The sequence below is a fragment of the Xanthomonas axonopodis pv. maculifoliigardeniae genome (assembly GCF_041519315.1).
Classification (GTDB): domain Bacteria; phylum Pseudomonadota; class Gammaproteobacteria; order Xanthomonadales; family Xanthomonadaceae; genus Xanthomonas; species Xanthomonas euvesicatoria.
In genome coordinates this window covers 2,810,063-2,867,733 of the sequence record NZ_CP167998.1, presented here as the reverse complement: position 1 = coordinate 2,867,733, position 57,671 = coordinate 2,810,063, and the positions used below count along the sequence as shown (strand labels likewise).

Below are 57,671 nucleotides of genomic sequence, written 5' to 3'. Positions count from 1 at the left end.
TGTGTATCGCAGCGAATGGCGTTGGCGCGTGTCTTCAAAGCACTGGCTCGGCAAGTCCCGTTGCCCGCCATTGCGTGCCGCCGCGCTGCGGAATCGCTCGTCGAACGCAGTGATGGCGTTGGTGATCCATAGGAGCGCACCCGGGCGCGAGGCTTTGTCGAGCGATACCGCTCTGTCGCGGCCAGGTCCGCTCCTGCGACAGCGGCAGGATTCCGCGGCGTGAGCCGTAGGAGCGCACCCGGCGCGAGGCGCTCAGCCTTCGCCGAACAGCTCCGCTTCCAGGGTCATCAGCGGTGCGGCGCCGCTGCGGATGGCGGCGGCATGGGTCAGGGTGCGCGGCAGGATGCGGGCAAAGTAGAACCGCGCCGTCTCCCGCTTGGCGCGCTTGAAGTCCTCGCTGTGCGCGGAGGCATCGGCAGCGGCCACGCTGCGCGCCCACCAGTACGCCAGCACCACGTAGCCCGAATAAAACAGGTAGTCGTGGCTGGCCGCGCCCAGTTCGTCCGGGTTGCGCGCGGCGCGGTCGAGCACATCGCGGGTCAGCATCGCCCATTCGCTGCACTTGTCGCGCAGCGGCTTGATGAACTCGGCCAGCGCAGCGTTGCCGTCCTGGGCGTTGGCGAAGGTTTCCACGTCGGCCAGGAATAGCTTCAGCCCGGCGGCCTGGCTGGCGGCGGTCTTGCGGCCGATCAGGTCCAGCGCCTGGATACCGGTCGTACCTTCGTAGATGGTGGTGATGCGCGCGTCGCGGGCCAGCTGCTCCATGCCGTATTCGCGGATGTAGCCGTGGCCGCCGAAGCACTGCAGCGCGTGGTAGGTGTTCTCGATCGACCATTCGGTCTGGCAGGCCTTGGAGATCGGGGTGAGGAAGCTCACCAGGGTCTCGGCGTCGGCGCGTTCGCGTTCGCTCTCGCCGCGATGGGCGACGTCGACCAGGCTGGCCGCATGCAACGCGAGCAGGCGGCTGCCTTCGGTCAGCGACTTGATGGTCAGCAACATGCGGCGCACGTCCGGGTGCACGATGATCGGGTCGGCCGGCTTGTCCGGGAATTTGGCCCCGCTGAGCGCCCGCGATTGCAACCGCTCGCGGCTGTAGCGCAGGGCGTTCTGGTAGGCGCGCTCGGACAACCCGATGCCTTGCAGGCCCACGCTCAGGCGTGCGGTATTCATCATCGTAAACATCGCCTGCAGTCCCTTGTGGGGCTGGCCGACCAGGTAGCCTTGCGCGCCCTCGAAGTTCATCACGCAGGTGACCGAGCCCTTGATGCCCATCTTGTGCTCGATGGAGCCGCAATGCAGCGCATTCCGCTCGCCCACGCTGCCGTCGCGGCCCACCTTGAACTTGGGGGTGACGAACAGCGAGATGCCCTTGGCGCCGGCCGGTGCGTCCGGCAGCTTGGCCAGTACCAGGTGCACGATGTTGTCGGTGAGGTCGTGCTCGCCGGCGGTGATGAAGATCTTGGTGCCGGTGATGGCGTAGCTGCCATCGGGATTGGGTTCGGCGCGGGTCTTGAGCAGGCCCAGGTCGGTGCCGCAATGCGGTTCGGTCAGGCACATGGTGCCGGTCCAGCGGCCGTCGATCAGGGGTTTGAGGAAGACGTCCTGCTGCCAGGTCTCGCCGTGCTGGCGCAGGGCTTCCATCGCGCCATGCGACAGCAGCGGAAAGTTGCCCCAGGCCAGGTTGGCGGCGTTGATCATTTCGCTCAGCGGCACGCCCAGCGTGTGCGGCATGCCCTGGCCGCCGAATTGCGGTTCGGCGGTGAGCCCGTTCCAGCCGCCTTCCACGAGTTGATCGTAGGCGGCGCGGAAGCCGGGGGGGGTGGTCACCGCGTGTGTGCTCTTGTCGAACGCGCAACCGATCTCGTCGCCCACGCTGTTGAGCGGCGCCAGCACCTGCGAGGTGAAGCGGCCGGCCTCTTCGAGTACGGCGTCGATGATGTCGGTGCTGGCCTCGGTGTAGCCGAGCCGGGCGAACAGGGCGTGCGCGCCGAGCACGTCGTGCAGGGCAAAGCGGAAATCGGTCAGCGGGGCGGTATAGCTGCTCATGCGGGATCCTTGGAAGCGGGTACGGGAGGCGTGCGCGTGCGCCTTAGCGACTCTTAGCGCAGCACGCCGTTGAGGCCGGGAGCCGGGCTGAGCGTATTGCGCGATTCCACACTGAACTCGCGTTGTTTCTTGTCCTGTGGGGTCGCCCAGACCGTGCCCTTGAGTGTGTACGGGAACGAGCGGCCGCCGGCCAGCACGTCGGCCGCGGTGATGCGGCCCAGCGAGGTGGGTTGCACGGTGACGGTGACCACGTCTGCGGTTTCCGGGCCGATCGACATGCCCACGGCCTGGTCGAGCTTACCGGCCGGTTGATCGCCGGCAGAGATTTCCAGTGCCACGCGTTCGAACTGCATCGGGATGCTGCTGTAGTTCTGCAGGCGCAGGTCCACCGACCAGGAGCCGTCGGCACGCACGGTCAGTTGCTGGATGCTGGCGGCCGGCTCGGACACCCGGCGGACTGCGCCGCCGCAGGCGCTCAGCAGCAGCCCGCAGGCCAGCGACACAAGAAGAAGGCGATAGGCACGACGCATGGACTCGGGTCCTTGGCGGAATGAGGCGGCGCCAAGAATACTACGCAGTACGGTCGCCGCTCCCGAGTGCGCGAAGCGCGGGTGCCGGATCATTACGCCAGGTGATACGCAGCCTCACAATAACGGCGCGGCCACAATCAACGTCGACAGGTCGTAGCCCATCTCGGTCGCCTGCGCCTTGAGCCGTTCCAGTTGCGCGCGCTGCATCTGTGGCGAGCGCGACAGGATCCACAGGTACTTGCGATCCGGCTCGCCGACCACCGCCCATTGGTAATCCGGGTCGAGCGCGATCACCCAATAGTCGGCCCACACCAGCGGCAACCAACCCAGCCACTCGGGAGCAAAGCGCACCTGCAACTGCCCGGGCTGGCCGGCGACCGGGCGCGCCACGCCGTCGGCCTGGGTCAGGCTGCCGTCGGCGGTGCGGCAGCCATTGCGCACGCCGATCAAGCCATCGTCGCGCAAGGTGTAGCTGGCGGTAATGTCGCTGCGGCACTTCTTCTGGAACGACACCGGCAGGTGCGCAATCTCATGCCACTGGCCGGCATAGCGCGAGATGTCCAGCTGCGGCACCGCGCGCACCGGTTGTTGCGCAAACGCTGTCAGCGGCAGCAGGGCGACGAACGACAACAGCAGGCGGGGCAGGCGCATGACAATCTCCGGTGGACGCGCGCAGGCTAGGCCATGTCGCCGGCCGCGCGGCGTGAAGCGGTGCAAGAATCGCGGCCCCCACGGCGGCCGGCAACAAAGTTGCTCGCAACGCTTGCCCAAACTGCGCCTGCTCGCTATAGTGCGCGTCCTCGCAACGCAGGCATCGTGTTGCAGGTTAAGTGGCCGAGTAGCTCAGTTGGTAGAGCAGGGGATTGAAAATCCCCGTGTCGGCGGTTCGATTCCGTCCTCGGCCACCATATCCAAGCCTTCGTTCGCAAGGCTTCCCGGTTTTCACCGGATCTGTTGTTCCCCGTCACTGCCTCGATTTTGCGCGCGCTGCACAGTCTTCGTGCTGCATGCGTACTTGCGCTGACGTGATCCAGCGTGGACGCAGACTCGCGCGTTGGTTCGGCCATCCGTTCATCCGCGTAGGTCCTACGCGCACGCAATGCAATCGATTTCGACGCGGTCTTCAAATGCGCATGGCGATACTGCGCGCATGACGCACAAGACACTTCGACGCACCCTGATCCACGGTTACTGCGGTGAATTCCGCGTGGAGACCCTGGAAAGCCAGGCGCCTGGCGCGACGCTGTGGCTTTCCACCGCGTTCGTCTACCATCGCGACCGTGCCGCGCCCGTGGCCACGATCGAGGGCGCAGGGCAGGGCGAATACCGGGGCGACGCACGCGAGCAGGCGCTGCGCGTCGGTTCTTGTCTGGCGGAGTTTCTGGACCCCAAGGAATACCGCAGCTGCGAGAGGCAGAGTGGCTGAATCGCGGGCTCTCGCATGCGCTTGGAGAGCGTAGGCGGCGGGACCGTTGTTGGTGGGGGAACAGGACAGGCCGGCGTCGCGTCGCGCGATGCCTCGCACGAACTCAATACCTGCTGCGCGTGCCCAAGTGAGCACGCCACCCATGTCGTGCCTACAGCAACACCACGTTGTGCAAATGCGTTTGAAGGCCCTTGCGCAAAATCCGGTAGCAATCGCGATCGAAGTCGCCGGGTGCGGTCTTCAGTTTGCGGGCCGCAGCCAGCGAGGTGGCGCTGCCCAGATAGTGCCAGTTGCGCAGCACGTGAAACTGACGCAACTGCTTGCTCTCTTCCTTCAACGCCACCGCGCCCGGAAACGGCCAGACGGCCTGTTCCAGATGCTCAAGGGCGGCGCGTAGACGCATCTCGTGGTCGCCCAGCGATTCGGCGCCATGGCAGGCACCGGCACAGCGCTTCAACATGGCGCGGAAACACGGGCGACCATCGGTGGCGCGTTCCAGGCCGAGCAGCCCGTAGCAAAGGCGGTCGCGATCGGCCAGCCGCCGCAGCGCTTCCTGGGCGGCGCGTGGGCTGGAATAGAGCCCATACAGCCACGGTATGACCGCCGGGTCGCGCTCGGCCGAATGCACGATGGACACGTCGCCGCAATACAGCCGGATCGAAAACTGACGCGGGACGCGCCGCAGCTTCTGGTTGTACAGCGGGCGCATCGATTTGATGAGCTGCGATTCCAGCAGCTGCGCACCGAGATCGCCGGCCATTTCGAACACGCTGATGCGACGGGTCTGGCGCAATAGCGAGGCTTCGCGTGGCGTGCGGAAGTGATCCATCACCCGCACCCGCAAGTTGACGCTCTTGCCGATATACAACGGCAGTTCGCTGTCCTGGCCGTGGAAGAGATACACCCCGGCAGTCGTCGGCAAGGTTTCGAGCGTGCTGCGCAAATGCTCGGGGTAGGCGTATTCGACCGCACCGAGCCCGCGGCGAACGCGTTCACTGCGTGCCACGGCGGACCTTGGTCTGCTGCTGCGTCAGTGGATCGACGCGTGCGCAACCATCCAGGGGGCCTGGCGCTGCTGCATGCACGGTGGGGTGCGAGTGTGTGCGGAACATCCTGGTCATCGGGCGGCAGCGTGCCGATGTGCTGTCGCATCAGCTGAGACGCCGCCCGATTCTTGAAAAGAACGCGCTTCCGGAAAGAGCTGCGGCCCTTGCGGAAGCGCCTTGGTACCTGCCGTGTTGCGCAGCTCAGCGGTTGTTGCCGCCACCGCTCGCCTGGCCGCCCTTCTTGCCGGCCTCGCGTGCTTCTTCCGAGGTGAACTCGTGGGCGTTGCCGCTTTCGTGGGCCGCCTTGCCGCCCTTGGAAGCGATTTCGCGCTGCTTGTCTTCGTCCATCGAAGCAAAGCCGCGGTTGCTGGTGCCACCCTTGTTGTCGTTCTGATTTGCCATTGCAGATTCTCACTCGTCGGTTGGGGAATGCACCACTGGACGCCGTGGTGCAGGGCCAGCATCGCGGTGGAGGCATCAATCGGACGTGGGGATTTCGACAGCCGGGCGTGAGCCAGCAAGCGGACTTGACGCGCGATCTTCACTGGCGAAAAACGCGGTGTGGCGACGCAATGCGGCAGACGCTCGACAGGATTGCGGCTCCATCGCGCGTGTGCGCCGAATGGCATGCGGCGACCGTGCGACGACACGCCCCTACGTGTTGCGCGCCGATGCCGGAGCGCGGGGCAGGAGCGGCCGGCTATGCTGGTAGCCCCGACGCAGACCAGAACACAGCGATGACGACACGATGCAGATGGTGGGCAACCGTGCTGGCAACGACCGCGACGCTGGCCATGTCAGCCGGCGCCGCTACGCTGCCTGCCGGTGCTGCCAGCCTGTTACCGGCCGGGCAGTCGGTGATGAGTGTCGCTAGCGCCGATCTCACCGGCGATGGCCGCCAGGATTACGTGGTTGCGTTGCGTGCATCCGCAGAACAAACGCTGCGCGGCCATGGCCATGCAGCACCGGCGCGTACCTTGCTGGTGCTGGTTGCAAACGCCGACGGTGGGTTTGTGGAAGCCGCGCGCAACACGCGGGTGATCTTCAGCGCCGACGAAGGCGGGCAGTGCGATCCATTTCTGGACAGCGACCAGGGCCTGGTCGCAAAGGGCGCGTATTTCACCGTGCAAAACGCGGTGGCGTGCGGACAACACTGGACCGACTACATCACCTTTCGTTACGACCGCCGTCGCGGCGTCTTCGTGTTCCACAAGCGCGTGATCGAAGTATGGGAAATGAACACCCAGGACACCCCCGATGCCCAAGCGCTGCGCCTGAGCGAGCACAAGGAAATTGCCGCCGACCCGCGTAAGCCGGTGCTGCTCTCTGCCTACAGGCCTGCGCCGTGATGGCGCTATCGCAGCGCATCCGGTTCGATGGCGGGCGCGGCCGTACGGGAAATGCTCATGGATGTGACGAATCGCCTCACCGGACCCAACTAGACTGTGGCCACGGGAATGGCCCCGCGGAGAACATCACTTGAACGATCCCGGTCACGGAGAGCTGCGGGCGCCTCAGATCAGCGACACACGCGGCCTGCCTGTCGAGAAGCACCGCTCGGACATCTTCTTTGCCGCAGTGGAAACCACGCGCATGCCGATGACGGTGACCGACCCTCATCTTCCGGATAATCCCATCGTGTTCGCCAACCGCGCGTTCCTGGAGATGACCGGCTATGCCGCCGATGAGGTCATCGGCAACAACTGCCGCTTCCTGCAGGGGCCCGATACCGATCCGGCCAGCATCAGCGATGTGCGCGCATCGATCGAAAGCCGCAGCGAATTTGCCACCGAGGTGCTGAATTACCGCAAGGACGGCTCCTCGTTCTGGAATGCGCTTTTCATCTCGCCGGTGTTCGACGACAAGGGCAACCTGGTCTATTTCTTCGGCTCGCAATTGGATGTAAGCCGGCGACGCGATGCCGAAGATGCGCTGCGCCAGGCGCAGAAGATGGAAGCGCTGGGCCAGCTGACGGGCGGCATCGCGCACGATTTCAACAATCTGCTGCAGGTGATGTCTGGACATCTGGAAGTGATCCAGATGATGGCCAGCGCCGGCGCGGGGAATGCCGAGCGGATTGCCTTCAGTGCCGAACACGCGGCGGCCGCCGCTGCCAAGGCGGCCACCTTGACCCAGCAATTGCTGGCGTTTTCGCGCAAGCAGAAACTGCGCGGGCGGGTCGTGAACCTCAACGGGCTGGTGGCCGGCATGACCAACATGGCCGAGCGCGCGCTGGGGGGCGGCGTCACCCTGCGCCAGGCGCTGGAAGAAGGGCTGTGGAACTGCCAGATCGACACCACCCAGGCAGAGGTGGCGCTGTTGAATGTGTTGATCAATGCGCGCGACGCGATGGCGCAGGCCGAACGCAAGGAAGTCACGGTGCAGACCCAGAACGTGGAGATCTCAGGCCACGACCTGGCGATGTATCACCAGCTGTCCCCGGGCCGCTACGTCAGCATCGCCGTGACCGATACCGGCTCGGGCATGCCGCCGGAGGTGGTCAGCCGGGTGATGGAACCGTTCTTCACCACCAAGGAGGAAGGGCAGGGCACCGGCCTGGGCCTGTCGATGGTGTACGGCTTCGTCAAGCAGTCTGGCGGCACCGTGCGCATCTATAGCGAGGTGGGCGAAGGCACCACGGTGCGGCTGTATTTCCCCGCCTCCAGCGAATTCGAAAACGATTTGCAGGCCGCCAAGAGCCGCGCCATCGACAAGGGTGGCAACGAAACCATCCTGGTGGTGGAAGACAAGCAGGACGTGGCGGTGGTGGCGCGGATGTTTCTGGAAAACGCCGGTTACCGCGTCCTGTCTGCATCCAGCGGACGCGAGGCGGTGGAGGTCCTGGAGAAGACCCCGCAGGTGGATGCGCTGTTCACCGACCTGATCATGCCTGGCGGTATGAACGGGGTGATGCTCGCCCGTGAGGCGCGCCGCATGTTGCCGAAGATCAAGATCCTGCTCACCACCGGCTACGCCGATGCGAGCATCCAACGCACCGATGTGGGCGGCGCCGAATTCGATGTGGTCGACAAACCCTACACGCAGAAGGAACTGCTCAAGCGCATCCGCATGTTGCTGGATGGGCCGACCGGGGTTGGTTGAGGCCCACACACCGACAGTGCGATGCCGCTGCGGCATCGCACTGCAGCCGCGATTGCAGTTTCAAGATGGCGTCAGTTCGCCAGCGCAGCGCAGCGCCCGCAGCCGCAGGCGTCGGGAGCAGCCTGGCAGCCGTGAGGCCCGCGGAGCTGGGCGCCTGTCGCCTCCGCCAGATCACCCGCGTTCTGCACGGGGCGTTGGCCAGATCACTAGGCTTGTCTTGCGGCGAGAACATCCAGGTCACATCGGTGAATAGCACGTCGGTGAATAGCTGGCCGTTCCGGCACGCTCTGCACCACAGGCAGGTACCCGCGATCACGTCCATAAACGCACTGGTCGCGTAAAGGCAGTCACTACTGCTGCCGATCCCACCTCCGCGCGCTCAGTCACCCACCGGCGCCACATAACCTTCGGGTTTATCGGCATTGCGCTCGAACAGGAACTTCTGCAGTTCGGCTTCGAGAAAGGCGCGGTGTTTTGGGTCGCGCGGCGATAGCCGATTTTCGTTGATCAGCATGGTCTGATGCGCCAGCCACGCTTGCCAGGCGGTCTTGCCGATCTGCGCGAAAATGCGCTGGCCGAGCTCGCCCGGATACGGCACGAAATCCAGGCCTTCGGCGTCGCTTTGCTGGTAGTGGCAGAACACGGTGCGGGACATGCGGATTCCTTTGGGACACGCGTTTACAGCGCGTCGAGCAACTTGCGGATCGGCGCCGGCAGGCCCAGCGATGCAAGATCGGCAGGCGCTACCCAGCGTAAATCGTCATTGTCGCCCACCGCCGGACGTAGCGCGACCTTGCGCAGGCGCAAGGGCTGCAAATGCAGCCGGTAGTGACTGAAGGTGTGCACGATCAGCGGCATCTCGTCGGCGCGCTCGTAGTTGCCGTCGATATGCGCTGCGAACCAGGCGCGCATGCCGCTGTGGGTATCGGCCTGCGGCAGCGTCCACAGCGCGGCCCAGATGCCGGTTGGCGGGCGTCGCTGCAGCAGGATGTGGCCCTCGGCATTCTGCAGCAGCAGCGCAGTGGCCTCGCGTTCGGGCAGCTGCTTGCCGGGCTTGGGAGTGGGCAATGCCTCGACCAGGCCATCGCGGCGTGCGATGCAATCGGCCTGCAGCGGGCACAGCACACAGGCGGGCTTGGCGCGCGTGCACAGCGTGGCGCCGAAATCCATCTGCGCCTGGGTGTAGTCGGCCAGGCGGCCAGCCGGGACATGCGCAACATGGCGGGTGGCCAGTTGCCATAACTGTTTTTCGATCGCCGGCAGGCCGGGATACCCGGCAATGCCGTGGAAGCGGGCGAGCACGCGTTTGACGTTGCCGTCCATGATCGCGAAGCGATCGTTCCAGGCCTGGCTCAGGATCGCGCCTGCGGTGCTGCGGCCGATGCCCGGCAGCGCAAGCAGTGCATCGAAGTCGCGCGGCAATTGCCCACCGTGCAGCGCGACGCATTGCTTGGCGGCGGCATGCAGATTGCGCGCGCGGGCGTAGTAGCCCAGTCCCGCCCACTGCGCCATCACGGTGTCGTTGTCGGCCGCCGCCAGATCGGCCAGCGCGGGGAAGCGCGCCATGAACTTGTGGAAATACGGAATGACCACCGCGACCTGGGTCTGCTGCAGCATGATTTCCGACAGCCACACCCGGTAGGGCGTGCGTGGATGCTGCCAGGGCAGATCATGGCGGCCATGGCCGTCGAACCAGTGCAACAGGCGGTCGACAAAGGCATCGGCGGAGGGAGTGGCGTGGTCGGCTGGCATGAGCTTTGCTGGCGATGGAGGCGAGGCGAGAGTGGCGGGACGGGGGAGTGGATCTGCTGCGCGTGTCGTCCCTTCGCTACAGTGCAAACGTCATTCCGCCCAGGCACCGTTCGCAGAAAGATCCTTCATCGCCAGCCCGATGCGGTGGTGTCGGCGCATGGGAGCAGGCCGCTGACGCATCCGCGCGACCTTGCCTTCAGCGTCCTGCGCGCAAGGGCTGGGCAACCTCCAGGACGCATCTTGCCTGCAACCAATCGCATGGCACCCGCCGCACCGTGCAACCTGCCTGTAGCGCCTGCGCGCACAGCGGTTGCAGGTGCGGGCAGGCATCTTCCAATCAGCCGCCCAAAGCGTCGGGCAACAGCGCGTCGACGAAGGCGACCGGGTCGAAGACGCGCAGATCTTCCGGACGCTCGCCGATACCGGCAAAGCGGATCGGAATATTGAACTCGCGCGCCAGCGCGAACACCACGCCGCCCTTGGCGGTGCCGTCGAGCTTGGTCACGACCAGGCCGGTGACGCCCACGGCAGCGTGGAACTGGCGCAGCTGCGAGATGGCGTTCTGGCCGGTGGTGCCGTCGATGACCATCAGGACTTCGTGCGGCGCGGCGGCATCGATCTTGCCGAGCACACGGCGGATCTTGCCGAGCTCGTTCATCAGCCCGGTCTGGGTGTGCAGGCGGCCGGCGGTGTCGGCGATCAACACATCGGTGCCGCGCGCCTTGGCGGCCTGCAGCGCGTCGAACGCCACCGACGCGGCATCGGCGTTTTGCCCCTGCGCGATCACGGCCACCCCATTGCGATCGCCCCAGGCCTGCAATTGCGCCACCGCGGCAGCACGGAAGGTGTCGCCGGCGGCCAGCATCAGGCTGTTGCCTTCGTCCTTGAAGCGCTTGGCCAGCTTGCCGATGGTGGTGGTCTTGCCGACGCCGTTGACACCGACGGTGAGCACCACGAACGGTTTGAGCGAGCGGTCGATCACCAGCGGCTTGGAGACCGGCTGCAGCAGCGCGATGAGATCGGCACGCAAGGCCTTGAACAGAGCCTGGGCGTCGACGAATTCGCGCGATTTCATCCGCTTGCGCAGGCCGTCGATCAACGCAGTGGTGGCGCCGATGCCGACGTCGGCGGTGATCAGTGCGGTTTCGATTTCATCCAGCAGGTCGTCATCGAGCTTGGGATTGCGCGAGAACAGGCCGCCGAAGCTGCGTGCGAAGGTGCTGTTGCGCAGCCGCTCGCGCCAGCCGGGTTTTCCCGCCGGCGCGGCGGGGAGGGCGTCGCGCTGGCCGACGATGCTGTCGTCCTGCGTGCTCGCCAGCGGTGCGCTGACGATGGCCGGTGCGGTGACCGTCGGCGCGGTACTGGTCGGGGGCGCGCTGGCGGGCGCTGCAGCAGCCGGTGCAGGCGTCGAGACCGGCGCAGCGGCCACCGGCGGTGCGACCACGGCAGGGGCTACGGGTTGCGAAGGTGTGGCCGGCTGGGCAGGCACGACGGGAGGCGGCGTTGGAACGGTCTGCGGCACCACCACGACCGGCGCGCGGGGCGCGCTGGCGGGCATTGGGTCTGGCAGCGCCTGCAATGCGGTCGGCGCGGGCGCCGCCGGAGTTGCGGGCGCGCTGGGGACGGCGGCAATACTCTGCGCCTGGCCAGTGCGTGCAGCGATTTCCTGCGCCAGCTGGTCGGCCGGCGCGGCGGTGGTCTGCGGCGGTGCTGGCGCCGCAGGCTCGCTGCCTGCCGAAGCAGGAGTGACAGGCGCAATAGCCGGCGTTGCGGCCGTCTGTCTGCCTGGCTCGGCCGTGGGCAGCGCGTCGACCGGCGATGCCGGGGTGGCGGCAGACGGCGCGGTGGGGAATGCGGCTGCCAGTTCTTCCAGGCTGTAGCGAGAGGTACGCGAGCTGTCGGGCGTGGTTGGCTTGTTACGGCGAAAAAAGCTGGCCATTGGCAACGCAGTAGGGGAAACCGGAAATTCTATCATCCGGCCCTGCTGACACCTTGACGCTGCCTTTAGCGTGGCGCCGCGTCCGGGCGCATTGCACGCAGCGCAGTCCCGCAGGTCTGGCGACTGCCCCGGCTGCGCCAGCGCATGGCAAATCCTGCCGAATTCGGCATTTGTGCCAGCGATGTGTCAACGCGAAGTTGTGTCCTTATAACTGACCCTTGAGCGCGCGGTAATCGCGCGGCGTCATGCCGACGGTGGCCTTGAACTGACGCGCGAACGCGCTCTGGTCGGCGAACCCGCAGCGTTGCCCGATGCTGGCGATGCTGTCGTCGCCGTACAGCAGCCGCATCGCCGATTCAATGCGCAACTTGGTCAGCAATTGCTGCGGGGTGACCTGGAACACGCGGCGGAAGTGGCGTTCCAGCTGCGCCACCGATAACCCGGCCAGGTCGGCCAGGCTCTGCACGCGCAGGTTGTCGCCGAAGTTGGCCTGCATGTGTTCCATCACCTGGCTCAAGCGTTCGTACGCGGAATGTCGGCTGTCGGGCTGGCCCAGGTCGCGTGAGATGCCGACCACGCCGATCACCTCATTGGCCTCGCACAGCGGGCGTTTGAAGGTCAGGCACCAGCCTGGCAGGCGGTTGGGGTACAGATGCACTTCGAGCTGGTTGTCGATGAGCTCGCCGCACAGCACGCGGCGGTCCTGCATCATGTAGCTGCCGCCCAGCGGCAACGGGAACACTTCCAGCGGCGAGCGGCCGATGATCTCGCTGCGCAGCTTGCGTCCCAACCGGCGCACCAGGGTCAGGTTGCAATGGGTGTAGCGGCCCTCGCTGTCCTTGATGAAGAACACCACATCCGGCAGTGCATCGAACAGCGTCTGCATTTCCAGGGCGGGCAGGTTGAGGTCCATCAGGGTCATGGTAGCGGTCACGATTAGACGGTTGCACGACGGTGCAGCCCAGCAATGATCCTAGCGCAAACGCGCGGTTGTGATTCGGGTTGATGATTGTGCGGATTTCCGCATTTTCACTTGGCATTGAACGCTAGTCGCCCGCAGGTCGGCAGTGGGAGCATGGGGTATGCACACCATCGACGTCATCGACTCCCACACGGCTGGCGAGCCTACCCGCGTGGTCCTTTCCGGTTTTCCAGATCTGGGCGATGGCGACCTGGCGCAGTGCCGCGAACGCTTTCGCAGCGAGTTCGACCACTGGCGCAGCGCCATCGCCTGCGAGCCGCGTGGGTCGGACACCATGGTGGGCGCCTTGTTGCTGCCCCCGCGCGACCCAGGCGCCTGCACCGGGGTGATCTTCTTCAACAACGTGGGCTACCTGGGCATGTGCGGGCACGGCACCATCGGGGTGGTCCGCACGCTGGCCGAGCTGGGGCGCATCGGCCCGGGCCAGCACCGGATCGAGACGCCGGTCGGCACGGTGGGCGTGGAGCTGGCCGACGACGGCACGGTGTGGGTGGACAATGTCGAGAGCTATCGTTTTGCCAGCGGGGTGGAGGTGGAGGTGCCGGGGCATGGCCGGGTGCGCGGCGACGTGGCCTGGGGCGGCAACTGGTTCTTCATCACCGAGCAGGCGCCGTGCGCGCTGGACCTGGCGCACCAGCGCGAGCTGACCGCCTATACCGAGGCGGTTCGGCTAGCCCTGGAAGCGGCCGGGATCACTGGCGAGGCCGGTGGCGAGATCGACCATATCGAAGTCAACGGCGCTGCGCCCGACGGTAGCGGCGTGGCGCGCAATTTCGTGCTGTGCCCGGGCTTGGCCTACGACCGCTCGCCGTGCGGCACCGGCACCAGCGCCAAGCTGGCCTGCCTGGCGGCGGACGGCAAATTGGCCGAAGGCGAGCGCTGGGTGCAGCAAGGCATTCTGGGCAGCGCCTTCGAAGGCAATTATCGGTTGAGCGGGCGTGGCATCGCACCGCGCATCAGTGGGCGGGCGTACATCACCGCGCGCGCGCAACTGGTGATCGACCCGGCGGACCCGTTCGCCTGGGGCATCGTGGCCTGATGGAACCCCAGCGGCCCGCACCGGTGCTTGCGTCGGTCACGCCGTCTGGCGCAGCACTGTCTGCTGCGCTGGCAGGAACTGCTGCTGCAACGCCTGCGTCGGCAGCGGCGCTTGGATTGGGTGCGGTTGCCGAATCCGGGTCCGCCGCGTCTGCCGCGTACACGCGACGCAGTTACGACCTGATCGTGATCGGCGCCGGCATTGTGGGCGCCGCTTGCGCGGAAGCGGCGGCGGGCGAGGGCCTTCGCGTGGCGATCGTCGAGCCGGGACCGATCGGCGGCGGCGCCACCGCCGCGGCGATGGGGCATCTGGTGGCGATGGACGACGACCCGGCCGAGCTGGCGTTGTCGGCGTATTCGCTGCGGCTGTGGGAACGCTTCGCCACGCTCAGCGAAGCCGAATTCAGCCGCTGCGGCACGCTGTGGGTGGCCCGCGATGCGCGCGAACTGGCGGCGGTGCCAGCCAAGATCGCGCGCCTGGCAACGGCCGGCCTGCATGCCGAAGCGATCGATGCCGCGCAGCTGTATGCGCTGGAGCCACAGCTGGTGCCCGGGCTGGCTGGCGGCATGCGCGTGCCCGATGAAGCCGTGGTGTATCCGCCGCGGGTCGCGCGGCATTTGGTGGGCGTGGCCTGCACGTCCGGTGCACGCTTGTTTGCCGGCCGCCGCGTGGTGCAGCTGCAGGCGCATGCGGTGCGTCTGGACGATGGGCAGACGCTCGCCGGGCCGGTGCTGGTGGCCAGCGGTGTGGCCTTGCCGCAGTTGCTGCCCGAGCTGGCACTGCGCCCGCGCAAGGGCCATTTGGTGATCACCGACCGGCACCCGGGGCTGATCCGGCATCAGCTGCTGGAACTGGGCTATGCGGATTCGGCGCACGGGGCCGACGACACCAGCGTGGCCTTCAATGTGCAGCCGCGGCCCACCGGACAGATCCTGATCGGCTCCTCGCGCCAGTTCGGCGAGCACGACCGCGCCTTGTCGATGCCGGTGCTGCAGCAGATGTTGCAGCGCGCCTTTGCGTACCTGCCGGTCCTGCGCGAGCTGCAGGCGATCCGCGTGTGGACCGGCCTGCGTCCGGCCACGCCGGACGGGCGCCCGTATCTGGGGGTGGTGCCCGGCCGACGCGATGTGTGGGTGGCCGCCGGTCACGAGGGGTTGGGGGTCACCACGGCGCTGGGGAGCGCACGGCTGATCGTGGACAGCCTGCTCGGGCGCACCCCGGCCATCGACCCGGCGCCCTACGCACCGGCGCGTGCCGTGCAAGGAGCGCCCGCATGAGCGCGACGGTGCGTCTGCAGGTGGACGGGCGCATGGTCGAGGTGCCGGCCGGTGCCAGCGTGGCGGCGGCCGTGGCGCAGGCGACGTTGCAGTTTCGCCAATCGAGCAGTGGGCAAGCGCGCGCGCCCCTGTGCGGCATGGGCGTGTGTTTCGAATGCCGCGTGCGCATCGATGGCGTGGGGCAGCAACGCGCCTGCCTGGTGGACGCATGCGATGGCATGCAGGTGCGCACCGATGGCTGAGCGCGTGCTGCATTTCGATGTGTTGGTGATCGGCGCCGGCCCGGCCGGGCTGGCGGCGGCGCAGGCGGCGGCCAGCCAAGGCGTGCGCGTGGGCGTGGTCGACATGCAGCCACGTACCGGCGGTCAGGTGTGGCGCAGCGATGTGCAACACGGCGCGCCGGCCGATGCGCGCGCATTGCGGCAGCAGGTGGCGGGCAATGCAGCGATCACCGTGCTGACGCGCACGCAGATTCTGCTGGCGCAACCGGGCTGGCTGCTGGCCGATGGCCCCGACGGCACGCTGCAACTGCATTACGCCGCCCTGGTGCTGGCCACCGGTGCGCGCGAATTGCTGTTGCCATTTCCAGGCTGGACCTTGCCCGGCGTCACCGGTGCCGGCGCCGCGCAGGCGCTGGCCAAGCAGGGCTGGCCGCTGGCGGGCAAGCGCGTGCTGGTGGCCGGCAGTGGCCCGTTGTTGCTGGCCAGTGCGGCCACGTTGCAACGGCATGGCGCGCAGGTACTCGGCATCCACGAGCAAACCTCGGCAGCGGCGTTGCGGCAGTTCGCGCTGCAATTGTGGCGCTGGCCAGGTAAGGCCGCGCAGGCGGTGGCCTTGCGCCTGCAGCTGCGTGCAGTGGCATATCGCGCCGGCAGCATCGTGGTTGCCGCGCATGGCGACACGCAGCTGCGCGAAGTGGAGCTCGCCGGGCCCGGCGGCCGCACGCGTCTGGCCTGCGATCAACTGGCGGTGGGCTATGGCCTGGTGCCCAACACCGAGCTTGCGCAATTGCTGGGTTGTCAGCTGCATGCCTGCGGCGCGCACCAGCAGGTGCAGGTGGATGCGCTGTTGCGTACCAGCGTTAACCAGATCTTTGCCGCCGGCGAAGTTTGCGGCATCGGCGGGCGCGATTGCGCATTGATCGAAGGAGCGATGGCCGGACACATGGCGGCCGATGCACCGGAGGCGGCGCTGCGTCTGCAGCCCCGGCGTGACGCCGCGCGTGCGTTTGCCGATCTGCTGCACCAGCATTTCGCGCTTGACCCGCGTATCCGCACGCTGGCGCAGGCGGACACCTTGATCTGCCGCTGCGAAGACGTACCGCTGGCCGCCCTGGACAGCTTCGACGATGCGCGCGACGCCAAGCTCGCCTCGCGCTGCGGCATGGGCGCCTGCCAGGGCCGTATCTGCGGCGCTGCGCTAGCCGAACTGGGGCGCTGCCCGCCCGATCTTTCTACCGACGCCGGCCGCCGGCCGCCGTTGTTCCCGGTCCGCCTCGCGGCGCTGGCCGACTCGTTCACTTCCGACTTGCAAGGGAAACATCCATGAGCAATGCTGCGTTCTGGCACGGCGTGCTGCCGGCCATCACCACCCCGTTCACCGCCAACGGCGACATCGACCACGACTTCCTCGGCAAGCACGCAAATCAACTGGTGGATGCCGGTTGCACCGCGATCGTGCCGCTGGGCTCGTTGGGGGAGGCCGCGACCTTGAGCGTGGAAGACAAGCTGGCGATCCTGCGCACACTGGTCACCGCCCTGAACGGCCGCGTGCCGGTGGTGCCGGGCATCGCCAGCCTGGCCACCGGCGAAGCGGTCGCGCTGGCCAAGGCGGCCAAGGACATCGGCTGCGGCGGCTTGATGGTGCTGCCGCCGTACGTGTATTCCACCGACTGGCGCGAGATGGGCGCGCATGTGCGCGCGGTGATCGGTGCAACCGATCTGCCGGTGATCCTGTACAACAACCCAGTGGCCTACAAGACCGATTTCGGCCCGGCGCAGATCGCCGAGCTGGCCGCCGAATTCCCGAACCTGCAGGCCGTGAAGGAATCCTCCGGCGACGTGCGCCGCTTCGCTGCGCTGCAGGAATTGCTGGGCGATCGCCTGGCGCTGCTGGTGGGCATGGACGATGCCATCGTCGAAGGCCTGAGCATGGGCGCCAAGGGCTGGATCGCCGGCCTGGTCAATGCGTATCCGAAGGAATCGGTGCGCCTGTTCGAACTCGCCCGCGATGGCGGTTACCCGGCGGCCAGGGAGCTTTACCACTGGTTCCTGCCGCTGCTGCGCCTGGATACGGTGCCCACCTTCGTGCAGCTGATCAAACTGGTGCAGGCCAAGGTCGGCATGGGCAGCGAGCAGGTGCGTGCGCCGCGCCTGGTGGTGGCCGGCGCCGAGCGCGATGCCGCCTTGAAGGTGATCGACCATGCCATCGCCACCGCGCCTACATTGTCTTGATGGCGCACTGATGCTGCCCTGGTCCGTCGTGCCTGCGGGTGAGCGCCAGGTGCCAGTTGTGCCGATTCGTAGCACGCGCCCTGCCTGCGCGCGCCGCGATGCGTTGGCCGATGCGGATGTGGCATCCAGTGCTGCATCCTCATCGTCTTTTTGGTCTGCCGCCAGCGCACCGAGCGCAGGTCCTGCCTCCCTGTCACCGAAGGTGCCGCAATGAACGAGACGAACCACTCCATTCCCGCGGCCGCAGCCGAGATCCTGCTGGCAGGGCAATGGCAAGCCAGCCGCGCCGCCACCGGCAGTTTCCGCGCTGCCGACCCGGCCACCGGCGAGCCGATCGGGCCGTACTTTCCGGTCAGTGGTGCGGACGATGTGGAAGCGGCCGTGGTTGCGGCGCAGTCAGTGGCGGCGGCGTTGGCGGCCGCACCGGTCGAGCGGATCGCGGCCTTTCTGGAAGGCTATGCCGACGCGCTGGATGCCGATGCCGAGACCCTGGTCGCGCTGGCGCATGCCGAGACGGCGTTACCGGCGCCCACACGCTTGCGCGGTAACGAACTGCCGCGCACCAGCGGCCAACTGCGGCAGGCCGCACAGGCCGTGCGCAGCTACAGCTGGACCCAGCCCATCATCGACAGCGCGGCAGACCTGCGTTCGCACCTGGCGCCACTGGGCAAACCGGTGCTGGTGTTCGGCCCGAACAACTTTCCGTTCGCGTTCAATGCAATTGCCGGCAGCGATTTCGCCTCGGCGATTGCCGCGCGCAACCCGGTCATTGCCAAGGCGCATCCGTTGCATCCGGCCACCAGCCAGCGCATGGCGCAGCTCGCGCATCAGGCCTTGGTTGGGGCCGGTCTGCCTGCGGCGGCGGTGCAACTGCTGTATCACTTCGACACTGCCGTCGGCCTGCGCTTGGCGGGCGATGCGCGGCTGGGCGCGATCGGTTTCACTGGCAGCCGTGCCGGTGGGCTGGCACTGAAGGCGGCCGCAGACGCGGCGGGCGTGCCGTTTTATGCCGAGCTTTCCAGCGTCAACCCGGTCTTCCTGTTGCCGGGCGCGCTGGCCGAACGCGGCGACGCGCTTGCGCAGGAATTCTTCGCCTCCTGCACGCTGGGTAGCGGGCAGTTCTGCACCAACCCCGGTGTGGTGGTGGTGCCGCATGGCGCGGCTGGCGAGGCGTTCGTTGCGGCCACCAAGGCGCATTTCGAAGCGGCCATGCCGATGGTGCTGTTCTCCGCCGCCGGTGTAGAAGGCGTGCAACGCGGTGTGGCGAGCCTGCGTGCCGCCGGCGCCAGCATGCTGGCCGGCGGACACACCGGCGAGGATGGCTACCGTTATGCGCCGACCTTGTTGAGCGTGGATGCGCAAGCCTTTCTGGCCAACCCGCACGCCCTGCAGGCCGAAGCCTTCGGCCCGGTGAGCCTGCTGGTGCGCGCAGCCGATGTGGCGCAGATGGCACAGGTGGCTGCCGCGTTCGAAGGCAACCTGACCGGCACGTTGTACCGCGCGGCCGACGGCAGCGACGATGCCGCGTGGCAGACCATCGCCCCGGTGTTGCGCGCGCGGGTGGGGCGGTTGATCAACAGCAAGATGCCGACCGGCGTGGCCGTGAGCGCGGCGCAGAACCACGGCGGCCCGTTCCCGAGCACCGGGCATCCGGGCTTCACGGCGGTGGGCATGCCCGGCGCCATCCGCCGTTTTGCCGCCTTGCACAGCTACGACGCGGTGCCCGATGCACTGCTGCCTGCAGAACTGCGCCAGCGCAATCCGGGCGGCGTGGCACGTTTGGTCGATGGGCAATGGAGCACGGCCGATCTTGGAGCCGGCGCATGAGCAGCCAGATCGGCGGGCTGTCGCTTGCGCAAGCGCGTGCGCAACTGACGCCGTGGACACAATGCGCCGCGCCGATCGCCACGGACGAATACGAGCGCCGCATCGAGCGTGCGCGCACCCTCATGCGCGCGCATGGCGTGGATGCGCTGTTGATCGGTGCCGGCACGTCGCTGCGCTATTTCACCGGCGTGCCGTGGGGGGCGAGCGAGCGTCTGGTGGCCCTGCTGCTGACGCTGGATGGCGAGCCGGTGCTGATCTGCCCGATGTTCGAGGAAGGCTCGCTGGATGCGGTGCTGAAGATCCCGGTGACCAAATACCTGTGGGAAGAGCACGACGACCCGTACGCACTGGTGGTACAGGCCATGGACGAGCGCCATGCGCATGCCCTGGCGCTGGACCCGGGCATTGCGTTCGCCGTGCATACCGGTCTGCGTGCGCATCTGGGCAAGGCCATTCGTGATGCCGGCGCGATCATCGATGGCTGCCGCATGTGCAAGTCGCCGGCCGAGCTGGCATTGATGCAGCAGGCTTGCGATATGACCTTGCTGGTGCAGCGGCTGGCGGCCGGTATCGCACACGAGGGCATCGGGACCGATGAACTGGTGCGCTTCATCGACCAGGCGCACCGCGCGCTGGGCGCCGACAACGGATCGACCTTCTGCATCGTGCAGTACGGCCACGCCACTGCGTTTCCGCACGGCATCCCGGGTGTGCAGCACCTGCGCGAAGGCGAACTGGTGTTGATCGACACCGGCTGCACCGTGCAGGGCTACCACTCCGACATCACCCGCACCTGGATCTATGGCGCGGCCAACGACGCGCAGCAGCGCATCTGGGACCTGGAGCAGGCCGCGCAGGCGGCGGCATTCGCAGCGATCCGCCCGGGCGTGGCATGCGAGGCGGTGGATCAGGCCGCGCGCAAGGTGCTGGAGGCAGCCGGGCTCGGCCCCGACTATCGATTGCCCGGGTTGCCGCATCGCACCGGTCACGGCTGCGGCCTGGCGATTCATGAGGCGCCTTACCTGGTGCGCGGCAATGCGCTGCCGTTGCAGCCGGGCATGTGTGCCAGCAACGAGCCGATGATCGTGGTGCCGGAACAGTTCGGCGTGCGCCTGGAAGACCATTTCCACGTGACCGACGATGGCGCGCAGTGGTTCACGCCGCCGTCGGTGGCGATCGATCAACCGTTTGCGTGAGCCGTTACAGGTTCACGCACGCGTAGGAGCGCACCCGGGCGCGACGGGCAGTCCCGATGAAGCCGTCGCGCTCAGGCGCGCTCCTACAGCCGCCATTGCATCTTGGAGTGAATGCATGAAACACCTGCGTCCCGTTGCCATCGGTCTACTCGCCGCGGCCTTGGTCACCGCCTGCAAGCCGGCGCCGCCCGCAGCGGAGCGGGCGGCTACACCTGCCTCCGCCTCGACCGGCGAGCAGGCTGCCAAGGCCTTCGATGCGCTGCTGGACAAGCAGTGGCAGTACCAACTGCAGCACAACCCCGAGTTCGCCAGCATCATCGGCGACAAGCGTTACAACGACCGCTGGAGCGATTACTCGCTGGAGGCCGTGCAGGCAGAGCGCAGCGCAACGGCCGACCTGCTCAAGCAGTTCGAAGCGGTGGATACCAAGACGCTGGACGAGCAACGCCAGCTCAGCCTGCAGATGATGCTGGGCCAGTTGCGCGACAAGCTGGAAGGGATCGACCTGAAAACCTATGCAATGCCGCTGGAACCGATCGGCGGCATACAGTTGGCGTTGGCCGGCTACGGCGATGCCTTCCCGTTCGAAAATGCCAAGGATTACCAGGACTACATCAAGCGGCTGCAGGCGATTCCGACGGTGATCGACCAGGTGATCGCGGTGTCGCGGCAGGGGGCGAAGGACGGCCTCACCCAGCCGCGTTATCTGCTGGAGCGCTTGCCCGAGCAGATCGACAAGATTGCGGCCTTGACCGGCGCGCAGAGCCCGTTCGCCTCGCCATTGAAAAAGCTCGACGCCGCCGTACCGGCCGACCAGCGCGAGGTGCTGCGCCAACAGCTGCTCGCCGCGATCGACCAACAGGTGCGCCCGGCTTACGCAAAGCTGGCCGCGTTCGTCCGCGACGAATATGCCGCGCAGGGGCGCGCGCAGGAAGGTGTCTGGTCGCTGCCCGATGGCGAGCGCCGCTATCGTTACGCCATCCACACCCAGACCACCACCGACATGGCGCCGGAGGACATCCACCAGATTGGTCTGAAGGAGGTGGCGCGCATCGAAGGCGAGATGACGCAGATCGCCAAGGCGCAGGGTTTTGCGGATCTGGCCAGCTTCCGCAAGGCCGTGGAGACCGACAAGCGACACTTCGCCACCTCGGGCGACCAGATCCTGCAGCAATACCGCCAGTACATCGCAGCGATGGAACCGCAGCTGCCGAAGTTGTTCGGCCATCTGCCCAAGACCCCGCTGGAAGTGCAGGCGATGCCGGCGTTCCGGCGTACCGCACCGGGCGCCGAATACTGGCAGAGCAATCCGGAAGGCACCAAGCCGGCGATCGTGAAGGTCAACACCAGTGACTTCGCCAGCCGCACGTTGATCAATATCGAAACCACCGCCTACCACGAAGGCGTGCCCGGGCATCACCTGCAGATCTCGCTTGCGCAGACATTGCCGTTGCCGCCGTTCCGCCAGCAGGCCGGCTACAACGCCTATATCGAAGGTTGGGCGCTGTATGCCGAGCGCCTGGGCAAGGAGATCGGTTTCTTCAAAGATCCGTACAACGACTATGGGCGCCTGTCCGGCGAATTGCTGCGCGCCAACCGGTTGGTGCTCGACACCGGCGTGCACTACAAGCACTGGAACCGCCAGCAAATGGTGGATTTCTTCCACGCACATCCGTCCGATGACGAGCCCAGCATCCAGTCTGAAACCGATCGCTACATCGTGTGGCCGGGCCAAGCGCTGGGGTACAAGCTCGGCCAGCTGCAGATCCTGGCGCTGCGTGCGGAAGCCGAGAAGGAACTCGGTGAGCGCTTCGATGTGCGTGCCTTCCACGATGCGGTGCTGGGCGGAGGCGCGATGCCGCTGGCACTGTTGCAGCAACGGGTGCGGCAGTGGATTGCGCAGGCCAAGGCGGCGCCGGAGGCACACCCATGAGCACCACCAGCGCGTTACGCGCAAGCACATTGACCCTGTTGATTGCGGCCTGCCTGGGCGGGCTGGCCCTGCCTGTGCACGCGGCCGAGGCTGCGGCTGCGGCCACACAGAACACTGCAGCGGCACGCTTCAAGGCCTTGTACACACGCGAGTGGCGCTGGCGCCAGGCGCAGGCGTCGGGCGCGGTGGATGAAGACAACCAGGCCACGCAGGAGCAACAGGCCGACCATCTGCCCAAGGTCGATGTCGCCACGCAGAACCAGCGCACGGCGTATTGGCAACAGGTGTTGAAGGAACTGGATGCCATCCCGCAGGCACAGTTGTCGGCCGAAGATCAGGTGAGCTACCAAGTGTATCGGCAGCAATTGCAGGTACTGCTGGACCAGCAGCATTTTCGCGCCTGGGAAATGCCGTTCAATAGCGACTCGGCGTTCTGGAGCGATCTGGGCTTCAGCGCCGAGGCCACGCTGCGTACGCGCGAGGATTACCAGCGTTATCTGAAGATGCTGGCCGACATCCCGCGCTATTTCGCCGAGCACACCGACAATATGCGCGCCGGGCTGGCGCGCGGTTTCACCCAGCCGCGGGTCACGATGACCGGGCGCGACCAGTCCATCGCCGATGTGGCGCAGGCCAAAGGCGAGGCCAACCCGTTCTACGCGCCGTTCAAGCAGATGCCGGCGACGCTGCCGGCCGATGTGCAGGCGCAGCTGCGCCAGCGGGCAGTCAAGGCCATCGATACACAGGTGGTTCCGGCATACGCCAAGCTGCTGGATTTCATCCGCAATGACTACCAGCCGCGCGCACGCACCACGCTGGCCGGCGAAGCGTTGCCGGACGGGCAGGCGTATTACCGTGCGCAGATTCGCGAGTTCACTACGCTGGATTTGAGCCCTGACCAGATCCATCAGATCGGCTTGCAGGAGGTGGCCAAGCTGCGCACGCAGATGGACCAGACCATCGCGGCCAGCGGCTTCAAGCCGCCGGCCGGGCAGGCGGTATTCCCGGCGTTTCTGCACTTCCTGCGGACCGACCCGCAGTTCTACGCCAAGACGCCGGAAGAGTTGCTCAAGCAGGCGGCCTGGATCGCCAAGCGCGTGGACGCCAAGGTGGGCGATTACATCGGCCGGCTGCCGCGCCGTCGCTTCGCCATCGAGCCGGTGCCGCCGGAGCTGGCGCCGTTCTACACCGGCGGTCGCGGTGGGCCGGGCATCTATCTGGTCAATACCTACAACCTGCCGTCGCGGCCGCTGTACAACCTGACCGCGCTGACCTTGCACGAATCCTCGCCCGGTCACGCATTGCAGATGCCGCTCGCGGCAGAGGCGCAAGGCTTGCCGGAGTTCCGTCGCTACGGCTTCATCTCCGCCTACGGTGAAGGTTGGGCGCTGTATTCGGAGTATCTGGGCCAGGAAATGGGCATGTACGACACGCCCTATGACCGCTTCGGTTACCTGACCTACCAGATGTGGCGCGCCTGCCGTCTGGTGATCGATACCGGCATCCACCACAAGGGCTGGACGCGCGAGCAGGCGCAGGCCTACCTGCGCGACAACACTGCGCTCAGCGAGCACGAAGTCACCACCGAGGTGGACCGCTACATCGCCTGGCCGGGGCAGGCGCTGTCGTATTACCTGGGCGAGCTGAAAATACTGGAGCTACGCCGCAAGGCAGAAGCCGCGCTTGGCGAAAAGTTCGACCTGCGCAACTTCCACGATGCGGTGCTGCAGACCGGTTCGGTGCCATTACCGGTGCTGGAAGCGCGCATCGACCGCTTCATCGCCGATGGCGGCGTGTCGCCTTACCCGCCGGATGACCCGGCAGAGGCATCGGCAGAGGCGAAGGCCTCTGCCAGCGACTGACACGTGCGCGCACGTGATGCTCTAAGTGCAGTAACCGCGCTTTCCACACTTCGGGGCGACGTATGACCACACACGCTGCGACCACGCAAGGCAAGTTCCACAAGCGCCTCAGCCTCACCGACCTGACCTTTATCGGGCTGGGTTCGATCTTCGGTTCCGGGTGGTTGTTTTCGGCCAGCCACGTCTCATCGATCGCGGGGCCGGCCGGCATCGTGTCGTGGATACTCGGTGGTATCGCGGTGCTGCTGCTCGGGCTGGTGTATTGCGAACTTGGCGCGGCATTGCCGCGCGCCGGCGGAGTGGTGCGCTACCCGGAGTATTCGCATGGCGCCTTGCTCGGTTCGTTGACCGGCTTCATCACCTTGATCGCGTTCTCCAGCCTGATCGCGATCGAAGTTGAGGCGGCGCGGCAATACGCAGCGGCGTGGTTCCCGTGGTTGAGCCAGCCGAACAGTACCCATCCCAGCGTGGCGGGTTGGCTGGTGCAGCTGGCCTTGCTGGTGCTGTTCTTCGTACTCAACTACTTCAGCGTCAAGACCTTCGCGCTGGCCAACAACATCGTCAGCATCTTCAAGTTTCTGGTGCCGATCCTGGTGATTGTGCTGCTGATGCAGCACTTCGATGCCGGCAATCTGAGCGTGCATGGGTTCGCGCCCTCTGGCATGGCCGGTGTGGAAGCGGCGATCTCGGCCGGCGGCATCATCTTCGCGTATTTGGGGTTGACGCCGATCGTGTCGGTGGCCAGTGAGGTGCGCGACCCGCAGCGCAATATTCCGATTGCGCTGATCCTGTCGGTGGCGCTGTCCACGGTGATTTACGTGCTGCTGCAGCTGGCGTTCCTGGGCAGCATCCCGGCCGCGCAGCTCGCGCAAGGCTGGGCGGGCATCGACAAGGCCTTCTCGCTGCCGTATCACGACATCGCCCTGGCCTTGGGCATGGCGTGGCTGGCTGCGCTGGTGATCTGCGATGCGATGGTCTCGCCCAGCGGCACCGGCAACATCTACATGAATGCCACGCCGCGCGTGGTGTACGGCTGGGCGCGCAGTGGCGGGTTCTTGCCGGTGCTGACGCGGGTGGACCCGGCTTCGGGTATCCCGCGTCCGGCACTGTGGTTGAGCCTGGGGTTGTCGATCTTCTGGACGCTGCCGTTCCCCTCGTGGGAAACGCTGATCGGGGTGGTGTCGGCCGCCTTGGTGCTGAGCTATGCGGTGGCGCCGATCACGGTGGCGGCCCTGCGCCGCAGCGCGCCGGACTTGCCACGCCCATTTTTCGTGCGTGGCCTGCCGGTGATGGGGCCGCTGTCGTTCATGGTTGCGGCGTTGATCGTGTACTGGTCCACCTGGCCGACCTTGTCGTGGTTGCTCGGCTTGCAGGTGCTGGCGTTCGTGCTGTACGTGCTATTTCGCCTGCCTTTGCGCCAGGGCCGCGCGCGCCTGGTGCGGCAGGTACGCGCGTCGCTGTGGCTGATCGTGTTCTTCGTGCTGGTGATGCTGGTGTCGTGGGCGGGCACGTTCGGTGGACATGGCTGGATTGCGCATCCCTTCGATACGTTGAGCGTGGCGGTCATCGCGTTCTGCATCTATCACTGGGGCGCACGCAGCGGTTTGCGCAGCGACGAGCTTGCGCTGGAGGAGGACGATGGTGAGTGATGCGCGCCGCCGCGCATTTGGTTTGCGTCGATGGTCTGCGCTGGCCGGGTACATGATGGTGTTGTCGGGTGCTGTGCAGGCTGCGCCCAGCGTTGCCGATTACCAACGTTCGCTGGGTCTGCGCGAACAGTGGATGACGCTGACGGAGAATGTCGCCTGGCCGGCGCAATGGCAGGACAATGGAAGGTTCTATTACCGCAAGACGGTGCCGGGCGGCTTTGCGTTTGTCAGTGCCGATGTGGCCACCTTGCAGAAGCAGCCGGCCTTCGATCAGGCACGCGTGGCGCAGGGCCTGAGTGCGGCAACCGGCAAGCCCTATGCGGCGCTGCGTCTGCCGTTCGAGCAGTTTTCGTTTTCAACCGAGGGCGAACGCAGCGATGGCGCCATTGTTTTCGCACTGGACGATGCGCCCTGGCGTTGCACGCTGACCACCTACCACTGCGCGCCCGATGCTCGGCTGCAGGCCACTTCACGCCCACGCGGTTTCGGCGTGGTGCGCGACCCGCTGGTGCCGGCCGACACCACGCCGCGTCGCTCGCCGGATGCCAGGTGGGAGGTGTTGGCCGATGGTTGGAACCTGGTGTTGCGCCGTGTCGCCGACGGGCAGGTCACCCGGCTCAGCAGTGACGGCCGTGCCGATGACTATTTCGATCTGGAGAGTGTTGCCTGGTCGCCGGATTCGCGGCAGCTGGCGGTGTATCGCGTGCGTCCGGGGCTGGCTCGCCGTGTCACCCGCGTCGAAGCCGCGCCTGCCGGCGGTGGGCAACCGGTGGTGCACACCCAGTTGTATCCCAAGCCGGGCGATGCGGTGGATGTGGAACGGCCGGTGCTGTTCTCCCTGGACGGAACACGTCGCGACGTGGACACGGCGTTGTTCGACAACCCGTATTCGTTGTCGCCGCTGCAGTGGCGCAGCGACGGTCGCAGTGTCGCGTTCGACTATGTGCAACGCGGCTTCCAGCGCATGCGCGTGATTGCGGTGGATGCACGCAGCGGGCGCGCGCGCGTGGCAGTCGGCGAAGACGCCCGCACCTTCGTGTATGCCGACCGCAGCTTTCGCCACGACGTAGACGGGCGTGGCGATGAGGTGCTGTGGATCTCCGAGCGCGATGGCTGGCGGCACCTGTATCTGTTCGATGGACGCAGCGGCAAGGTGAAGCGCCAGCTCACCCGCGGGCCGTGGGTGGTGCGCGAAGTGCTGCGCGTGGACGATGCGCAACGCCGCATCTGGTTCACGGCCAGCGGGATGGAGGCGGGCAAGGACCCGTACGACCGGCAGCTCTACAGCGTTGATTTCGACAGCCGCCGGTTGACCCGCCTGACCCACGCCGATGCCGACCACGACGTGGCCATTGCCGATGATGGCCTGCATTACGTCGATGTCTATTCGCGTCCGGACCTGCCGCCGGTGATGGAGCTGCACGCCATCGATGGCCAGCTGCTGCACACCGTGGAGCGTGGCACGATCGACAAGCTGCAGGCCGCCGGCTGGCGCGCGCCGGAGACCTTCGTGGCCAAGGGGCGCGACGGCACCACCGATATCTGGGGCATGGTGGTGCGTCCGCGCGACTACGATCCGCGCAAGACCTATCCGGTGATCGAAAACATCTATGCGGGGCCGCACGATTCCTTCGTGCCCAAGACGTTCTGGCCGTTCGGTTATCACTCCGGCGGCGACAAGCAGATCGGCATGCAGGCGCAGGCCGATCTGGGTTTCATCGTGGTGATGATCGACGGCATGGGGACCGCCAACCGCTCCAAGGCGTTTCATGATGTCGCGTGGAAAAACCTGGGCGATTCAGGGTTTGCCGACCGCATTGCCTGGCATCGTGCGCTGGCGGCCAAGGACCCGTCCTACGACATCAGCCGCGTCGGCATCTACGGTGCATCGGCCGGCGGGCAGAGCACGCTGGGAGCGCTCGAGCGTCACCCGGAGTTCTACAAGGTGGGCGTTGCGTTCGCCGGGTGCTACGACAACCGCATGGACAAGATCAGCTGGAACGAGCAGTGGATGGGCTGGCCGGTGGATGCCAGCTACGCCGCAGCCTCGGGCGTGGTCAATGCGAGCAAGCTGCAGGGCGACCTGCTGCTGATCGTGGGCGAGCAGGACAGCAATGTGGATCCGGCGTCCACCGCACAAGTCGTCGATGCCCTGATCAAGGCCGGCAAGGAATTCGACCTGCTCACCGTGCCGGGTGGCGAGCATTCGGTTGGCCGCTCCAGCGGGCCGATCGATTACGTGCAACGTCGCCAGTACGACTTCTTCGTGCGCCACCTGCGCAACGAGCCTACGCCGCACTGGAATTCCCTGCCATCGGAGGTGCAATGATGCGTTTGTTTGCTCGATTCAAGCCGCAGCGGCGCAGCCGGGTGGCGGGTCTGCTGTGGTCGCTGGCATTGCTGGCTGGCAACGCACCGTTGCTTGCGGCCGCCGAAGAACTGCCGCGCTTCGTCACCAAGGACGGCCGCCACGCGGTGTTTGTCGATGGTGCGCCGTATACCATCCTGGCCGCGCAGTTGCATAACTCCAGCGCATGGCCAGCGGTATTACCCAAGGCATTGGACGATGTGGTTGCCCTGCACGCCAATACGGTGGAAGCGCCTGTGTACTGGGAGCAGTTCGAGCCGGCACAGGGCCGCTTCGACACGACCAATGTGGACGCGCTGATTGCCGGCGCCCGCAAGCGTGGCCTGCGTGTCGCGCTCCTGTGGTTCGGTAGCTGGAAGAACGGCCAGATGCATTACGTGCCCGAATGGATCAAGCGCGACGAGGCGACGTACCCGCGCATGCGCGATGCCAATGGCGAGCCGGTGGATGTGTTGTCGCCCCATGTGGCCGCCAACATGCAGGCCGATGCGCGGGCGTTCACCGCGTTGATGCAGCATCTGCGCAAGGTGGATGGCGACCGCCACACGGTGATTCTGGTGCAGGTGGAAAACGAGCCCGGCGCGATCGGCACCGTGCGCGATCACGGCCCGGCAGGCGAGGCAGCGTTTGCGCAACCGGTACCAGCCGCGATTGCGCGCGCACTCGGCAAACCGCAGGGCAGCTGGCAGCAACTGTTCGGCGCCGAAGCTGCCGAAGCGTTCAACGCATATGCAACCGCTGCGTATATCGAACAGGTGGCCGCCGCGGGCAAGCGTGTCTATCCGCTGCCGTTCTACGTCAACACCTGGCTGCGCTACAAGGGTAAGCGCTATCCGGGCATGGACTATCCGTCCGGCGGCGCGACGGTGAACGTATTCGCGTTGTGGCGCGCGGCCACGCCGTCGATCGATTTCATTGGTACCGACATCTACACCAGCGACTACACCGAATACACCAAGGTCGTCGGCCAATACGTGCGGCCCGATAATCCGGCCTGGGTCTCGGAAACCGGCTTCGAAGCCGCCACTGCGCCGTATCTGTTCCATGTGCTGGGGCAGGGCGGGGTCGGCTTTTCGGTGTTCGGCATGGATGGCAACCCCGACAGCGAGGCCAACCGCGCAGCGGTTGCAGCCCATGCGGCCAACTTCACGCTGCTGGCGCCGATGCAGCGGATCGTGGCGCAGGCCGCCTTCGACGGCCGCCTGCAGGCGGTGGCCGAGCAGCCCGGCGCGCCACAGCGCACGCTGCGCTTCGGCGAGTGGGGGGCCAAGGTGTCGTTCGGTGCGCCCATGTGGGGCGATGCGCCGCCCATCCTGCCCGGCAACGACGACCACGCCGGCCGGCTGCTGGTGGCCCAACTGGGGCCGGAGGAATTCCTGGTGACCGGTATGGCTGCGCGCATTGAATTTTTTCGCGACGCGGCCGATACCCGTCATGGACAACTGTTGCGGGTGAAGCAGGGGCGGTATGTCGACGGGCGCTGGCAGATGGAAAGGCAGCTCAACGGCGACCAGACCGACTACGGCCTCAACTTCGGGCGTGTGGATGCAAACGGCAATGTGCCTGTGGTGTTGCGGGTGCGGGTAGGGACTTACTGAGCCTTGCTGACCGTGTCGCTGCTGCCTTCGGCCTGTTGTCTGCAATGGGTTGAGCCTTGTTCGAATCTTCACCGCCACGCCGGAGCCACCATGAGCATCAGCAGCATCGCAAGTTCCGGAATGCAGGTCGCCGCGCTGCGCCAGCAGGTGGCGGCCAGCAATGTGGCCCGTCAGCCAGTGGACGGCAGCCCACGTCAGTCTGTCGCGGCCACGACCCAGGCCAATGGCGGCGTGGCGGCCAGTGTGGTGAATGCCAACGCCGATCCATCTGCGCCAGCCGGCGATCTGGTCGAAGGTCTATCGGCACGCAACGATTTCCAGGCGAATGCCAATGTGTTGCGGCGCTCCGACGAGATGCTGGGGAGCTTGCTGGATGTGGTGACCTAAGCAGTTCGAAGTGGATGAAAGCTGCCACCGACCCGTTGCCCCAGGGGCACGGGTCTCCGTCTGATGGCCCGCCTGGTGCCACGTGGTGCGGCCCGGCCGTCATGCCGTCGTCGTTTCGCGTCGGGACGCGCTGCACATACCTTGCTTGTAACGCCACCGCCGTTCGCGTTTCCAATGCAGCGCCTTCATGCCACTGCGCAGTGGAGTGGTGCCCTTGCGGCCGGTGCATCGGCATTCAACGCCAACCCGCATATGGCCCCGGCCGTTCACACGATGTGCGCGCCGGTCAATCGGGTCGCAACACCTCCGTCAGGCGTGCACCGTCGGGCACGCCCAAGCCGGTATTGGCGTCCCAGCCGGTGGATGCACGGAAGCCGGCGTTATCGCCGGCAACGATGTCGCGGAATGCGTCCGGTCGACCGTACAGGCGCGGCAACACGAAATGGGGTTGCATGCGGTTTGCGCCGTAGATGCGTGCCAGCAAGGCCGCCCATAACGGCGCGGCGGCGCTGGTGCCGCCCATCACGGCAGGCTGCCCGTTGATCGACAGGTAGTAACCGGTCTGCGCGTCGGCATTGGCCGCCACATCGGGAACGCCGCGCATGCCCAGCTGGCGCGACTGGTGCCGTGCATCAGTGATGCGCAGATCCTTCTGCCAGGCAGGGCGTGCAAAGAACCTGCTTTCTCCCCCGCCGCCGTTCGCCCAGGCTTGTTCGTTGGCGCTGTCGGCCGTGACCTGGAGCCGAGTGCCGCCGCAGGCGAGCACGAACGGGCTGGATGCGGGAAAGCAGACATTCAATCCTGGCTGCCCGTCGCTGGCGCCATCGTCGCCAGCGGCAATGCATACGGTGATGCCCATCAGTGCAGCGGCCTGAAACGCACCGTTGTAGGCCTGGCGCGATTGCGGCGTCCATTGCGATTCGGTGAAACCCCAGCTGATGGCAATGACGCCGGGAGAATGCTCTGCATCGTGGATGGCGGCGTTGATCGCTTCCAGAAAACCGTTGTCGGTGTTGGGCGCGAAATACACCACCAGTTTGGCGCCCGGTGCGATTGCCCCGGCAATCTGGATATCCATCTGCGCTTCGACATCGGCATCTGCATTGCCGCGACTGACGGTGTTGGTGGCCCCGGGCAACAGCACATCGACCAGTGTCGGCATGGGGACGCGCAGCTGCGCGAAATAGGCGGCCATCTGCGCGCGTGCATAGCCGCCGCCCAGCACGATGATGCCGATGCATTGACCCTGCCCGTCGTGCTCGGGAAAGCCGTAGAGCTGCGCCAGCTGCGGCGGGGTGTATTGCATGATCGGACCATCTTCACTGCCGGCCGGTGCAGTGGCCTGTAGCGCAGGCGGCGAGGATGCAGTCGCCTCGGGCGCGCTGGGCAGCGTCTGAGCCTGCGGGCGTGCGTCCAGCCCGAGCACGGCGGTGACGATGCCGCCCAGGGTCTGTGGAATCGATACCGGGCCGGTGCGTCCGCGATAGCGCATCGCACCATCGACATAGTCGCGCAAGCTGACCTGGAATGCGGCCTCGCATTGCTGCACGGTGCCCTCCAGGATCACGTTGCCGCTGTCTGCGTGCGCGTGCTCCATCGTCAAACCATAGCGGGCGGCAAAGTCGGCAACGGCCTGCAGATCTGTCGCACTGGCGGCGAAGCGTTCGCTGAACTCCGCGCGCGTGAGCGCAATCGGTAGCGTATTGGGCTGCAGGTGCAGCAGCGCATCGGCAGCGGCATTCAATGCCGGCATCCGCACCGCGAGCAGGACGCGCAGGCGTTCGTCCTGCGGCGGTTGTCCGGCTTCGATGGTGGAGGGGGCGATACGGCGCTCACTGCCAGCCAGGATCGTGTGCATGCGGGGGAGAACTCCAACGAAGTGGTGAGCCAAAGTGGGTTGGTGCAGATCCAAATGTAGCCGGCGCGTGCTGCGCGACCACCGCGGCACGCGCGGCTGCCAGTAGCACGGCAGTGTGCATTCAATGCCATGCGCGAGCTGTCTGTGCAGCGGGGTACCGCGTGCGATGGACTGCAATACGAAGCACGGACGCATCGATTGGTGGGCCACCGGCCAATGGCACGCAATGGCAAGCGGTTGCAGCAAGATCAGCATCGCCTGCCTGCGCCTCAGATCCTGCGACAGCGTGCCGCGTGGCTTGCGGCGCTGGCGGCCTGGTGCATCCAGGGCGCCGGCGCGGACGACGGCAGGCAGTCACCGCCTGGGCGTGATGTGCGGATTTCCGCACGGGTGTCTGACCGCTGTCACAAGACGTCGTGCATGAACGCGCGCACGATGGGCCACGATCATTCGAGGGAGCAACGATGGACCGTAGAACCTTTCTGCGTCAGGGCATGGCGGCCACCGCGGCGGTCGGTGCAGGTGCCGCGCTGGCAACGCCGGCCACGGCGCCGGCCGCGAGCACGCCGCCGGCGCCGACACTGCCCCGTCTGGAACCGCTGCCTTCGGCCGCGCATGTCGGTAGCGCGTTGTGCAGCTTCACCCACCTGCAGCAGCATTGGACTGTCTACGAGCATCTGGACGATGCGCAAGGCCAGCTCACGTTATGGAGCGACAGCGGCATGCTGCGGCTGGAAAAGCGCACCGAGCCGGCGTATCCGGCCGCAGGCACGCCGTATTTCGGGCTGCCGCTGGCGCAGGTGGCCATGGCCGAAGCCGACCTGCTGGCCGACCGCCTGCTGCGCGATGGCGACCCGGACGAGGCACAGGTGCGCGAGGTGGCACCGCCGCCCGCCTCCTTGCTCGATCCCAAGGACAATGGCGGGCGCTGGCCGTGGACCACCTTCGTCGGTACACGCGAAAGCCTGGACACCATGCCCATCCTGCCCAACGGCCGCAGCCGCACCTCGCGGCCGGAACACGCGTTTGCCGAACTGGGCGAAGAGGCGCTGATCAAACGCCGCGAAGAGGGCATGCTTGGCGGCTGGATGCCGGCGGTGCGCAAGGTGATGCGCCGCGAGGGCGAGCCCGACAGCTGGTACGACGTACTGGTGTTTGCCGACGTGCGGGCACGCGATCGCTTCGTGGTGCAAACCTGGCACCGCACGATGAAGGTGAAAGCCGGCGCCATCGTCGCGGTGCACTACACGCATAGCTACCCGGAATTTGCGCCCTCGCGCAGCGCCGCCACCGCCGAACAGTTCTACGCGGCACTGATCGATTTTGCTGCGTATTGGCAGCAGGCGCTGGACGGCACCGTGCAGGCGCAATTTCCCGATGCCAGCTGGAACGACATGGCGCAGTTCGCGTTTGCGCGCGAGCTGGTGGTGCGCCCCGGCGGCGATTACCCCAAGTATGGCGCGGTGGAACGCGACTACTACGGCAACGAATACGATGGTTTCCAGGACACGTTGACCAGCTCGCTGTATGCCAATCTTGAGTGGGGACGTTTTGCACAAGCCGCGGCGGTGCTCGATAACTACTTCGATGAGTTCGTGCAGGACGATGGCCTGCCGAACATGCGCGGGCCGGAAGTCGGGCAGTTCGGGCTCACCTTGTCGTTGCTGGCGCGGTATCTGCGTTACACCGGCGATGCGCCCCGGCTGCGCCGTCTGCTGCCCAAGATCGCCGCCACCGCGCAGGTGTTGTGCGCCTTGCACGACCAGGCGCTGGCATTGCCGCGCACGGCGCATGGGCATGGGTTGCTGCACGGCTGGAACGAATCCGATGCCTGCCTGTTTCCCGATCCATCGCGATGGTGGAAACCGTATTACGCCAACAGCGCGTTGACCATCCGCGGCTGGGAAGACATCGCACAGGTGTGGAGCGCACTCGATGGCGATGCTGGCCAGGCCACGCAATGGCAACGCCGCGCCAAGCAACTGCGTACGCGGCTGGAAGCCAGCCTGCGTGCCAACGTGCGTCGCGACCTCTCCCCGCCGTACGTGGGCCCGTTGCCCGGTACCACATTGACCTTCCGCCAATCGTTGCTGCAGGAAAAGCCCAGCGAACAGCAATGGCCGCACCGTGCATATGCCGAACTGCTGCAGGCCGATGTGTTGCCGGACGATCTGGCCCACCTGGTGATCGATTGCCTGCGTGGCCACGGCGGCACCAGCATTGGCGTGGTGGCCAACATCGCACCGCCGGAGCCGGGCAGCCGCGATCTGCTCGGTTTCATTTCCTACGGCTACGCGCAACAGCTGCTGCGGCTGGATCGCATCGAAGAATATCTGTTGTTCGTCTACGCGCATCGTTATCAGGTGCACACGCGCGGCAGTTGGACGGCCGGGGAAGTCAGCGGCATCACCGGCGGCATGCCGTTGTTCTGCATACCGGCGCAGATGACCATCCCCTTGCTGCTGCGCTGGATGCTGGTCAGCGACGATGGCGCCGGCGATCAGTTGTTTCTCGCGCGTGCGCTGCCGCGCGCGTGGCTGGGCAGCGGTGCGCCGGTGGGCATCACTGCAGCGCCAACGCGCTGGGGCACGGTCACCTTGACGCTGCGCACCGAGACTGCGGCGCGTTGCATCCGTGCCGACGTGCAGTTGCCGGAACGCGCACCTGCACGTACCTGGCTCACCTTGCGCACACCCGCAGGCACACGCCTGCAGCGCGTGCTGGTCGATGGTAGACCGGCGCGAGTGCAGGGCCCGCATGCAGATCGGGTGGCCTTGCCTGGCGCTGCTGCACTGGTGAAGGTGCAGGCGTGGTACGCCTGACAACGGCGATGCGATGATCAGGCGTTGCCGTTGTTGCCGTTGTTGCCGTTGTTGCAATGTTGCTGGACAGCGCGCACCGCAGTGCCGCTTTGCTGTTCGCATGCAGGTGCTGTGGTCGATCACAGAGACCAGGGCACATCGCATGATCGTGCCGAGATGTCGCTGTTTGGGCAATGCAGGCATGCCCGAAAGCAGGCGCAAGCACGCGATTTTCCGCATGCGTCCCGCCTAAATTCGTCAAGACGGCGCAGTGGCGTTGTCGCAAGATTTTTTTAACGTAACGCGTGTGCCAAGCATGCGCTCTCAGGGGAGAGCGGTGTCGTTGCAGTTGCCGTCCTTGCATGCGGAGAGACCTGCCGTTGAGACGGCAGGCCGGTGCAGTCTCTGTCGTGATCGTTCCCTCCATCTGTGCGCCGCGGCGGTGCGGCTTGGCCGTGCGCGGTCATGCAGGAAGGTGGGCCGTACCCTGTGTCAGTACAAGGATTTCCGATGTCGTCCAGCCGCCCTGCTGTTGTTCCCAAACGACGCGTCTTGCAGACCACCCGGCTCGTCAACGCGCTGCTGTTTGCACTGGCGGTCGCCGCCGTGCCGGCCGCCGCGCAACAGCGTGGCGATGGTGCAGACGAAGCCACCCAGACGCTGGATCAGATCAACGTTACCGGCACCCATCTGCGCCGCGTCGACGCCGAAACCGCCAGCCCGGTCGTGGTGATCGACCGGCAGCGTATCGAAGACAGCGGGCAGAACACGCTGGGGCAGCTGCTGCAGCGCTTGCCGATGATGGCCGGCTTCCAGACCGGGCCTGCGCTCAACTCCAACTTCAGTCACGGCCGCGCGCTGGTGTCGCTCCGCAATCTCGGGCCCGAGCGCACGTTGGTGCTGGTCAACGGCCATCGCATGGCAGGGCCTGCCAGCAGCGTGGCGTCGGCGCCCGGCGTGGACGTCAACGCAATCCCCGCCGCGATGGTGGAGCGCGTGGAAGTGCTCACCGATGGAGCGTCGTCGGTATACGGCTCCGATGCGATCGGCGGCGTGGTCAATGTCATCCTCAAGGACACGTACGACGGATTCGCCGCCACCGCGGACTACGCGCAGAGTACGCATGGCGATGCCAATCGACGCACGCTCGGGCTGGAATGGGGCAAGACCTGGGACCGCGGTGGGCTGATCGTGGGGCTCAGCCAAAACTCGATGAACCCGGTGTTCAATCGCGACCGCAGTTATGCGGCCAAGGCGGTGGAATATCTCGATGGGCAGGTCAGCGAGGTTCGCGGTGCCAACACCCGTGCCTTCCTGACCGACGGGCGCGTGCTGACGCCGGTGGACGGCGTCGCGCCGGGCCCGGTCGGCGAAGAGGCTTTTCGCCCCTACAATCGCGCCACCGACAGCTACAACGTCTACGACGCGCAGTACCTGATCACCCCGATCAAGCGCACCAATGCCTCGCTGCACGGCAGTTTCGACTTCACCCGCAGCGTGCAGGGGTACATGGACGTGTTCTGGACGCGCAGCAGGACGGTCTCGCGCTTGGATGCCTACGGGCTGGAAATGCCGGACGCGGTAGACAACTACTACAACCCGTTCGGCGATCAACTGGACGCCTACTATCTGCGCTCGCCGCAGGCCAACACGCGCGTCTACACCTCCACCATGTTCCAGACCAATGTCGTGGCCGGCGTGCGCGGGCGCGTGGATGGCACCAGCTGGCAGTGGGATGCGGCGGCCGGCTATGCGCGCTACAAGGACACCTTGGTGCGCACCGGCTTCTCGATCACCTCGGCGTTGAATAACGCGGTAGGCACTTCGTTCCTGGACAGCGACGGGGTCGTGAAATGCGGCGCGCCGGACGCCGTGATCGTCGGCTGCACGCCGATCAATATTTTCAACCCCAACGACCCGGCCACCATCGCCGCATTGCGTGGCACGCAGCGGCCGGTGGATCTGATCGACGAAAGCCAGATGCGCTTTGTCGATATCAGCGCCAATGGCGATCTGTTCAAGCTGCCGGCCGGAAGGGTGCAGGCGGCCGTCGGCCTGGTGTATCGCACCAACAAGTTCGCGCAGGGGACGACCAGCGACGTGGCCGCTGCCGATGCCGATGGCAATTGCGACTACAACGATGGCTGCATCCTCAAGCAGGGGCGCGAGGAGTCGGTCAGGGAAGCCTATGCGGAATTGCTGGTGCCGCTGTTGAAGGACGTGCCGTTCGCAAACGTGTTGAACCTGAACCTGGGCTCGCGCTATTCCAACTACGACGCCTGGGGCAACACCACCAACAGCAAGGTTGCGATCGAATGGCGGCCGATTGCGAATCTCTTGGTGCGTGCCACCGGCTCGCAGGTGTTCAGGGCGCCGGCGCTGGGCGATTTGTATGGCTCGCCCTACAACAGCGTGATCGACAACACCGGCGATTTCCAGGACCCGTGCACAGGCTTTACCGGCGCACCCAATCCGGCCTGCGCGAACGTGCCCAACGATGGCAGCTTCACCAACACCGCGCAGTTCAACGTGGTGACCTCCGGCGCCAATAACGTGGGCTTCAAGCTCAAGCCCGAGCGTGGCCGCTCCTACAATGTCGGGTTGGTCTATGACCCGGATCAGATGCGCGGGCTGTCGCTCAACGTCGACAGCTGGCGGGTCGTGCTGGACGACATGCTGACCGGTGTCGGCTACCAGCAGGTCGTCAGCGATTGCTTCGACGGCAGCGAAGCGGCCTTCTGTCCGCTGATTCAGCGCGATGCCACCGGACAGCTGACGCGGGTGTCGGTGCCGTTCGCGTACAACAGCGGCAAGGTCGATATTCGCGGCTACGACGCCGGCATTCATTACACGCTGGCCGACACCGCCTGGGGCACGTTTGTGACGGGGCTAGATGCAACGTTCTTCTCCAGCTATCGCTTTGCGGGCGATCCGCATAATTACGTCGGCGAAAATTCCAGCTGGGGCAACATGCCGCGCTGGCGCGCCGTGGCCAATCTGGCCTGGGACAATGGCCCGTGGCATGCGAGCTGGAACGCCCGTTACCTGGGCCGCACGGTCAACGGTAGCCAGTACGAAAATTTCTGCGTCGACACCAATGCCGATGGTAGCTGCGCCTATTTCCCAATCGGCTCGGTGGTGTATCACGACGCCTCGCTGAGCCGGAAGATCGCATCGCTGCATAGCACGCTGGCGGTGGGCATCGACAACCTGGGCGACCGCAAGCCGCCACGGTTCTACAGCTACTCCAATGCGGCCAATACCGAAGCGAGCACCTACGACACGCTCGGGCGCTATGTCTGGAGCCGGCTGCGAGTGGAGTTCTAGCACGTCTAGAAAGGCAGCCGGCAGGGGTTAGGCAGAGTAGGCGGTGCATCTGCAACGCAGCGGACGCGCGGGACATGCCGCATCGAGCGACGCTGCGTGGACCTGGCGGAGAGCTTTAGTTGACCTGCACGGCCTGCGTCAGCCGGCAGGCTCGCGGCCGGCGGTTCGCGTCATTTGCAACAGTCGGTGCGTGTGGTGGCGAAGCACGCACAGTGAGGTTCGCTTTGCATCGCTGCACTTCGTGTTGACGCGGGTGTCGCCAGCGCAAACAACTATGGTGAGACGGCTGCATCACATCGGTTTGCGATGCAGGGGGAGTACCGCAGCTGTCTATCGTCCGATGCGCGCCAGCCGCCGCATCGATCGCGCTGTCTTGCACGTTAATGGGATGGATGTCATGAGGGAGTTACGCTGGAAGTCATTTCTGGCGCGGCACCGGCGCTGGTTGCGCGTGACGCGGCGCACCGGCGTGGCTGGGCTGTTGTGGGCATGCATCATGCTGGGCTGGTCACTTGCAGTCGCACAGGAAGCGCCGATCGCCCAGCCCAACGCAATGATCGGCGAGCCGCTCTTCCGCGGCCTGGACCACCCGATGCCTCCCACCGCGGTGCCGTTTGCGCCCGGCGGACAACTGGCACGCATCTACGCGGCCGATGTCGCGCACGGGGCAGGGCAGGCGCCCGGCAACGATTTCTGGATCGACCGCCTGCTGGCCCGCGAGGGAACTGGCGGTGGTTTCGACGATCACAACGACTGGTTGTTTACCCGTGGCCGCGCCGCATACCTGAGCTATCACGCGCCAGATGCGCCGGGATTCGTCGGGCAGGTGGCGTATTGGCACTCCACCGATTACGACGCGCTGTTCCACATCCATGCCACGCTGGGCAAGCGTCATGTGCAATGGAAGGAGCGTGCGCAGCAGCGGCGGCAGACGCCGAGTTATTTCACGACGGTGTTCGAAGACGCCGGCGCCGGCGTGCGCATGCGGCTGGTCAAATACATCACCGAGCAGAACGTGGCGGTGGCCAGCGTGGTGCTGTCCAGCCTGGACGGTGCGGCGCATACGGTATCGCTGCAAGCAGTCTCGCCGATCGCCCCGCACGCAGACGGCAATGAGCTGACCGGTGCATTTGACGCGTACAACCACATCACGACGGTCTTCCCCCGCCTGTCCGGCGATGGCTTCCATGTCGAGGGGCAGCGTCTGGTGCGCGACATCGACATCCCCGCGAGCGGCGAAACCGCGCCAGTCAAGGTGCAGCTCGGCATGCTCACCCGCGAGTTGCCCGAAGCCCGCGCCGAGTACACGCGCATTGCCGCGCAAACGCCGCAGCAGGCCTACCAGCAGCACGTGGCCAGCTATAACCGCTGGTGGGTGGACAACCTGCCATACCTGGACACGCCCAACGAGAACATCAGCAAGAGCCTGTTCTATCGCTGGTGGGTACTGCGCTTCAACTTCCTCGATGCCAATGTGCCCGGCAACGATTACCAGTTCCCGGTCGCCATCGAGGGTGTGCTTGGCTACGACAACGCCATCGTGCTGACCGCCGGCATGTTCCTGGACGATCTGAAATACCTGCGCAATCCGCTGTATGCCTATGGCACCTGGCTCAGTGCGGGCGAAACCGCCGGCGGTGGCAAGTACACCGACAACCCTGGTTCGCCGGAGAACTGGTCCAATTCCTACGCGCAATACATCACGGCCGCAGCATGGCGGTCGATGCAGATTCACGGCGGGCCGGCGACGCTGGCGGGCAAGCTGGCACGCTATGGCAGCGGTGACGTGGACGGCGTGCTGGCGGCCTACGATCTCAACCACAATGGGCTGATCGAATACGACTGGGCGGCAATGACCGGCAACGATGCCGATGCGGTGTCGTTCGATTGGGCCGACCAGCACGGCCAGATCCGCATGGACCGCACCGAGAGCGCCTACGTGTACGCCAATGCGCAGGCAGCGGCGCAGGCGGCGACGCTCGCGGGCGATACGGCGACCGCACAGCGCATGCAGGCCACCGCGCGCCGCATTCGCAAGGCGGTGCTGGAGGTGTTGTGGCAGGATCGCAGCGATGCCCCCGACTCGGTCGGCCTGTACGGCGATCTGCTCAAGCATCGCCAGGCCGACGGGCCGCGGCTGGCGGTCGATTGGAAGGAAACCAACAACTACTATCCCTTCAGCGTGGGCTTGATGCCCAAGCAGGGCGATGCCGACTACGATCCCAAGTACGTGCGCGCGTTGCGGCTGTTTGCCGACGCGGCGCAATACCCGCTGTTTCCGTTCTACACCGCCAACCAGGTGGACATGCAGGCGCGCGGCAGCGGCGCCGATGTGGGCAGCAATAATTTTTCCACCATCAATGCCACCGTGGCGTTTCGTTTGTTCGGCTCGGCCTTGCGCGATTACCCCAGCCCGTATCTGAACGCGCAGAGCTATCGCAAATTGCTCTACTGGAACGCCTGGGCGCCCTTTATCAACGGCGACAACCGCTATCCGGACCAGAACGAATTCTGGGCCAAGGGCACTGCCGGCCGCGGCGGCAAGATCGGCTATCGCTCCTGGATCCACCATACCCAGCTGGGCGCGACCAACTTCAGCATGATCGAGGATGCAATGGGTTTTCGCCCGCGCAGCGACGACAAGATCGAGCTGTATCCGATCGATATCGGCTGGGACCATTTCGCCGCCGACAATCTGCGCTATCGCGACCGCAACCTGAGCATCGTCTGGGATCGCGATGGCAGCCACTACGGTGGCCGTGTGCCGAAGGGCTACAGCGTCTATCTCGATGGTCGCCTGGCGTTCTGCGTGGATCGGCTGGCACACGTGATCTACGACCCGGCCAGCGGGCAGGTCAGTGCCGCGCCGGATGCGGTCAATCGCAATGGCGCAGCGCAAGTGCTCCAAGCCCATCCCGCGGCACTGGCGTCGATGACGCAGGTACCGTTCGCTGCGGGCACGCGGGTGGCGCAGATCCTGGCCAAGGCCGGTGTGGATGTGACGCTGCCGCCAGCGCATAGCCGCAACCTGGCGCAGGGGGCGCGTGTCAGCGCCAGTTTTGCCGCCGCCGGGTTGCCGGCAACGGCGGCGGTGGATGGCAGTACCGCCAGTCCGCCGTTCTGGGGCACCGCGGGCTCGCCGTCGGCCAGCGACTGGATCGCACTGGACCTGGGCGGCACGCGCACGCTGGATCAGGTGGTGCTGTACTTCTATCGCAGTTCCTCGCCGGGCGGGGATCAGAATGGCTTTCCGTCCGGGACGCGGCCTGGCTACGCGGCACCGTGGATCTACGCCGTGCAATACCGCGATGGCAGCGGTGTGTGGAAGAACGTTCCCGGGCAGGTACGCGATGCCACGATGGCGGAGGGCAATCGCAACCGGGTGCGCTTCCCGGCAATCCATGCGGCAGCGCTGCGCGTGGTGGTGACGCATGCCGGTACGGCGCGCACCGGCATCAAGGAAATCCAGCTGTTCGACAGCGGTTTGCCGGCACCGGCGTCCGTGGGCAACACGCCGCCGCTGGTACAGGCATGGCAGCTGGACACGCCGGGCGCCGATGGTGCGGTGGTGGTGCAAGGGCGCGTTGGCGATGACGGCTTGCCCAATGGCACGCTGCAGGTGCGCTGGCGCGTGCAGCAGGCGCCGGACGGCGGCGATGCCGTGTTTGCCGATGCCGCTGCGCTGCAGACATCCGTGCGTTTCACACGTGCCGGGCACTACATCTTGCGTCTGGCTGCGAACGACGGGGCGCTGATGGGGCATGCCGATGTGCAGGTCAGCGCACCGGCCTCGCGCCCGCTGCAGAGCATTTCATTGCAGGCCATGGCCAGTGTCAGTGGGCAACTCACCGGCATGCAGTACCGCGTGCAGGCCTTGAACGATGGGTTCATCCCGCAGGCAGGTAGCTTCCCCAGTGGCAGCCTGCGCTGGGGCAGCTATGGGCTCGACCAGCCGGCAACGGTGTGGTTGCAGTATCAGTGGCCGCGCCCGGTGCGGCTGTCCTCCAGTGCGCTCTACCTGTGGAACGACCAGCCCAACGGCGGAGTCGCCGCGCCTGCCGGCTGGAAGTTGCAGATGCTGCAGGACGGACGTTGGCAGGACATCGTCAGCAAGAGCGGCTACCCGATTGCGGCAGCGGCGACCGGCGCGGCGAGCACCGCCAGCTTTGCGCCGGTGGTCACCACCGCGCTGCGCGTGGTGTTGACGACCCAGACCACCGCCAACGGACACGCCGCCATTGGGGTGGACGAATGGCAGGCGCTGTCCGAGCTGCCCAAACAGGTGGAGGCGATCCATCTGCGCACGGCCCCCGGGCAACTGCCGACGCTGCCGCAGGAGATCACCGCCTTCTTTGCCGATGGCAGTGTGCTGCCGGTGGCCGTGCAATGGTCCGAGCTTGCCGCCAGCCGCCTGGGCCGCGAAGGTGCAGTGGAACTGCAAGGCCTGGTCGAAGGTGCGATTCCCGTCAAGGCCACCATCTGGGTGCGCGCAACGCCACCGGGGCAGATCAATACCGTGCAGCCGTTGCCGACGGTGACCGCGGTGGTCGGGCATGCACCGACGTTACCGGGCTTCGTCACGGTGCAATACAACGACGGCTCGCGTGAACGCTTGCCGGTGCAATGGCCCACGTTGCAGCCCGCGCGTTACGCACAGCCCGGCGAACTCCAGCTCACCGGCACGGCGCAAGGGCGTGCACCCACCGGTAACGTGTCGGTGCCGCTGGTGGTGCAGATCAAGGCGGCCGCGCCATGACGCGTACGTTCTCACGGTTGCTGGTGCTGACGTGCGGGTTGTTGCTGGCTGCCGCTCCGGCCTGTGCCATGCAGCCGCCGCAGGGAACGTGGTTGCATGCGCCGGGCAATCCCATCCTCGCCGATGGCAGCGAATATTCCGCCGACCCTGCGCCGCTGGTGGCCGATGGCAAGCTGTACATCATTGCCGGCCGCGACACCGCGGCTCCCAATCTCAATGCGTTCGTCATGCCTGGCTGGCAACTGTTCGTCAGCAGCGATCCGGCCAGCGGCGACTGGATCCACTACCGCGATCTGCTGCGACCCCAGCAGGTCTTTGCCTGGGCAGACAAGCGCTATGCCTACGCGTCGCAGATCGTGCAGGGCCCGGATGGGCGCTATTACCTGTATGCACCAGTGCAGCAGCGCGATTCGCCCAATGCCGACCCATTCGCGATCGGCGTAGCGGTGGCCGACAGTCCGCTTGGCCCGTGGACCGATGCGCATCCGCAAGGTCCGGTGGTCTCGCAGTCGGTGCCGGGCCGCAACGATATCCAGAACATCGACCCGACCGTGTTGGTCGACGATGACGGACGGGTGTATCTGTATTGGGGCACCTTCGGCGCGTTGTACGGCGTGGAGCTGCAGCGCGACATGGTCACTTTCAAGGGCACGCCGGTCCTGGTGGACACGCTGGACGGGTATTTCGAAGCGCCCTGGCTATTCAAGCGCAAGGGCACCTACTACCTGGCATATGCGGCCAACAACGCCGGACGTCTTTCGCCATGCACGCCCACGCTGTATCACGCCTGCATCGCCTACGCGAGCGCGCCCACTCCGCTAGGGCCATGGACGTACCGCGGCATCGTGTTGCCGCCGGTGTCCTCGACCACCTCGCATCCGGGCATCGTCGAATTTCAGCGGCAGTGGTATCTGGTGTATCACACCGCCGACGCAACGGGCGGCGGGCATTTTCGCCGCAGCGTGGCGATCGACCGGCTGGAATGGGACGAAAGCACGCAGCCGGCCAGCATCCGCACCGTGGTGCCGACACGGCGTCCAACGCCTCCCGCGCCGCCCATGCGCAATCAGGCGTCATCGGCCTACGCCACCGCGTCCAACGGTCCGGACATTCCGGTGCAGTACTGGATTGCCGCGCTCAACGACGGCGTGGTCAAGGCCAATCCATTGCCACCGGAGATGTGGGCCAGCTGGACGGACAACAATCCACCGCAGCAATGGCTGCAGTACAGCTGGGCGCAACCGATCACCGTGGACCGCACGCGCATCGTGTTCTGGGCCGACCACCCGGCCGGTGCCGACGTCGGCGTGGCACCGCCAGCGCGTTGGCATCTGGAATACCGGAACGCTGGGCGATGGCAGCCCGTGCAGCCCCGCGATGGGTATGGCACGCGTCCCGATCACGAAGAAGCGGTGTCGTTCGCGCCGGTGACAACGCGCTGCGTGCGTGTGGTCATGGACGCCTCTGGCAACGCGGCCAGCTATGCCGCGCTGGCAGTGCAGGAATGGGAAGTGCTGGCGCCACAGCCACAACGCCTGCCCTCTGCCACGGCCCCTGACAGCCAGCGTTGCGATGCGCCGTGAAGCAGCCGACAAAGCGCCGCATGCGGCAGTCGAACGTTGGCTGACGGTGCGCAGGCAGTGGAGTGCACCGGTGGGGGTGACACATCGGCTTTTGCGTGCTGGCCGCGCGTGCCTTGCGAACGTGTCCAAGTGTTTCAGTCGCGCTGACGTGAATGACCACGCATGGCCAGGAGATGTGGCGCACGTGTGCAGCCGTCGCGTCTGCTCTACCCGACGGCCTGCCGCACCGTCCCTGGTGTGTGTCTGCGCAGCGATTGCAGTCAGCGGCCCAGCCATCGTCCATCAACGCCACGCTGTCTTCTCGAACCTTCGGTGAGGTCACAGGTGCCACACATCCCTTCCATGCGCTTACGCACCATCGCAATCTGGTGCGTGTCTCTCGCACTGGCGCACATCGTGCCGGTGACTGCGGCGCCACTCTCCGCTCCCACGCCGGCGCAGTACACGCAGGCAATGGGCTTGTCCGATCACTACGCCTCGCTGGTGGACCGGCGGCCTACGGCGCCGGTGTGGGTGGATGCCGGGCATTTTCTCTATCGGCGTGGAGTGGCGCGCAGCGAGCAGCTGCCGGCGATCGAATACCGCCTGGTGGAGGCGGCCAGTGGCCGCAACACACTGGCCTTCGATCACGCGCGGTTGGCCGCAGCATTGACGCGGGCCGGTGCCAAGGCGGTCGACGCAGCGCGACTGCAGCTTGACGAGCCCACCCTGGAACGGCAGCGCCTGAGTTTCCAGTTGGCGAAACTGGGCTGGCAATGCGACCTGCTGGGCTATCGCTGCGCGCACCTGCCCGAACGCGACCTGCCGGCCGAATCGATGGACATGCGCCTGCCGCTCAAGCAGGGCGAACGCCAGGCCAGGACGTCGCCGGATGGCCGCTGGCGTGCCTGGGTGGAGCAGGGCAATCTGGTCATTGCGCCGGTTGGCAGTCACGAGCGCAGCGTGCTCAGCCACGACGGCAGCACGGATGACTACTACGCACTCGACAGCGTGGTGTGGTCGCCGGATTCGCAACATCTGGCGGCATATCGGGTCAAGGCACCGCCGCCGCGCATGGTCTATTACATCGAGTCGGCGCCCACCGATCAGGTGCAGCCGAAGTTGCATCAGCAGGTCTACCCCAAGCCAGGCGATGCGTTGCCGGTGATGCAGCCGGTCTTGTTCGATCTTGCCACGCACGCAGCGCATCCGGTGGCGATGACCTTGCTGCCCAATGCCTTCACCTTGAGCGAAATGGTCTGGTGGAAGGACAGTCGCGGTTTCACCTTCGAATACAACGCACGCGGTCACCAGCTGTACCGGGTGATCGAGGTGGATGCACGCACAGCCGCCGCGCGCACGCTGATCGAAGAGACATCGCCCACCTTCATCGAATACTCCGAGCTCAGTGGCGAGCATGAGAACGGCGGCAAGCACGCACGCCAGGATCTGGACGATGGCGCGCAGATCGTGTGGGCATCCGAGCGCGATGGCTGGGAGCATCTGTATCTGTACGACGGCCACAACGGCGAGGTGATTCGCCAGGTCACCCGTGGCGACTGGGTGGTGCGCAAGCTCGATCGCATCGACCAAGCAGCGGGGCAGGTGTATTTCACCGCCTCGGGTATGCAGCCCGGCGAGGACCCGTACTATCGCCATGCCTATCGCATCGGGCTGGATGGCCGCGGGCTTACCGCATTGACGCCGCTGGCTGCCGATCATGAGGTGCGCTATTCGCCGGATGGAACCTGGCTACTGGATCTTTACTCGCGCGTGGATCTGGGCCCGGTGCTGGAGTTGCGGCGCAGCGCAGATGGCAGCCTGGCACGCACGGTGGAGCGCACCGACCTGACCCGCCTGCTGGCGTCAGGGTGGCAGGCGCCACTGCCGTTTCACACCACCGGGCGCGACGGCAGGACCGAGATCTGGGGCGTCATCCATCGCCCGCAGCAGCTCGATCCGCAGCAGCGCTACCGGGTCGTCGAAGACATCTATGCCGGACCGCAGGGCTCGTTCGTTCCCAAGAGCTTTACCACCGCCACACCATCGCTCACCGGGATGGGGTTTGCGGTAGCGTCCATCGATGGCATGGGCACCAACAACCGCTCGCGCGCCTTCCACGATGTGGCCTGGCGCAACCTCAAGGACGCCGGGTTGCCGGATCGTATCGCCTGGCACAAGGCAGCCGCGGCGCACTACCCGTGGTACGACATCGGCGGCGGTGTCGGTGTGTACGGCACCTCGGCAGGCGGGCAGAACGCGTTGGGGGCGCTGCTGTTTCATCCGGAGTTCTATGTGGCGGGTGTGGCCAATTCCGGCTGCCATGACAACCGCATGGACAAGATCTGGTGGAACGAACAGTGGATGGGCTGGCCGGTCGGCCCGTGGTACGCCGCATCGTCGAATGTGGAGAACGCCGCGCGCCTGCAGGGGCATCTGTTGCTGGTCACCGGCGACATGGACATGAATGTCGACCCGGCCAGTACCTTCCAGGTGGCCGACCGCCTGATCAAGGCCGGCAAGGATTTCGATCTGCTGGTCGTGCCGGGCGGCGATCACGGTGCCGGTGGCGACTACGGCAGGCGCCGCCTGCTGGATTTCTTCCTGCGCTGGATGCAGCAGGCACCAACGCCGGAGTGGAATCGCAACGTCGCAGCGCCGGCCGCATCGGTGCGGTGATGCGCGCGCTGCCGGTCGCGTGCAGCGAGTTGACGTGCGCGGCACATCGGGCCCAATGCCCCCGTCCGCGCATCGATCGTTGTCAGCTTCATCTGCACTCCCATCGCCGCAAGCGGTGCCAATGCGTGCGGGCTCGAGCGCGCTCATGCCGCCACACGTGATCGTTCAGTTGCGAACCATGCTGTTTTCCGCATGCGCGTTCGCCAAATGCGACAAGACGTGGCGTCTGCGCACAGGCACATTGTGACCAGCTGATGAAAACTGGAGCGCATAAGCGCATCCAGTGAGGAATGCACCACCTTTCCGGTAACACGCGTTGCTGCGCGACTGTTCGGTCGCCTGCGTCGCACGTTGTCTGCGCCTCTGCAACACGACCGTGCCAGCGGTTTGTTGCAGCGTACGTCTGCCATCTACGTCGCCCTGCGCCGCTGTACGCCGGCACGGGCAGGTATTGCCCACGGTTTGTCTTTCGTCACACTCAGGAGCCTTGCATGCCGATGTTGCCGTTGCCTCTGACTCGCACGACCAGCGCCACCACGCGGCCGTTGCCGAGCATGCTCACCACCGCGCTGCTGCTGGTGCTGTCGGCAGGTGCGGTTGCGCCGGTGGCTGCGCAGCAAGCTGCCGGTGGCGATGCGACGCAGACGCTGGACAGCGTGGTGGTCACCGGCTCGCGTTTGCGCCGGGTGGATACCGAGACCGCCAATCCTGTGGTTACCGTCAGCCAGGAGCAGATCGCTGCCACCGGCAAGGCGACCGTGGGCGATCTGTTGCAGGAACTGCCGTCCATCGCCGGCAATGCGACCAATCCGTATACCAACAACGGCGGCGGCACCGGCGCCTCGGCGATCTCGCTGCGCGGCTTGGGCGACAAGCGCACGCTGGTGCTGGTCAATGGCATCCGCCTGGCTTACAACGACGTCAATGCCATTCCTTCCAGCATGATCGAACGCATCGAGGTGCTTAGCGATGGCGCCTCTGCGGTGTACGGCTCCGATGCGATTGGCGGTGTGGTCAACTTCATCCTGCGTTCGCGCTTCGATGGCGTGCAGTTCAGCAGCGACTTCGGCACCAGCAGCGAGGGCGACGGCAACCGCCGCAACTTCACCTTGACCGCCGGCAAGACCTGGGAGCGCGGCAGCCTGATCGGCGGCCTGTCGTATCACAACATCGATGCCGTCTCGGCAGCGGCGCGCGATTACTCCAAGGACGCGCTCGCGCTGACCAATGGTCAACCGGTGAAGCAGGGCTCCTCGGCCACGCCCACCGGCACGGTGAACTTCAACGATGGCTCGGATCAATCGCAGCTGCTCGCACAATCCAATGGTTGCGGGCGCGTCACCCTCAACAGCGGCGTCAGCGGGCGGGCGAGTCCTGGCGATTTCCACTGTTATAACGCTGCTGCAGATTCCTACAACTACCAGCCGTTCAACCTGTTGCAGACCCCGCAAAAACGCACGAATGCCTTCCTGCTGGGCACGTATCGCTTCAGCGACAGCGTCGAGGGCTACGTCAATACCTGGTTCAGTAAAACCGAATCGGCCTCGATCATTGCGCCGATTCCGATCTTTTCCAACGGCGACAACATCCTGGTCTCGGCGCAGAGTTACTACAACCCGTTCGGCGTCAATTTCGGCACCGATCGCACCACCGGCACCTCCTACAACGACCTCAATACGCGCGCCACCGTGTTGGGCAACCGCCGCTACCAATACAACACCTACAACTTCCAGATCAGCCCGGGTCTGCGCGGCCGTTTCGGCGACAGCTCCTGGCAGTGGGATGCCACGTTCAATTACGGCAAGGTCAAGCAGAAGTCGATCAACAACGGCTTTCTCGACTATGCCGCGTTCAATCAGGCCATCGGTCCCTCGTTTCTGGATAGCGATGGCGTGGTCAAGTGCGGCAGCGCGGGTGCAGCGATTGCCGGCTGTACGCCGTTGAATTTCTTCAACCTCAACGACAGCGCCAACCTGGCCACGTTGCAGGGCATGGTGGTCAACCCCATTGTCACCAGCGTGTACACGGTCAAGCAATTCGAAGCCAATGCCAACGGCACATTGTTCGAGTTGCCGGCGGGCGAGGCCAGTCTGGCGGCTGGCATTTCGTACCGCAAGGAACGCTCCACCACCGCCTCGGACCCGCTCTGGACCGGCGATGAAAATGGCCTGTGCGGCGTGATCGAATTCTGTTCGTCCAGCTTGAGCGGCAGTTTCGATGTCAAGGAGGCCTATGCCGAAGCGCTGTTCCCGCTGCTCAAGGATCTGCCCGGCATCAATGCATTGAACATCACCGTGGGCACGCGCTTTTCCGACTACAGCTCGGTGGGCAGCAAGACCAATAGCAAGCTGTCGCTGGAATACCGCCCCGTCGAAAACCTGTTGTTGCGCGGCACCGTCTCGCAAGTGTTTCGCGCACCCAACATCAACGAGCTGTATGCCGGCGTGGCCGGCGACGCGGCCACCGTCAACGACCCGTGCAACGGCTACACCGGCGGCAACACGGTGGCCTGCGCCAATGTGCCCACCGATGGCAGCTACCAGCAATCGGACGGGCAGGTGTCGGGCAAGGTCTCCGGCGCGGCAGTCGCCGGCTACCAGCTCAAGCCGGAAACCGGTAAGTCCTACGACGTCGGATTTGTGTACGACCCGCAGTGGATCGACGGCCTGTCGCTGAGTGCGGACTGGTGGCGCATCGATCTGGAAGACACCATCACCACGGTGTCGGCGCAGACGGTGCTGAATCAATGCTTCGCCAACTCGGCCAGCGCGTTCTGCGCGTTGATCCATCGCAACGGCAACGGCACCATCAATTACATCGCCGAGCCCACCGTCAATCTGGGCAAACTGTGGGCCAAGGGCATGGACTTCAACCTGACCTACCGCTTGCCTGCCATGGCATGGGGCAATGTCACCGCCGGCCTCAACGGCACCTATCTCACCCGTTACGACGTGTTGCCCGACACCACCGACCCCAGCTCGGTCACCATCCACAACGTGGGCCGCTACACCCAGGCCTACGGCAACTTCCCACGCTGGCGCGCACTGGGCACGGTCAGCTGGGCATTGGATGACTGGAGCGCCACCTGGCGCATCCGTTATGTGGGGCATACCGCCATCGGCAACTCGGATCCGGACCAGAGCCTGTCGGCCGATTCCAGCGAACCGACCGTGGTGCGCAATATCGGTGCCTACGTCTACAACAACCTGCAGCTTGGCTATAACGTTGAGCCGTGGCATACGCGCTTTGAGGTCGGCGTGGACAACATCGCCAACAAGCAGCCGCCGCTGTACTACGCCAACAATGTGGGCAATGCGAACACCGATGTGGCCACCTACGATCTGCTCGGCCGCTTTTATTGGGCACGCGCGACGGTGAAGTTCTGAGTGCGCGGTTGTCTCGCTGCGCTGCGTGGCCGGGTGCGATCGGTTGTGCAAATGCCACGTCACCGCAAGCGTTGCCAGGGCAGTTGCGATCGCATTGTTGCGACCACGCGCGCGAGCATGCGCGCTCTCAGGAGCTAAGCTGATCCCATGACGGAAGCACACCTAGGCGAATCGACCTGCAACCACACGCCGTCGTTGTCGCGGCGGCGCTTTCTGGCCTGGAGCAGCCTGGCGGTAGCTGCCGGCTTCCTGAGGTTCCCGGCCCAGGCCAGCGCTGCACAACCGGGCAGCGTGCGCGCGGTGCCGCTTGCCCAGGTCAGGCTCACGCCATCGCTGTTCCTGGATGCGCTGCACACCAACCGGCGCTATCTGATGCGGCTGCAGCCGGACCGCTTGCTGCACAACTTCGTGCTGTATGCCGGCCTCGACCCGAAGGCGCCAGCGTATGGCGGTTGGGAGGCGGACACCATCGCCGGGCATACGCTCGGCCACTACCTCAGTGCGCTGGCGCTCATGCACGCGCAAACCGGCGATGCGCAGTGCCGCACACGCGCCGGGTATCTGGTCGGCGAACTGGCGCGCTGCCAGGCGCATGCCGGCGATGGCTACGTGGCCGGCTTCACGCGCAAGAACGCAGCCGGGCAGATCGAAAGCGGGCGCGCGGTCTTGGACGAGCTCAAACGCGGCAAGATCGACCCGGCGCCGTTCTATCTCAACGGCAGCTGGGCACCGCTGTACACGTGGCACAAATTGTTCGCCGGCCTGCTCGACGTGCATGCGCATTGCGATAACGCGCAAGCGCTGCAGGTGGCGGTGAGCTTGGCTGGATACCTGCAAGGCATCTTCTCCGCGCTAGACGAGGCGCAATTGCAAAAAGTGCTGTCGTGCGAATTCGGCGGCCTCAACGAATCGTTCGTCGAACTGCATGTGCGAACCAATGATGCGCAATGGTTGGCGCTGGCGCAGCGCCTGCATCACCACGCCGTGCTCGACCCGTTGGTCGCCCAGCGCGACGAGCTGGCCCACCAGCATTCCAATACCAATATCCCCAAACTGATCGGCCTGGCGCGCGAGTACGAAGTCACCGGCGATGCCGCATCCGGTGCCGCAGCGCGCTTCTTCTGGCACACCGTCACCGACCACCACACCTATGTGATCGGTGGCAATGGCGATCGCGAATATTTCCAGCAGCCGGACAGCATTTCAAAGTTCCTCACCGAGCAGACCTGCGAGCATTGCGCCAGCTACAACATGCTCAAGCTCACCCGTCACCTGTATCAGTGGGGCCCGCAGGCTGAGTTGTTCGACTACTACGAGCGCACCTTGCTCAATCACGTGATGGCGCAGCAGCACCCACGCACCGGCATGTTTACGTATATGACGCCGTTGCTGGCCGGCGAAGCGCGTGGCTGGTCGTCGCCGTTCGACGATTTCTGGTGCTGCGTTGGTAGCGGCATGGAAGCGCACGCGCAATTTGGCGATTCCATCTACTGGCAGGACGGGCAGGGCGTCTTCGTCAATTTATATGTGCCCTCCACGGTGCGCGATGCCGCCGGCCTGGACATGACCTTGCACAGCGCCTTGCCGGAGCAGGGCAGCGCCTCGCTGCGCATCGATGCTGCGCCGGCCGAGCAACGCACGCTCGCACTGCGCGTGCCAGGTTGGGCGCAACAGCCGCGCCTGCAACTCAATGGTCAGCCTGTCGATACCGCCGCCAGCGATGGCTATCTGCGCATCACGCGCGTCTGGCAGCGCGGCGACACCCTGAGCCTGGCGTTCGACATGCCGCTGCGCCTGGAAGCGACCCCGGACGATCCCGCCTGGGTCTCGGTGCTGCGCGGGCCGCTGGTGCTTGCCGTGGATCTGGGCGATGCCGCCAAGCCCTGGTCGGGCAAGACCCCGGCATTGATCGGGGGGCAGGACATCCTGCAACGCCTGCAGCCGGTGCCGGGCAAGACAGCCTTCGTCTACAACGATGGCGTGCAGCAGTGGCAGTTGTCCCCGTTCTACGCCCAGTTCGACCGCCGCAGCGCGGTCTACCTGGAACACCGCGACGCCGCCGCATGGCAGCAACGCCAGACCGAACTGGCGGCAGAAGCGGCGGCGCAACACGCACTCGACACCCTAGCGCTCGATCGCATCGCGCTAGGCGATGAAGCCTCCGAAAAGGCGCATGCACTGCAGGGGGAAAATTCCAACCCGCTCAGCTACCGCCGCCGGCCCGGCCGCGACGTGCGTACTGGCGGCTTCATGGCCTTCACCCTGCGCAATACCGCCCAGGCCCGCATCCTGCGCCTGCGCTACTGGGGCGACGAAACCCGCCGCCGCTTCCGCCTCCTCGCCGACGGCGAACTCATCGCCAACGAACGCCTCGACGGCAACCGCGGCCTGGATTTCGTCGATGTGGACTACGCATTGCCAGCAACGGTCGCCGGTCGCGACACCCTGCAGATTCGCATCGAACCGGAGACCGGTTATTCGGCAGGGCCTGCATTTGGGTGTTGGGTGCTGGCGTCGGCGTGAGCGCTGCAGCTAGCGCATCTTGAAAGTATGACGAAGTGCTCGCGCGACCTCTGCAGAGCGCATGGCACCAAAGAGCGAAGAAACCGCGCCCGCACCTACGCGTAAGAACTCAAGCATGCACCATCAAGCCCCTCTCCCGGCGGGAGAGGGGTGGGGGTGAGGATACGGCGGCGAAGCCCCCTGTGCGGTTTCAGCAGTGCAGAAAGGCCGCATTACTCACTCGCGAGCTAATCCTCCGCCACCGACGCCCCCCCGCTCTGAGTAGCGGCCGGGTTTAGAGTCCGGGGTTGATGATATCGGTGTTGGCCAGCTGTTGGGCATACGCAGATGGCGTCATGCCGCCAATGGCCTTCTTGGGTCGCTCCTCGTTGTATTCGCGTCGCCAGCGTTCGATCTCGGTACGCGCATGCAGCAGGGTTGGGAACCAGTGCTCGTTGAGGCATTCGTCGCGCAGCCGGCCATTGAACGATTCGACGTAGGCGTTCTGGTTTGGCTTGCCAGGCTGGATCAGCCGTAACTGCACGCCACGCGCATGTGCCCAGGCCACCATCGCTTTGCCGCAAAACTCCTTGCCGTTATCTGTGCGGATCACCTGTGGCAAGCCGCGACTGTGCGCCAGCCGATCCAGCACGCGTGTCACGCCATGGCCCGAGATTGCGCGCTCCACCTCGATGGCGATCGCTTCGTGGGTTGCATCGTCCACGATCACCAGACACTTGATCACTCGGCCTTCGGCGCTGCGGTCGAACACGAAATCCATCGACCACACCTGATTGGCCTGCGATGGCCGCAGCAGCGGCTGACGCTCTCCTATCAGCACCTTTTTGCGCTTGCGGCGCCGGACCTGCAGCTGCTGCTCGCGGTACAACCGCTCCACACGCTTGTAGTTCACGATGCGTCCTTCCTGTCGTAATTTGAGATAGATCATCCCCACACCATAACGGCGATGGCGATGCGCCAACGCACAGATGCGTTCGCGCAGTTCGACGTTGCGATCTTCGCGCGGGCAATATCGCAGCGCACTGGCGCTCATGCCGATCACTGCCAACGCACGACGCTCGCTGGCACCACGCCCGATCCACTCGCGCACCAGCATGCGACGCGCCGGTGCGCTCACCACTTTTTTCGCAGTGCATCCTTGATCAGGTCGTTCTCGAACAGCTGCTCGGCCAGCAACTTCTTCAGCCGCGCGTTCTCGGACTCAAGGTCCTTGAGCCGCTTGGCATCGGGCACGCTCATCCCGCCGAACTTGCTGCGCCACAGATAATAGGAAGCCTCGCTGAAGCCATGCCGCCGGCACAGGTCCTTGATCGCCACACCGGCATCAGCTTCGCGCAGGAAGCCGATGATCTGTTCTTCAGAAAAACGCTTCTTCACGTCCAATCTCCTCGAGTTAGGGAATTGGACTCCAAACTGAGGTGCTACTCAAAATCGGGGGGGCGTCGCCACCGTCACCACCAGTTCGCCATTACGCGCAGTGATCCGCAGCTTGCAGCCAACCGCAAACCCCAACCGTTCCAGTCACAGCCCGCGCAAACGCACACTGGGGATGCGCTGGCTGTGCGGCCTGCCCGGCTCCGCATCGTAGAATGCATAGCCCACCGTGCAGCGCGTGGGTGTGCGGGGTTTGCGAGGCCGCCTCGGCGGAATATCATCCGGATGCACTGCGGTCCGGTGGTCGAAGGCGAGGTGGTCCACATCGAGCGTGGGCGAGGGCGCCAGCCGCATGGGCGGCGCGTCTGTTGCCGGTTTGGCCACTCGCTTGGCTATAGTGGTGCGATTGGCGTTCGGCTTGGAACGATTCGCGGTTGGTGATTGCGCTCGGCTCATAGCCTCACCTCCACCAGCATCACGGAGCGACGAAGTACACCAATCTCCATTATCGATACATCTGCCATAACAACGCCTCCTTCGAAGAACAGGCACCGTCGCCGGCCGGCGACGGGATGTCGGGAGGTTAGAAACCGCTAGTAGTCGGCGGGCGTATTCCTCCCGAAGGAGTGTTGTATTAGCCGCCCTCCCGACGCAGGCATCGCGTCGGCTTGCACCTGCGAACAGGCACAAAAAACCCACCGGTTTCACGGAGGTGGGTACCGCTACTAGAGGAGTTTCTACGCTCCTTGAGGTAGAGGTTGCTACTGGTTGCTTGGGATGTCAACTGTGCAAAATGAGTGGAGTAGGATCAGATGAAAAGTAAGCTTTGTCGTACCAGCGGCCAGGGCAAATATCCTGATCGTGCGATCCGTTGCGATTTTTATCCGCAAAAGAGCTCCTGAAGGTTCTCAAGTTCAGCTCACTGCGCGCAACCGCTAACAGTGTGGCCGGCTACGGATATGGATATGGATATGGATATGGATATGGATTTTTCAGGCCTCCGTACTGTCCTTTATTTCATTTTGACTGGGCGTCGCAGCTGCTGAAATCAGCTTTAGGTCTTTCGCTCCAGTTGTGGCCAGTTACAGTACTAAAGCAGAGGTGGTAGCAGCCTCCGCCTACCTTATGTCCATCGGGACTGGATTGGCACGTGATCAGACAATCGGCAGAAGGGGTGCACTCTTTCTTGAGTAAGTTAATTTCACACTTCTCAATGTCGGAGAGTTGTCTTCTGGCAATGGCCTGGCAATTATGAAATTTTCCAAGATCGCCATAATCGCTGCCCGCGCTAATTTGCGTGGGCGGTTCGATGTCGCCTCGCCCACACGCCGTTGTTAGCATGGATATGCTGCCCGTAAAAAAGATAAGCAGGTATTTGAAAATATTATTCAAAGGCAGATCCGCAGCCAAAGCATTTTTGCTGCAAGTATCTAGCGACGCCCTCGTAGTTTTGCTGAAGGCTAAGCGAAAGTGGGCTGCCAAGTACCAAGTGCACAGCCTCATGGGCGATGACCGAGGCCATTGAGCAGCATCCTGCTCCTGAGAAGATGGCATTGCCGATGCCGATAGCATTTGGGTCCAAATTTGGATTTGCATAACCGCAGGTTCCGACAGAGTTGTCACGATAGATGGTGGCGAACATCACTTTGGAGATTACCTCCGCCTTCTGCGACTCGGTTATTTTGTAAGGGTTGCCCGGATCGCAATCTTCTACATTGCACCTTTGCAGCTTTGCAATCGCCTCGGCCCGGGCAAGCTCCTTGTGATTTTCGAATCTATAGCCAGGTCCTGGGGTTCCCAGTAAGCCGTTCCGATCCAGAGAGTTGATCGGATTGGCCGCTACGTAGCTATATGTGCTTGTCCCGCCTTTCAATCCAATCGGATCACTCTGTCCATACCGACCGGTAGCCGCTTCGTAGTCCCGGAAGTAGTTCTGATTCAACCCACTCGCCGCATCGAAGCGCTGCCCCGGAAACCGCATATCCAACACCAGCGCAGCCCCATCGCCATCCGGATCCTGATTCGGCGCGGTGTTGCCGAAGGCTTCGCCCTTCAGGCTCCACGTCCACACTGCGACATCGCGGGTGGGGTCGATCACCACGCGCGGGCTGCCCAGGTGATCGGGTTCGATGTAGTGCAGTTTGCTTGCGTTGGCCAGCAGACCGACTGGTAGGTCATCTAGCCAGATCGCCTGTTGTTTGGGCGCGCCGTTGCTGTCGTAGTCGCCCAGCCAGTGGCCGGCTTCATCGTAGAGCGTGTAGGTGTTGGTGGTGCCGAGGAAGCGGCGCACCTGCTCGCCACGGCCGTTGTAGCGGTAGTTCATGGTCACCGCGCCGGCGCGGCGGGCCTGGGTCATGCGGCCGGTGGTGTCGTAGGTGTATTGGCGTGCGGTGCCACCGATGGCGGTGGTGTTGCCGGTGGCATCGTATGTACGTGCCACGCCGGCCACTGCGCTCAGGCGATGGCTGTCGGCCGGGTAGGTGTAGGCCTGCGTGGCCGTGCCGACCTTGGCGCTGAGGCGGTTGCCGGTGGCATCAACGCTGTAGCCGTCGATCAGGGTGCCGGTGCGGCCGTCCTTGAGGCCGGTCAGGCGGCCCAGCGCGTCGTAGCCCAGGCCGATCTCCGGCGCGGGATTGCCTGCGGGCGTCAGCGCGGTGAGGTTGCCGGCCGGGTCGAAGCCAAACCCGACGTCCAGCCCACCCGGGCGGGTGTCCTGGATGGCCTGCGGGCGGTAGTCCAGATCGTAGCGGCGGGCGAGGATGCGGCCATTGCCGTAGGTCCAACCGGCAGCGGGGCCGAACGGGTAGTAGGTCGCATTGCCCAGCATTAGCTGACGGCTGCCGCCGGCAGGGATCACGTCGACCTTTGTGATCTGGCCCTGGGCGTTGTGCACGTAATCGACGAGGGCCCTGTCCGGAAAGAACTTATTCATACCCCTTAAAGCTTATGATTTCCGAGTTCTTTTTGCTTAGCGTGTATTCTCCGCCGCCACC

General features: G+C 65.4%; 35 protein-coding genes, 1 tRNA gene and 2 pseudogenes. 24 read left to right on the top strand and 14 right to left on the bottom strand.

The genetic code is table 11. From position 1 onward, the window contains the following. Positions 1 to 252: 252 nt before the first annotated feature. From ACDH77_RS12390 to ACDH77_RS12380, 3 genes are all read right to left on the bottom strand, one after another. On the bottom strand, positions 253 to 2,046 hold the full coding sequence (locus tag ACDH77_RS12390; protein WP_372353477.1) for an acyl-CoA dehydrogenase C-terminal domain-containing protein: 1,794 nt from the start codon (positions 2,044 to 2,046) through the stop codon (positions 253 to 255). 53 nt (positions 2,047 to 2,099) lie between these two features. Continuing rightward, a complete protein-coding gene (locus tag ACDH77_RS12385; protein WP_008571387.1) occupies positions 2,100 to 2,576 on the bottom strand; it encodes an LEA type 2 family protein in 477 nt (158 codons plus the stop codon). A gap of 114 nt (positions 2,577 to 2,690) precedes the next feature. Continuing rightward, positions 2,691 to 3,227 carry a lipocalin family protein gene (locus ACDH77_RS12380; RefSeq protein WP_011347882.1) on the bottom strand — a complete coding sequence of 179 codons (537 nt, stop codon included), beginning with the start codon at positions 3,225 to 3,227 and terminating at the stop codon, positions 2,691 to 2,693. A 181-nt stretch (positions 3,228 to 3,408) separates the two neighbouring features. On the opposite strand from ACDH77_RS12380, the gene ACDH77_RS12375 reads away from it, so the two are divergent. Next, positions 3,409 to 3,484: transfer RNA gene (locus ACDH77_RS12375), tRNA-Phe, on the top strand. Positions 3,485 to 3,726: 242 nt separating this feature from the next. Beyond that, positions 3,727 to 4,002 carry a hypothetical protein gene (locus ACDH77_RS12370; RefSeq protein WP_005914051.1) on the top strand — a complete coding sequence of 92 codons (276 nt, stop codon included), beginning with the start codon at positions 3,727 to 3,729 and terminating at the stop codon, positions 4,000 to 4,002. A 151-nt stretch (positions 4,003 to 4,153) separates the two neighbouring features. Here the strand turns inward: ACDH77_RS12370 and cho are convergent, their stop codons facing one another. Both cho and ACDH77_RS12360 read right to left on the bottom strand, forming a co-directional pair. Then, positions 4,154 to 4,945, bottom strand: a complete 792-nt coding sequence (gene cho, locus ACDH77_RS12365) for an excinuclease Cho (RefSeq protein WP_228729147.1) — start codon at positions 4,943 to 4,945, stop codon at positions 4,154 to 4,156. Positions 4,946 to 5,249: 304 nt separating this feature from the next. After that, positions 5,250 to 5,450 carry a KGG domain-containing protein gene (locus ACDH77_RS12360; protein WP_005914053.1) on the bottom strand — a complete coding sequence of 67 codons (201 nt, stop codon included), beginning with the start codon at positions 5,448 to 5,450 and terminating at the stop codon, positions 5,250 to 5,252. Positions 5,451 to 5,785: 335 nt separating this feature from the next. Here ACDH77_RS12360 and ACDH77_RS12355 point away from each other — a divergent pair, with 335 nt between their 5' ends. Further along, positions 5,786 to 6,397, top strand: a complete 612-nt coding sequence (locus ACDH77_RS12355) for a hypothetical protein (protein ID WP_014090459.1) — start codon at positions 5,786 to 5,788, stop codon at positions 6,395 to 6,397. A 130-nt stretch (positions 6,398 to 6,527) separates the two neighbouring features. Next, the gene (locus ACDH77_RS12350; protein ID WP_218489150.1) at positions 6,528 to 8,150 is read left to right on the top strand and encodes a hybrid sensor histidine kinase/response regulator; all 1,623 of its coding nucleotides are present in this window, start codon (positions 6,528 to 6,530) and stop codon (positions 8,148 to 8,150) included. Positions 8,151 to 8,529: 379 nt separating this feature from the next. On the opposite strand, the gene ACDH77_RS12345 is transcribed toward ACDH77_RS12350, so the two are convergent. From ACDH77_RS12345 to ACDH77_RS12330, 4 genes are all read right to left on the bottom strand, one after another. Beyond that, positions 8,530 to 8,805: an oxidative damage protection protein gene (locus ACDH77_RS12345; RefSeq protein ID WP_008571381.1), complete on the bottom strand. Its 276-nt coding sequence runs from the start codon at positions 8,803 to 8,805 to the stop codon at positions 8,530 to 8,532. Between the two features lie 23 nt (positions 8,806 to 8,828). Further along, a complete protein-coding gene (gene mutY / locus ACDH77_RS12340) occupies positions 8,829 to 9,902 on the bottom strand; it encodes an A/G-specific adenine glycosylase (RefSeq protein ID WP_071117742.1) in 1,074 nt (357 codons plus the stop codon). A 337-nt stretch (positions 9,903 to 10,239) separates the two neighbouring features. Continuing rightward, positions 10,240 to 11,841: a signal recognition particle-docking protein FtsY gene (gene ftsY, locus ACDH77_RS12335; RefSeq protein ID WP_031423191.1), complete on the bottom strand. Its 1,602-nt coding sequence runs from the start codon at positions 11,839 to 11,841 to the stop codon at positions 10,240 to 10,242. Between the two features lie 205 nt (positions 11,842 to 12,046). Next, entirely contained in the window at positions 12,047 to 12,763 is a 717-nt protein-coding gene (locus ACDH77_RS12330; RefSeq protein ID WP_007965956.1) for an AraC family transcriptional regulator, read from the bottom strand. A gap of 160 nt (positions 12,764 to 12,923) precedes the next feature. Here ACDH77_RS12330 and ACDH77_RS12325 point away from each other — a divergent pair, with 160 nt between their 5' ends. From ACDH77_RS12325 to ACDH77_RS12265, 13 genes are all read left to right on the top strand, one after another. Next, positions 12,924 to 13,862 carry a proline racemase family protein gene (locus ACDH77_RS12325; protein ID WP_218489152.1) on the top strand — a complete coding sequence of 313 codons (939 nt, stop codon included), beginning with the start codon at positions 12,924 to 12,926 and terminating at the stop codon, positions 13,860 to 13,862. Positions 13,863 to 13,978: 116 nt separating this feature from the next. Next, the gene (locus ACDH77_RS12320; protein ID WP_372353908.1) at positions 13,979 to 15,139 is read left to right on the top strand and encodes an NAD(P)/FAD-dependent oxidoreductase; all 1,161 of its coding nucleotides are present in this window, start codon (positions 13,979 to 13,981) and stop codon (positions 15,137 to 15,139) included. Beyond that, positions 15,136 to 15,381, top strand: a complete 246-nt coding sequence (locus ACDH77_RS12315; protein WP_008571374.1) for a 2Fe-2S iron-sulfur cluster-binding protein — start codon at positions 15,136 to 15,138, stop codon at positions 15,379 to 15,381. Before ACDH77_RS12320 ends, ACDH77_RS12315 begins: the two co-directional genes overlap by 4 nt. Continuing rightward, a complete protein-coding gene (locus tag ACDH77_RS12310; RefSeq protein ID WP_372353476.1) occupies positions 15,374 to 16,687 on the top strand; it encodes an FAD-dependent oxidoreductase in 1,314 nt (437 codons plus the stop codon). Before ACDH77_RS12315 ends, ACDH77_RS12310 begins: the two co-directional genes overlap by 8 nt. Then, positions 16,684 to 17,592 carry a dihydrodipicolinate synthase family protein gene (locus tag ACDH77_RS12305; RefSeq protein WP_031423185.1) on the top strand — a complete coding sequence of 303 codons (909 nt, stop codon included), beginning with the start codon at positions 16,684 to 16,686 and terminating at the stop codon, positions 17,590 to 17,592. Before ACDH77_RS12310 ends, ACDH77_RS12305 begins: the two co-directional genes overlap by 4 nt. A 210-nt stretch (positions 17,593 to 17,802) precedes the next feature. Next, entirely contained in the window at positions 17,803 to 19,419 is a 1,617-nt protein-coding gene (locus ACDH77_RS12300; RefSeq protein WP_109291607.1) for an aldehyde dehydrogenase family protein, read from the top strand. Continuing rightward, on the top strand, positions 19,416 to 20,615 hold the full coding sequence (locus ACDH77_RS12295; RefSeq protein WP_008574355.1) for a M24 family metallopeptidase: 1,200 nt from the start codon (positions 19,416 to 19,418) through the stop codon (positions 20,613 to 20,615). The genes ACDH77_RS12300 and ACDH77_RS12295 overlap by 4 nt, the downstream gene beginning before the upstream one ends. A gap of 115 nt (positions 20,616 to 20,730) precedes the next feature. Next, entirely contained in the window at positions 20,731 to 22,548 is a 1,818-nt protein-coding gene (locus ACDH77_RS12290) for a DUF885 family protein (RefSeq protein ID WP_372353475.1), read from the top strand. Then, complete coding sequence (locus tag ACDH77_RS12285) at positions 22,545 to 24,410, top strand: DUF885 family protein (RefSeq protein WP_031423179.1); 1,866 nt, start codon at positions 22,545 to 22,547, stop codon at positions 24,408 to 24,410. Before ACDH77_RS12290 ends, ACDH77_RS12285 begins: the two co-directional genes overlap by 4 nt. Before the next feature lie 62 nt (positions 24,411 to 24,472). Then, complete coding sequence (locus ACDH77_RS12280; RefSeq protein ID WP_031423178.1) at positions 24,473 to 26,059, top strand: APC family permease; 1,587 nt, start codon at positions 24,473 to 24,475, stop codon at positions 26,057 to 26,059. Further along, complete coding sequence (locus tag ACDH77_RS12275) at positions 26,049 to 28,388, top strand: DPP IV N-terminal domain-containing protein (RefSeq protein WP_372353474.1); 2,340 nt, start codon at positions 26,049 to 26,051, stop codon at positions 28,386 to 28,388. The genes ACDH77_RS12280 and ACDH77_RS12275 overlap by 11 nt, the downstream gene beginning before the upstream one ends. Continuing rightward, positions 28,388 to 30,025: a DUF5597 domain-containing protein gene (locus ACDH77_RS12270; RefSeq protein ID WP_338338625.1), complete on the top strand. Its 1,638-nt coding sequence runs from the start codon at positions 28,388 to 28,390 to the stop codon at positions 30,023 to 30,025. Before ACDH77_RS12275 ends, ACDH77_RS12270 begins: the two co-directional genes overlap by 1 nt. A gap of 90 nt (positions 30,026 to 30,115) precedes the next feature. After that, positions 30,116 to 30,412: a hypothetical protein gene (locus ACDH77_RS12265; protein WP_011347859.1), complete on the top strand. Its 297-nt coding sequence runs from the start codon at positions 30,116 to 30,118 to the stop codon at positions 30,410 to 30,412. A 286-nt stretch (positions 30,413 to 30,698) separates the two neighbouring features. Here the strand turns inward: ACDH77_RS12265 and ACDH77_RS12260 are convergent, their stop codons facing one another. Beyond that, a complete protein-coding gene (locus tag ACDH77_RS12260) occupies positions 30,699 to 32,270 on the bottom strand; it encodes a protease pro-enzyme activation domain-containing protein (RefSeq protein WP_031423171.1) in 1,572 nt (523 codons plus the stop codon). 464 nt (positions 32,271 to 32,734) lie between these two features. Between ACDH77_RS12260 and ACDH77_RS12255 the strand changes: the two genes are divergently transcribed. From ACDH77_RS12255 to ACDH77_RS12225, 7 genes are all read left to right on the top strand, one after another. Continuing rightward, positions 32,735 to 35,092 carry a hypothetical protein gene (locus ACDH77_RS12255; RefSeq protein WP_014090445.1) on the top strand — a complete coding sequence of 786 codons (2,358 nt, stop codon included), beginning with the start codon at positions 32,735 to 32,737 and terminating at the stop codon, positions 35,090 to 35,092. A gap of 489 nt (positions 35,093 to 35,581) precedes the next feature. Continuing rightward, positions 35,582 to 38,398, top strand: a complete 2,817-nt coding sequence (locus ACDH77_RS12250) for a TonB-dependent receptor domain-containing protein (RefSeq protein ID WP_031423169.1) — start codon at positions 35,582 to 35,584, stop codon at positions 38,396 to 38,398. 397 nt (positions 38,399 to 38,795) lie between these two features. Further along, positions 38,796 to 43,154, top strand: a complete 4,359-nt coding sequence (locus ACDH77_RS12245) for an Ig-like domain-containing protein (RefSeq protein WP_218489157.1) — start codon at positions 38,796 to 38,798, stop codon at positions 43,152 to 43,154. Further along, positions 43,151 to 44,737, top strand: a complete 1,587-nt coding sequence (locus ACDH77_RS12240; protein ID WP_218489158.1) for a family 43 glycosylhydrolase — start codon at positions 43,151 to 43,153, stop codon at positions 44,735 to 44,737. Before ACDH77_RS12245 ends, ACDH77_RS12240 begins: the two co-directional genes overlap by 4 nt. A gap of 342 nt (positions 44,738 to 45,079) precedes the next feature. After that, complete coding sequence (locus ACDH77_RS12235; RefSeq protein ID WP_372353473.1) at positions 45,080 to 47,395, top strand: DPP IV N-terminal domain-containing protein; 2,316 nt, start codon at positions 45,080 to 45,082, stop codon at positions 47,393 to 47,395. 491 nt (positions 47,396 to 47,886) lie between these two features. Continuing rightward, entirely contained in the window at positions 47,887 to 50,781 is a 2,895-nt protein-coding gene (locus tag ACDH77_RS12230) for a TonB-dependent receptor domain-containing protein (RefSeq protein ID WP_122272659.1), read from the top strand. Between the two features lie 147 nt (positions 50,782 to 50,928). Continuing rightward, positions 50,929 to 53,304 carry a beta-L-arabinofuranosidase domain-containing protein gene (locus tag ACDH77_RS12225; protein ID WP_372353472.1) on the top strand — a complete coding sequence of 792 codons (2,376 nt, stop codon included), beginning with the start codon at positions 50,929 to 50,931 and terminating at the stop codon, positions 53,302 to 53,304. Between the two features lie 274 nt (positions 53,305 to 53,578). Here ACDH77_RS12225 and ACDH77_RS12220 read toward each other — a convergent pair. From ACDH77_RS12220 to ACDH77_RS12205, 4 genes and pseudogenes are all read right to left on the bottom strand, one after another. Next, a protein-coding gene (locus tag ACDH77_RS12220; protein ID WP_094030629.1) for an IS3 family transposase occupies positions 53,579 to 54,681 on the bottom strand; the annotation gives its coding sequence in 2 pieces (ribosomal slippage) (positions 53,579 to 54,423 and positions 54,423 to 54,681; 1,104 coding nt in all). A gap of 48 nt (positions 54,682 to 54,729) precedes the next feature. Next, positions 54,730 to 55,134: pseudogene (locus ACDH77_RS12215) on the bottom strand (SymE family type I addiction module toxin). A gap of 561 nt (positions 55,135 to 55,695) precedes the next feature. Continuing rightward, positions 55,696 to 56,070 (bottom strand): hypothetical protein, encoded by a 375-nt coding sequence (locus ACDH77_RS12210; protein WP_127171639.1) that lies wholly within the window; start codon positions 56,068 to 56,070, stop codon positions 55,696 to 55,698. Further along, positions 56,063 to 57,598, bottom strand: a pseudogene (locus tag ACDH77_RS12205) (RHS repeat domain-containing protein); the annotation flags it as partial. The gene ACDH77_RS12210 and the pseudogene ACDH77_RS12205, both read right to left, overlap by 8 nt. Between the last annotated feature and the right edge of the window lie 73 nt (positions 57,599 to 57,671).

Bases quoted from the DNA above. Each gene is read 5' to 3' on its own strand.
- ACDH77_RS12290 (WP_372353475.1), top strand. From the start codon at position 20,731: ATGAAACACCTGCGTCCCGTTGCCATCGGTCTACTCGCCGCGGCCTTG.
- ACDH77_RS12270 (WP_338338625.1), top strand. From the start codon at position 28,388: ATGCGTTTGTTTGCTCGATTCAAGCCGCAGCGGCGCAGCCGGGTGGCG.
- ACDH77_RS12260 (WP_031423171.1), bottom strand. From the start codon at position 32,270: ATGCACACGATCCTGGCTGGCAGTGAGCGCCGTATCGCCCCCTCCACC.
- ACDH77_RS12360 (WP_005914053.1), bottom strand. From the start codon at position 5,450: ATGGCAAATCAGAACGACAACAAGGGTGGCACCAGCAACCGCGGCTTT.
- ACDH77_RS12295 (WP_008574355.1), top strand. From the start codon at position 19,416: ATGAGCAGCCAGATCGGCGGGCTGTCGCTTGCGCAAGCGCGTGCGCAA.
- ACDH77_RS12275 (WP_372353474.1), top strand. From the start codon at position 26,049: ATGGTGAGTGATGCGCGCCGCCGCGCATTTGGTTTGCGTCGATGGTCT.
- ACDH77_RS12265 (WP_011347859.1), top strand. From the start codon at position 30,116: ATGAGCATCAGCAGCATCGCAAGTTCCGGAATGCAGGTCGCCGCGCTG.
- mutY (WP_071117742.1), bottom strand. From the start codon at position 9,902: ATGCCAGCCGACCACGCCACTCCCTCCGCCGATGCCTTTGTCGACCGC.
- ACDH77_RS12245 (WP_218489157.1), top strand. From the start codon at position 38,796: ATGAGGGAGTTACGCTGGAAGTCATTTCTGGCGCGGCACCGGCGCTGG.
- ACDH77_RS12330 (WP_007965956.1), bottom strand. From the start codon at position 12,763: ATGACCCTGATGGACCTCAACCTGCCCGCCCTGGAAATGCAGACGCTG.
- ACDH77_RS12240 (WP_218489158.1), top strand. From the start codon at position 43,151: ATGACGCGTACGTTCTCACGGTTGCTGGTGCTGACGTGCGGGTTGTTG.
- ACDH77_RS12380 (WP_011347882.1), bottom strand. From the start codon at position 3,227: ATGCGCCTGCCCCGCCTGCTGTTGTCGTTCGTCGCCCTGCTGCCGCTG.
- ACDH77_RS12385 (WP_008571387.1), bottom strand. From the start codon at position 2,576: ATGCGTCGTGCCTATCGCCTTCTTCTTGTGTCGCTGGCCTGCGGGCTG.
- ACDH77_RS12235 (WP_372353473.1), top strand. From the start codon at position 45,080: ATGCGCTTACGCACCATCGCAATCTGGTGCGTGTCTCTCGCACTGGCG.
- ACDH77_RS12370 (WP_005914051.1), top strand. From the start codon at position 3,727: ATGACGCACAAGACACTTCGACGCACCCTGATCCACGGTTACTGCGGT.
- ACDH77_RS12355 (WP_014090459.1), top strand. From the start codon at position 5,786: ATGACGACACGATGCAGATGGTGGGCAACCGTGCTGGCAACGACCGCG.
- ACDH77_RS12255 (WP_014090445.1), top strand. From the start codon at position 32,735: ATGGACCGTAGAACCTTTCTGCGTCAGGGCATGGCGGCCACCGCGGCG.
- ACDH77_RS12310 (WP_372353476.1), top strand. From the start codon at position 15,374: ATGGCTGAGCGCGTGCTGCATTTCGATGTGTTGGTGATCGGCGCCGGC.
- ACDH77_RS12305 (WP_031423185.1), top strand. From the start codon at position 16,684: ATGAGCAATGCTGCGTTCTGGCACGGCGTGCTGCCGGCCATCACCACC.
- ACDH77_RS12285 (WP_031423179.1), top strand. From the start codon at position 22,545: ATGAGCACCACCAGCGCGTTACGCGCAAGCACATTGACCCTGTTGATT.
- ACDH77_RS12325 (WP_218489152.1), top strand. From the start codon at position 12,924: ATGCACACCATCGACGTCATCGACTCCCACACGGCTGGCGAGCCTACC.
- ACDH77_RS12230 (WP_122272659.1), top strand. From the start codon at position 47,887: ATGCCGATGTTGCCGTTGCCTCTGACTCGCACGACCAGCGCCACCACG.
- ACDH77_RS12300 (WP_109291607.1), top strand. From the start codon at position 17,803: ATGAACGAGACGAACCACTCCATTCCCGCGGCCGCAGCCGAGATCCTG.
- ACDH77_RS12345 (WP_008571381.1), bottom strand. From the start codon at position 8,805: ATGTCCCGCACCGTGTTCTGCCACTACCAGCAAAGCGACGCCGAAGGC.
- ftsY (WP_031423191.1), bottom strand. From the start codon at position 11,841: ATGGCCAGCTTTTTTCGCCGTAACAAGCCAACCACGCCCGACAGCTCG.
- ACDH77_RS12250 (WP_031423169.1), top strand. From the start codon at position 35,582: ATGTCGTCCAGCCGCCCTGCTGTTGTTCCCAAACGACGCGTCTTGCAG.
- ACDH77_RS12225 (WP_372353472.1), top strand. From the start codon at position 50,929: ATGACGGAAGCACACCTAGGCGAATCGACCTGCAACCACACGCCGTCG.
- ACDH77_RS12315 (WP_008571374.1), top strand. From the start codon at position 15,136: ATGAGCGCGACGGTGCGTCTGCAGGTGGACGGGCGCATGGTCGAGGTG.
- ACDH77_RS12280 (WP_031423178.1), top strand. From the start codon at position 24,473: ATGACCACACACGCTGCGACCACGCAAGGCAAGTTCCACAAGCGCCTC.
- ACDH77_RS12390 (WP_372353477.1), bottom strand. From the start codon at position 2,046: ATGAGCAGCTATACCGCCCCGCTGACCGATTTCCGCTTTGCCCTGCAC.